This is a genomic window from Lacinutrix sp. C3R15, from assembly GCF_018860825.1.
GTDB lineage: Bacteria > Bacteroidota > Bacteroidia > Flavobacteriales > Flavobacteriaceae > Oceanihabitans.
The window spans coordinates 1-57,671 of record NZ_JAHKPZ010000012.1 but is presented as its reverse complement, the minus strand read 5'-3'; the positions used below and the strand labels follow the sequence as shown (position 1 = coordinate 57,671).

The following is a 57,671-nucleotide window of genomic DNA, read 5'->3' as shown; positions in this document are numbered from 1 at the left end:
TTAGGTCAGCATTAATATCTGTACTCGTGTTATAATTGATACCAGCATCAAAACCAAATTTGGTTTTTAGAAGTTCTATTTTTTCATCAGTACCAGCAATTCCTATCACGTGAAGCCCTAATATTTTAGCTATTTGCCCAACAACAGAACCTACTGCTCCAGCAGCACCTGAAACAACAATGGTTTCACCTGCTTTTGGTTTTCCTATTTCGTTTAATCCTAAATATGCAGTTAATCCTGTCATACCTAAAACGCCTAAATAGGTACTTAATGGCGCTTTTGAACCATCTACTTTTAATAAGCCTTCTCCGTTAGAAACTTGTTGTGTTTTCCAATCTAGCATACCAGAAACAAAATCTCCTTCTGTAAAGTTATTGTTTTTAGAAGCGATAACTTTAGCTATAACACCAGATTGAATGGGTTGGTTTAACTCAAAAGGAGGAATGTATGATTTTGCATCGCTCATACGACCTCTTAAATAAGGATCTACAGAAACATAAACTGCTTCTAAAAGTATTTCACCTTCAGAGATTGTAAGTGTTATGTCTTTAGTAACAAATTCAAAATTTGAAATTGTTGGTTTACCTTCTGGTCTATTGTTTAATAAAATGGTCTTAATCATAATTGATTTTTTTAGTCTATTACAGTTACTAAATCTTCCATAGGTTTTCTTACCTTAACAAGATTTACTAACCAATCTGCATCTTCTTTTCTATACCCTAATGGCAATAAAACCGCACTACGTAGTCCCTTTTCTGGTAAGCCTAAAATTTGGTCTACAGCAGCAGGATCAAAACCTTCAATAGGTGTTGCATCTACACCTTCAAAAGCAGCGGCAGCAATAGCTTGTGAAAAAGCTATATATGCTTGTTTTGCAGCATGGTTAAAATTTTCTTCAGCATCTTTTTGAGGATATGCACTTAATAACATTTGGCGATAATTTTCCCAACCTTCGTTTTTAAAACCACGAATATCATTGGTTAAATCAAACATATAATTAATTCTGTCTTCGGTATAGGTATCCCAAGCAGCAAAAACAAGTAAGTGAGAACAGTCTGTTATTACAGATTGGTTCCATGCTACAGGTTTAATTTGTTCTTTTATGTCTTGATTTTTAATTACAAAAATCTCAAAAGGTTGTAAACCGCTTGAAGTAGGAGCTAAGCGAGCTGCTTCAAGAATACGTTGTATTTTATCTTCTGAAACTTTTTCACCATTCATTGCTTTGGCAGCGTATCTCCAGTTAAGTTTATCTAATAATTCCATGTAATTTTAATTTTTAGTTATTTTTTGAAATTTGTTTAATATCATTAGAAGACAAAATGACTTCTGCATGACTTTCACTATTTGCTAAATGTATCATTGCTTGCGCAATAGAATTGGGTTCTATAATTTTATATTGTTTAAGTTTTCCTATAAACAGCGGTTGTATTATTTTAAAAATTGCCAATCCTATTTTTTCTAATATTCGTGTTTCTTTACGGTTACCACCAATTAGAGAAGGTCTTAAAATAAATGTGTTTTTTATATTGAATTGTAACACATCTTTCTCCATTTCACCTTTTATTTTATTGTAAAAAACAGTACTTTTTTTGTTGGCTCCCATTGCAGAAATCACTAAAAAAGTATCTATATCATTAGCTTTTGCAAGTTTTGCAGCTGTAACTGGTATACCATAATCTATTTGTTTATAGACTTTTTTATCTGGTGTTTTTTTTGCTGTTGTACCAATGCAGCAAAACACATGATCTGCTTTAAATGCAGCTTTAAAATCTTCTAGTTTTAAAAGATCACCAATAAATTGTGTGACTTTACCAGGTAAACCTTCAATTTTAGAACGAGAAAATAATAAGATACTTTGATATCTATCGTCGTCTATTAATTTTTGAAGCAATATGCTTCCGGTTAAACCCGTTGCACCTAATATTATAGCTGTTTTTTTCATATTATTCACATTGTTTTATACTGCTCCAAGCCGATTGATATGCTTCTTCCAATTGTACTTTATTTAATTGTATATCACCTCTTTTTTGAATAATCATTAAAAAGGATAACGGGTTTATAGAATAGGCATATAATAAATAATTTGACAATGGTTTTATTATACCTTCCTGTCTGCCACGTTCCCAAAGGTCGAGTAGTGGTTGTAGGTGTTTAATACCTTCTTGTCTACTATGTGCATCAATCATAGGAGTATTGTCACATTGCGCTAAAAACATGGCGTTTTCACATTCTTTAAGTTTAAAATCTGCAATGCGTTTCCATATTAATTCAAAACCAGCTTTTACAGGCATGTTTTTATCATACGTTTTAAAAGCATATTTTGTGTATTCAGCTTTTACTTCTATATAGGTTTGGTTTACTAAATCTTGCTTGTTTTCAAAGTATAAATAAATAGTGGCAGGTGATACATTAGCCATTTTTGCAATCTTACTCATAGGTGTAGCATGAAAACCGTTGTTATTTACCAACTCGATTGTTGCTTTAATTAGCGCATTACGTTTATCTATACTTTTTTGAAGTTTTGCCATACTATTAAATTATAATACAAAGATACATAAAAAATGAATGTTCATTCTTTTTTTAACACAAATTTAAATTGAGGAGATTAATACAGAGGCATAAGATTACTTGGTTATGTTATTAGAAGTAATTATTAGAGTTTTTTTCTACTGGGTTGGTTTCTGTTACAAATTTTATAAAAAGAAAAATAGAAATAATGTGACAAAAAATAATTAAAACTGTAAATGTTTTAGTGTATAGGAAGAATTCATTAATAGGAGATAAAGCTATTTGAAAAATAGAAAAAATACCAGAAGCTAATAAAATAGTTCCGTTAGCATAGTTATCGTTTATATAAATAATAGCAAACGTTAAAGAGAAAATAAACAAACAAAAAGCAGTTAAGAATATATAAAACTGTGTATTATTTGGCACATAGTTAATCACTAATTCAACAACAGCAAAAATTAAATATAATACGAATATAACAGCTATAATAACAGACCCATGAAGTAGAGATTTAAATTTGCCTTTATCTAAATATTTTCGGAGTGTTAAGCTACATAAAATCAAGTATAAGGAGGTTAAAGAAGTAATCCAGATAAAATATTCTTTAAAAGATAATAAGCTTAAAATGGTTGAAGTAAAAACAGCTAATAAAGCAATAACATACAAAGGATTTGCATTCTTCTTTTTAATACTTAAATATTTAAATAATAATATTAAAATAAGCAAAGGCATTGTGTATAATAATTGCTTTTTTTCGAAAGTAATACTTACTATAATTGAAGCTAAAAACGATAGATAAAATAAAAAATTAAGTGTTTTTGTTTTATTAGAAATATGTTGATTGTCAAAATATTTTTTTATCATTTAATAGATTTAGGTATTATCTAATTGAAATATAAAAATAACAAAATATTTCAATTAATGATTGATATTTAATTTAGATTTATTCTATAATATAGAAGCTAAGTCGTTGTAAGTCAAAATTAAATGTATGGTAACACTAATTTAAAGATGTAGTAATATGGTTTATTTTAAAAAATATAATTGTGTGTTTACCAATTAAAATTATTGAGAATAAATAAGTTAAAAGAAATTATTTTTACAATTGGTAATGGTATGCTTAAAATAGTTATATATTAAAAAGAGAGCTACTATTTGGCGATATTGTATCAGGTATTTTAATTTTAGGATTTTTGGTATGTAAATGAAAACTGTGTACTTCAAAACTATTTACATTTCTAAAAATATCATCATCATCAATATCTCTAAAACTGAAGTTATTAAAATTATCAGCATTAAAATTGCATGTAAATTTTATGTTTTTTTCGTTTCTTAGAAAGTCTAATATCTTAGATCTCACATTTTCACCAAGAAAAAGACGTATATACTTTAATTTTGTTTTAGTGTCTTCATGTAATTGTTTTACTGGTTTTTTCTTGTCATTATCAGAAAGTTTAAATCTAAAAAAAACATGTGTAATTTTCTCATTGTTCTTTTTGGTAAATACTTTTATGGTATTTGTAGTTTTTTTTTGTTCAAGACCAATTGGTAGTACTAATTCGTAATTTTTAATGTTTAAGGTAATTTTCATAATTACTGGTTTTAAATGTTTTATAAGAATTAGTTTTGTTAAGAAATAACACTAATCACATAAACTTAAAAAATAGCTTAAGCTGGTATTAATTTTTGCCATTTCTATTCTATAACTTTCATCGCTAATTAAATTAGTCATTTTTTGTTTAAATAGCGCGTTGTATCTACCTGCAATTAAAATAGCATCATTTCTTTGGTCTGGATATGTGTTTTCTGTAAAATCAAGAAAAAGGGTAATTGCCTTTTTTGTATCTCCATTAATAATATGCGATTCAATTTTTTTAATGGTTTCCTGATTATTCAAATGGTTTTCACTAGATTCAATATCTAAAGCAATAGTATTATGACTGTTTTTAAGGTTGTATTCTTCGATTAAGTTTTTAATCTTTTCTTCCATATTATCTACCAAATTAAAAGAAACAGCGGTATCTTTTTCAATAATTTCTTCTTGAATGGCAGATTTACATAAATAATAGTCAGGACTTAAAAAATCTATTCTGTTAATGATTGGTCTTTGTACATGGTTAAATTTTTGTATTCTTTTTGGTACTTGTGTTAACACATAGTAAAGAAGTTCTATTACGCGTACATATTCTTCGCCATTACTAGCTTTACCAGAAAGTGCTTCTAACACTACTTCTGTAAATAAACTGTTTTTAGACTCTGGCAGAATCACAGATTGTTCATCATCATCACAAGAGGTTACAAATACACGACCTTCGCCTGTATTTAGCATTTTTAATAGCTCTATGTTAGAATTTGTAATTTCTTGATCTTGACTAATAGATTTCATTAATGGTTTAGTGCCAAGCATACCTGCAGCATGACAACAGTCTAACATAACTAATAATTTTTTTGATTTGATTTTATCTATTAACTCTGAAAATTCATAACCAAGAATCATGGTTTCTTGCCTATTTTTAGCATCATAACCATTAGTTAGTAAATAGTAATTATCCTTAATGTTACCGTTAATTTCATCTTTAAAAATCCCTCCATGCCCAGAATAATAGATTATAATTGTTGCGTCTTCAACTTGTGAGGCTTTTTCTACTAAGGTATTAAGAGCTGCTAAAACCTTTTGTTTAGTGGCGTTTTGTTCTGTTAATAAAACAACATTATTTTCTTTATATGCTGCTTTATTAGGGTTTTTTAAAATGCTTGCAATTGCAGTGGCATCTTTAACTGTAATGGGTAGATCTGCCCCAACACCAATAATTAATGCATGTGCGTTTTCTAAATTCATAATAAAACTTGGTATTAATTATAGGGTTTTTATAAAGTTTTTAAGATTATTTGATGTATTTGGTGATTTTAATAAATGTTGTATAACATCTTGTTTTTGACTGTTAGTCCAGAATGCATCATCTTCTGTATCTAAATACTTGTGTAAATCTGGATTATTATGTAATTCTTGTAATATTTCTGTAGAAAACATTTCTCTTGTAATTTCTTCTTCTTTAGACATAGAGTCATCTTTTAGTCTAAGCATTATTCCTAAAAAATCTGCTATACCATTTAAAGTAGCTCTTGCTTTTTTTGCACGTTCAAGCGTATTAAAATCTGGAAATTCATTTAATGCTTGTGCAGCTTTTAATATGCCTTTACCATAGTATTTTTCCCATTGATTATAGGTTGTTTTATCTGCAGAAGTATAAAGAGCGTATTTTACTGCTTCTACTTTTTTCCATAAATCATCTTCAGAAGTAATTTGTGCATTAATTTCATCTCGATAATAGCTTAACCATAGTGCTGCAGCAGCAGCTACTTGCGGAGTAGAAGAGGAGGTTCCGCCACCATCAAATCGAAATAAAATATCTTGATCTGCTTCATTCATTGTTGCCCAAGGCGTATTTGGTGTGTAGGCTGCTAAGGCATTTTTCATTACTTTTTTAGGTCCATAATTACCTTGCATATTTTCACCTCCCTCTGATTTTACTCCTAATTGAGCATCAAATATATATGGATACTGATTAGAAGTAACACCTGTTGCTGCTATAACTCTTTCCCATCTAGCAGGATACAAAAGTCTTTTTGGAAGTAATTTTTTGGCTCCTTTATTCCAACTATTTCCAGCAGCAGTTACTATAGTAATTCCTTTTCTATACGCTTCATTTACAGCATTTGCCCATTCTCTTGTTGGTGCACCAGCCATTGACATGCTAACCACTTCGCAGCCTTGTTCTATGGCATAGTTAATTGCCTTCACAAAATTTTGAGAACGTATTAATGCTACTGTATCTGATATACGAATAGGGATTATTTCGGCAAAAGGAATTCCTCCAAATGAACCTTCATAGCTCACACCCAATTTGTTAAAAAACACTTTTCTTCCTGCTAGTATAGACATGGTAGCGGTACCATGACCTTCTTGTTCGCCAAAAGAATTGGTTGTAGTATCTACAGCACTTTTTCCTTCTTCGCCTTTAACAAAGCTAATTCCAGGATTTAAAAATTCTGGTAATGCTGGATGGTTGGGTTGAAATCCTGTATCTATATGTGCTATTTTTATACGTTTTTCTTCCTGTTTTTTATCTTCAATTTTGTTCCAAACTTTTTCACTTGCTTGTTTTAATTGCGAATAATCATCTAATAAATGCCAAACAAAATGATTTTTAATTGCAGGAGGTTTTGGCCAATTTTTTAAATAGTGTGGTGTTGTAGATTTTAATATTAATTTGTCTAATTTTTCTATTTCATAAATATTTTGATCTATCTCTGGCTCCACATAAAAATCCTTCAATTTTCTTGTACTTCTATAATTATGAGCTGCATCCCAGGGGTTTTCGGCTTCTGTAAGCACTTCGTTGTTAATTGTTGTTTTAGTTCCTTTAACTAGTAATTTAGGGCTGTCTATTATTAGTTTAATTTCTGCCATTTGTTTAGAGTTTAATTCGTTTGAAAATTATTATGCACATCTTCAACCCATTTTCGGGTAAAGGATTTAATAGGGTATTCTTTTAATTCACTTGGATTTGAGGTATTAATTTTTACAATTCTACCTTCAAAAAGATTGACATCTAACATGCCTTCACTTTTTAATTGATTTTCTTTTAATATGATAAATGGAAGTTTTAATTGATACGCCATAGAAGCTTCAATATGTACCCAAGGTGTTGCAAAACATTGGTCTTCTATTACAGACTCTTGTTTGCTAGCTCTTTTTGAAAGTCCGTTTTTAATATAGGTTCTTTCCATAGCCAATACAAGACAACCATAACAACTGGCCATTTTTACAGAAACAGGTCTTAATGGATCTAGCTCTGTCCAGTCATCATCATCTAAGGTTTTTAAATCTAGTTTATATTTTAAAAAATGATTTTTTAAAGTATGTATGTAGTTGGTTTGAAATTGGTTATGTGGTGTGCCTACACTTAAAAAAACAGGTATTAAATCATTAGAATCTTCTTTGGTATTTGAGCTAAAAATTTCTTTTTTAAAAGCCAAGCTTTCTTCTTTTTCTTGCAAAAAAGTTAGCACACATAATCTAAGTTTGTTTAATTCTGTATTTGCAGTACTAGCATCTATTAAACCACTCATTTGGTCTTTTTTTAATGCAGAATATCTTGCAGATTGTAATATTATTTCATGTACTTCAAAAGTATTATTAAAGTAGTTAGATAAAACTATTATTGCTTTTTCTAATTTATTATTAGCAATAAGTTCTGTTACTTCTGCTTTTAATTTATCGAATGTTTCTTTACTCATGATTCATGGTATTGTTTGAATTAAAATGGGTTTTTCATTTAAATTCATATTTGTAAATCTGATACTTTTAAAGACAATATATCTTCAAGATGTAGCACTGGTTTGTTTACTAAATCTGCATCTGCAGAAATTTCAAGAAAATGTCGTTTGGTAGGATCTTCTTTTTTAAAATATCTAATCTGTTTTACATAAACGCCTTCTTGAAGTAGTATTAATGCTAAAAATTTAATGTATTTAATATCTACAGATTTATGGGCTACAATTCTATTGGTACCCATTTTATAGTAGGAACTATTTGGGTTATACTTATTAGTAAAAGGGGTTCTGTTTAACGCATTAATAACTCTACCAGAATCTGCTTCTTTATCATAATATCTTATTTTTTTATTATAATAGCCACTATAACTAGAGTCTGAAGCAAGCATATTAGTAATTTCTATATTTGCTTTTTTTGCTTCTACAATAGTTAAAGAATCTACTTGGCCAAGGTCTTCAGGTTTCCAATAAAAAGCCTTAAACTGATTGGCTAAATTTTCAAAAATTTTTATTTTTTGAGCATGTAGTATTTGAACAGAATCATATTCTGTTTTTAAAGTCTTTAATGCCTGTTTAGAAGCGTCTACTTTTTTATTAGCTACAACGGTTGCTAATCTGGCTTTTTCGGTTTCATTAGTTGCATCATTATACATGTTATAACTAAAAATTAAAAACAGTAAAGAGATAACTATCAAAGAAATAGTAACTAAAGCAGTGGTTTGCTTTCTTTGTTTCATTTCTTTGTCTATTCGAACATTTATATTTGAAAATTCATTTTTATTAGACATAATTATTTTTTAAAACAGATTTTATTAAATATTTTAAAAGCTTCTTCATAATCTAGAGCTAGAATGTTTATTAACTGTCTTAGATTGTCCATATCTTTTTTTTCAATAACCATTAAATGAAAAGGGTAAGTAGAAATGAGTATAATAATAAACCCTCCAAAATTTAATATTTTAGACGATTCATTGTTAGGTAAAAAACCTAGAGAAGCTACAACAACACCAATAAAAATGCATAGAAAGCCGTATTTTTTAAAATCATTTCTAGATTTTTTTTTAATTTTAATTGTATTATTAATAGTGACTTCATCAAGTTTTATATGTAGGGTCTTTTTAGCAATAATATTTTCACTTTCTATTTCTGTTATTAGGTTTAAAATACCATTTGTGATTTTAGTAATTTCAATATTGTACTTTTCAAAAGGAATTAGATTTCCATTGTATTTTTTTAAAACTTCATGATATCTAGCAGAATAGGAAATTACCTGATTTTTCCAATTTGTATTTGAAAAATTTAATGCATCTAAATCTTTGATAGCAGTAATTCTGTCACCTTTTTTAATTGCTTCCTTTATGTTAGAAAAATCAGTAGACATCTTTTTTTATTTTCTTATTACTTAATCTGGTTATTTGGGTAATAATTGCTTAATAAATCTATTTAATATGTGTATTAATTAGACTATAATTGCTATAGATGCTATTTAGTGTAAGTTTCTAATTCTTACAAAGTTATGTAGGATATGTATTAAATATATTCCTTTTTTTTTGGATTACAAAATTTTGTTACTAGCTAATTCTTAAATTATTAGTAAGCATGTAAATTATTCTGTTAACAAGCGTATGCTTAAAAGTGATGTTACATATTTGTAATGGATATGCAATTCCTTAAAAAGTAAATTGATTGCAAAAAAAAAGCATCTAAAATAATGTAGATGCTTAAATGTTTTAAGGTATAGAATTTTAAGAATTTATTTTATTCTAAAGGAAGGTTTAAAGCTAATAAATAGTATGGTATATATAAATAATAGCAATAAATACCATGTGTTAGAAACTAAATCTACATAATCTATTTTACCTTCAGAAAAACTTAAAATCATCAATACTTGTGCACCATAAGGCAAAATACCTTGAACAATACAGGCAAATATATCTAAAATGGAAGCTGTATTTTTGTTATCTAAAGTATACTCGTCATTTATTGTTTTAGCAATAGGACCAGCAATAATAATAGAAACAGTATTATTAGCAATAGCCATATTAATAGTACCAACCAATGATGCAATACCCAATTGCGCTGATTTTTTATTTTTTATAAGTTCTTTAATATGGATTAAGATATAATCAATTCCTCCATTTTTAGAAACTAATGCTGCTAAGCCTCCTGTTAATAAAGAAAGTAAAAAAATCTCTGTCATACTTGTAAAGCCTGTGTATGCTATTTTGGTAGATTCTATTAACGTAAAATCACCATAAATAATTCCTAAAATTACACCAGAAATTACTCCTAAAAGTAAAGTTACAAATACATTTATACCAATTACAGACAATGCTATTACTAATATATATGGTACTATTTTTAGTATAGAATAATTATAAACAGTAGTATCTTCTATATTAGGTTCTAATTCTAATCCTTGAAAAACAAGTATAGCAATTGTAAATAAAGCAGCAGGAAGCGCTATTTTAATGTTTTGTTTAAATTTATCACTCATTTTACAACCTAAAGATTGAGTTGCTGCAATTGTAGTGTCTGATATAATTGATAAATTATCACCAAACATACTACCACCTAATAAAGCACCGCATAATATTGCTAAATCTACACTGCTTTTTTCAGTAAAACCTATTACAATAGGAGCTAAGGCTACAATGGCACCAACAGAGGTTCCTGTAGAAACAGATAAAAAAGCAGCTATTATAAATACACCAAAATAAATATACTGTATCGCTATAAAATCTAAGCCTAAATTTACTATAGCATCAACACTACCAGTAGTTTTTGTAATAGTTGCAAAGGCACCTGCTAATAAATAGATTAAGCACATGGTTAATATTTTAGCATCACCACATCCTTTTAAAAGAGTATTTATTTTAGAATTTATAGATTGTTTAAACATTAAAAATGCCACTATAATTCCAACAATAACAGCTATTGGTGCTGGTAATGCATAAAAGTCATTAAGATAAATTCCTACACCTAAAAAGGTAAACACAAATACAAACAATGGTATTAATGCAGAAAATTTTGGAGTAATTGTTTTTGAGCTTGCCATTTCTTTTTTTTCATTTTAAAAGGAAATAGCAATTATTAATAGAAGTATGAGTTAACATTTTTTCCAATTAATTGGCTTATCTATTTAGCACCTTGCTTGTTATTGCAGGTTGCTATCTCCTTTTTTGAGATTCTTGATAATTAATTTAAGTGCGCAAAAATAGTATATAAAAACAGTTCTATTTCTTAATAAGTGTTAATTTTTTTTAATACATGAAAATCAATTTAAATCACACTGTAAAGTGTTGGTAATTAACGCTTTATTCTTGATAGCAAAAAAGCAATTGATTTTATAAAATTCTCATCGATAAAATTATGGCTTTTGTATAGGTAATTCACTCAAACGTATATCGTTTTATAATAAGATAGTATATAGTTTCACCTTTGAAGTGTTAAATCAAAACACTCAAAATAATGAAATTATATCTAATGCTTGCTAGTATATTTTTCTTGCAGTTCTCTTTCGCACAAGAGGTTTCTAATAGCATGACAACAAATAAAATCTGGTCTTTAGAAGACTGCATAACCTATGCTTTAGAAAATAATATTACAGTTAAAGATGCTACTTTAAACAAAAGTATTGCTGAAGTAGATTATAACAAAGCAAAATCTTCTAGGTTGCCTAACTTATTTGGTAGTGCATCCCAAAGTTTTTCAAGCGGAAACACTATAGATCCTATTACTAGTAATTATGTAACAGACCAAATAAACAGTACCAATGTTGGTATTAATAGTTCTATGACCTTGTTTCAAGGAAATCAACTTAATAATCAAATTAAGCAAAATAAAGTGCTTTTAGAACAAAGTATTTTTCAAGAAGAAGTAGAAAAAAATAATATTGTTTTAAATATTTTAGAAGTGTATTTGCAAACACTTTATAGTAAAGAAAGCATCGTTATTGCGCAAAACAATTTAATCGCTTCAGAAAAAGAAGTAGAAAGAGCAAAAGCGCGTTTAGATGCAGGTACTATTGCTTTAAGTGATTACACCGAAGCACAAAGCCAAGCAGCAACAAACAAATACAATATAATTGCAGCTAAAAACGATTACCAACAATACATTATTGAATTAAAACAATTATTAGAATTATCACCGATGGAAGACATTCAAATTGAAACCATTGATGAAAACATGGATTTAGTAAATCTGGAACTAGATAAAACAAATGTTTATAGTAAAGCTTTAGGAATTCTTCCAGAAATACAAGCTAGCAATTTAAATATTGAAGCAAATGAGAAAGAATTAGATATTGCTAAAGGAGCATTTTTACCAACTTTATCTTTAACAGGAAGCATTGGTTCTGGGTATACTAGTATTAATGATAATACGTTTTCAGATCAATTTGATGTAAACTTCAATCAAAAATTAGGATTGTCTTTAAGTATTCCAATTTTTAACAGAAACCAAACCAAAGCAGCTGTAAAAACAGCAAAAATTAATATTCAAAAAACTGAAATTCAAAAGGAATCAACAGAAAAAGAAGTCTATAAAAAAGTAGAAACAGCATATCAAAATGCACTATCTGCTCAAGAGCAAGTAATTGCTTCTGAAGCTTCTAAAATAGCAGCAGAACAATCGTATAAACTAGCACAAAAAAAATACGAATTAGGAGCTTTAAGTACTACCGATTTAGTGATTAGCCAAAATACATACACTAATGCGCAACAAAATTATTTACAAGCCAAATACCTAAATATTTTATACCACCAATTATTACAATTTTATCAAGGAAACGACATCAAACTTTAATCAACAGTATTATGAAAAACAATAAGAAAATCATTATAAGCATCATTGTTTTAATCGCTCTAGGTATAACAGCATTCTTTTTTATACAAGGAGATGATGCTATAATTATAGAAGCTAAATCCGTTACAGCTAAAAAAGCTAATGTAACTACAATGGTTACAGCAACAGGAACTATTGAACCTATAAACCAAGTAGATGTTGGTACACAGGTTTCTGGAGTAGTAGAAAAAGTATATGTAGATTATAATAGTCAAGTAAAAGAAGGACAGCTTATTGCTGAATTAGATAAAACAAACCTAAAAGCTTCACTTACACAAGCACAAGCAGCTTATGATAATGCGGTTAGTCAAAGAAATTATACTAAAACTATTTACGAAAGACAAAAAACGCTATTTGATAATCAAGTTATTAGTAAATCTGATTTTGATGACGCTGCCTACAATTATGAAACAGCAAAAGGAACAGTCACACAACGTTATTCCGATTTACAATCTGCAAGAACCAATTTAGGCTATGCAAATATTTATTCGCCAATAGATGGTGTTGTTTTATCAAGAGATATAGAAGAAGGACAAACAGTAGCAGCTAGTTATAGTACACCAACGCTTTTTACAATTGCTCAAGATTTAAAAGAAATGCAAGTAGAAGCAGACGTAGATGAAGCTGATATAGGACAAGTTAAAGAAGGACAACGTGTAGAGTTTACAGTAGATGCTTATATAGGAGAAACATTTAATGGTGTGGTAACACAAGTTCGTTTAGATCCTACAGTAACCTCAAATGTAGTAACTTATACTGTTGTAATTAAAGCAGAAAATGAAGATTTAAAACTTAAACCAGGATTAACTGCAACTATTTCAATTTACACATTAGAATTAAAAGATGTATTAACTGCAGAAGCTAAAGCCATTAACTTTAAACCAGATCCTGAAACTTTAGCAACATATAATACACATCATAATTTATCTAATAATACAAGTGAATCTTCAAATAAAGAAACTACACTTTGGGTATTAGGTAAAGACAGAAGCATTACTTCTAAAACAGTTACACTAGGAGCAAGTGACGGAGTAAATGTGCAAGTTTTAAGCGGTATTAGTCAAGGAGATGAGTTGGTATACAGCTTAAAAGCAATTTCTAAATCTCAAGCTAATCCTCCAGGAACTAATGAAAGTCCATTTATGCCACAACGTCCAGGAGCTAAGAAAAAATAGAAAAACCATGAGTAAAGAAATCATTAAAATAGAAGATTTAAAACGAGAGTTTACTATGGGAACCGAAACGGTTCACGCATTACGAGGGATTTCATTTTCTATAAAAGAAGGAGAGTTTGTAACCATAATGGGTTCTAGTGGATCCGGAAAAAGTACCATGCTAAACATTTTAGGATGTTTAGATCAACCAACTTCTGGAACCTATGAAATTGATGGTGTGAGTGTTAAAGATTTATCTAGAAACGAATTAGCAACCATTAGAAATGAAAAGATTGGTTTTATTTTTCAATCGTATAATTTGTTAGCAAGAACATCTGCAATAGAAAACGTAGAATTACCACTTTTATACAACAGCAAAGTATCTACCGAAGAACGTAGAAAACGCGCTATAAATGCATTAGAAATGGTTGGTTTAGGAGAACGTTTACATCATACACCATCGCAACTTTCAGGAGGACAACAACAGCGTGTTGCCATTGCCAGATCGTTAGTGAATAATCCGGTAATGATTCTGGCAGATGAAGCTACAGGAAACTTAGATACAAGAACATCTTATGAAATTATGTCCTTGTTTCAAGAATTAAATAAAAAAGGAATTACCATCACTTTTGTTACACATGAACCAGATATAGCAACCTTTAGTAGCAGGACAATAGTATTAAAAGATGGTGAAATCATGCAAGATTATCAAAATCAAAATGTACAATCTGCTGCAAAAGAGTTAGCCAAATTACCTAAACAAGATGATTAATTATGAGACTATATAATTTATTTAAAATTGCAACAAAAGCAATTGTTCTTAATAAAACAAGAACCTTGCTTACCATGTTAGGAATCATCATTGGTGTAGCATCTGTAATTGCTATGTTAGCTATTGGTGAAGGATCAAAAGAAAGTATCCGTACCACAATTTCAGCCATGGGTTCAAACATGATAACCATAAGACCTGGTGCTGATGATAGAGGTCCTGCTAGAGGTAGTGGTGGTGATGTACAAACATTAACACTGGCAGATTATCAAGAAATAAAAGAACAAACAGATTTACTTAGTTATATAACACCTGTTGTAAATGGTGGAGGACAAGTAATTAATGGTTCTAACAACTGGCCAAGTACTATTTATGGTGTAAATCCTGAATATTTAAATATAAAAGTAGTTGGTTTACAAAGCGGAAGTATGTTTACAGATGCAGAAGTGAAATCGGCTTCTAAGGTTGCTTTAATAGGTCAAACCGTTGTTGATAATGTATTTCCAGATGGGCAAGAACCTGTAGGGCAAATGATTCGTTTTGATAATATTCCGTTTAAAGTCATTGGTGTTTTAGAAGAAAAAGGAGAAAACACTTTTGGTCAAGATCAAGACGATGTCGTTATTGCGCCATTTACAACAGTACAAAAACGAATTTTAGCTATAGATTATTTAAATCAAATAATGGCTTCTGCAATTAGTGAAGATGATGCGCCAGAAGCCGTAGAACAAGTCACAGCCATTTTACGTGAACAACATAAATTAATGGATAGTGAAGAGGATGATTTTACAGTTCGTTCTATGGAAGAATTAATTTCTACTTTTAGTTCAACCTCAGAAATGCTTACGGTTTTATTAGTAGCAGTTGCAAGTATTTCCTTATTAATTGGAGGAATTGGTATTATGAATATTATGTACGTTTCTGTAAAAGAACGAACTAAAGAAATTGGACTACGAATGGCTGTAGGAGGAAAAGGGTCTGATATTTTAATGCAATTTTTAATTGAAGCCATTTTAATTAGTATAACAGGTGGTGTTTTAGGTGTAATCTTAGGTCTTGGAGCAACTGTTTTTATTGAGAAATTTTTAAATTGGCCTACAAGTGTTGCCTTATATTCTATCGTAATTTCGTTTGCCGTTTGTGCTATAACAGGTATCTTTTTTGGTTGGTATCCTGCAAGAAAAGCTTCCGCTTTAGATCCAATTACCGCTTTACGTTACGAGTAACAAACGTATAGCTTTTGTTAAAACAATATACATCCTAAATACAATAATTATGAAATATCTAAGTATTACAAAAATAGGCATCCTAGTTATGGTTTTAGTCTTATTTACAGCTTGTGGTTCTAAGCAAAAAAAAGAGCAACAAGAACAAAGTCAACAAGAACAAGGTGCACATGAGCAAAGGCCTGAAGGAGGAGAACGACCATCTATAGCAGACATGCTAACAGAAATGGACAGTGATAAGGATGGAAAATTATCTGAAAGCGAGGTAAAAGGTCCTTTAAAAAATGATTTTTCAAAAATAGACGCCAATACCGATGGTTTTATTACAGAAACCGAATTAAATAATGCCCCAAAGCCAGAAGCTAATGAAAATGGCAGACCTCCAAGAAATGACAAACAATTACCTTCAATAGAAGAGGTGCTTGCAACATTGAATAGCCAGGATAATAAAGAAATAAAACTATCCGAAAAAAATTATGTATTACCAACCACAGGACAAGTAAAAACGTATGATGCCGTTGGTAAAACATTAAGTAATTTACAACCTGGTGATGCTTTTTATGGGCAAGATGGAAATTATCAGAGCGGAGAAAACATGTCGTACACAGACCATGGCAATGGTACAGTTACCGATAATGTTACTGGTTTAATGTGGGCACAAGAGCAATCTACCGAAGCTAAAGGCTGGGTGGAAGCTGCAGCATATTGTGAAAACCTGACACTTGGTGGATATACAGATTGGCGTTTGCCAAGCATTAAAGAACTTTGGTCTATAAGAAACCAATCTACAGGTTGGCCATATATAGATACGGAATATTTTCATTTAGTAAGTAGTGATGGTAAGGAGCAAAGAGAACAACATACTTGGTCTAGTAATTTCTATTTGGTAAATACAGCAGAATCTAAAAAGCGTGTCGCCTTTATCGTGAACGATTGGACAGGTCATATTAAAGCCTTAGATGGCAGACGGTATGTACGTGCCGTTCGTGGAGGAATTTATGGTGTAAATGATTTTATCGATAACGGTAATAATACCATAACAGATAAAGCCACGGGATTAATGTGGTCTAAAACAGATAGTAAAACAGGAATGCATTGGGAAGAAGCACTTGCTTATGCAGAAGATTCAGAATTTGCGGGCTATACCGATTGGCGCTTACCAAATGTAAAGGAGTTACAAAGTATTGTAGACTATTCAGGAATATTTCCTGCTATTGATACCACTTATTTTGATATTTCTAAAATTACAAATGAAGCTGGAAATAAGGATTATCCTTACTTTTGGACTAGTACATCTGCAGGAAGCGAAAAAGTAAGCGGAATGTATTTTGCAGATTATGTTGCTTTTGGATATGCAGTAGATCATGATGGTGAAGATATACATGGAGCAGGTGCAGTGCGTTTTGATACTAAAGTTAAAGATGGACCAGCGGTTCAAAATGAAGAGCGTATAAATAATTATGTTCGATTGGTTAGAAATGTAAAATAAAAGCAGCTCTTAAATTTAAATAATTACTATTATGAAAAAAGATATAAACTTCGGATTATTACTATTAAGAATAATAATAGCAGGACTAATGTTATTTCATGGCATTGCAAAGCTAAGTAGTTTAACAGGTATTGAAAATATGCTTGCAGAAGTTGGTTTACCAACTATATTGGCCTATGGTGTGTATGTTACTGAATTGGTAGCACCAATATTAATTATAATAGGGTTTAGAACAAGAATAGCATCCTTAGTGTTTTTCTTTGGTATGATTGCCGCACTTGTTTTAGCACATTATCATCATATATTTGCTATTTCAAAAACAGGAGGTTTAGAAATTGAATTACTTTTGTTATATGCATTTGGAGGTTTAGTATTCTTTTTTACTGGTTCTGGAAGCTATGCAGTATCTACTTTAAATAAGTGGGATTAACAATAAATATTTTAAAATGCATAAAAATAAAAAAATAAATATCCTTTCACACATTCTAGTTTGGCTTGTCTTATTTAGCATGCCTTATCTTTTATCCTATGGGCAAGAGCAAGAAATTAATAGAATTATTGCTCATTTCTGGATACCATTACTATTTTATGCTTGCATTTTTTACATCAATTATTTTATTTTTATAGACCGTTTTTTATTTCCCAAAAAAACAACACAATTTATTTTAATTAATGTTGTAATCATTGCTTTTTTTATCTTTTTAAAAGAACAAATAGAAGTTACCTTTTTTGAAGAGCTTAATAAAAAAAGACCAGATACAGCCGAAGGTAATGGTCCACCATTTAAAATGTTTGTTTACATACAAATGTTATCTTATATGGCGCCATTACTGTTTTCAATAGCCATAAAAACCACAAAACGTTGGGTGAAAACAGAAAACGAACGAAAGGAAGCTATTAATTTTAAGCTAAAATCAGAGCTACAACATTTACATTACCAGTTACAACCGCATTTCTTTTTTAACTCGTTAAATAATATTTATGCTATGGTTGATATTTCGCCAGATCGTGCTAAAACTTCTATTCATAGTTTAAGTAAATTGATGCGTTATATGTTGTATGAAACTAATGTAGAATCTATTCCGTTATCTAAAGAAATAGATTTTATGAAAAAATATATCGATTTAATGAAACTTAGAGTTTCAGATAAAACGATTGTTACCTATAATTTTCCAACGGAAGAAACAGGAGTATCTATTGCACCTTTGTTATTTATTTCTTTAATTGAGAATGCTTTTAAACACGGTGTATCTGCAAGTAAACCAAGTATAATAGATATTACTATGACATGCCATGAAAAAACTGTTTTATTTACCATAGAAAATGATAACTTTCCTAAAAAAACAGACGATAAAAGTGGATCAGGAATAGGAATTAGTAATATTGAAAAACGATTAGAATTACTGTATCCAAATAAAAATGATTTTAAAACTTTTGTTAAAGACGATCGTTTTGTTGCTCATTTAGAAATTCAAACCCATTAAAATATGAGAAACTTAAAAATCACCTGTGTTATTGTAGACGATGAGCCTATGGCTTTAAATTTAGTAGAAAGTTATGTGGAGAAAACACCTTTTTTAGAGCTAAAACAAAAATGTAGTAGTGCTATGGAAGCGATGGAGTTTATAAAAGAACATCCAGTAGATTTATTGTTTTTAGATATACAAATGCCAGATTTAACGGGTTTAGAATTTTCTAAAATGCTACCAAAAGAGACACGTGTAATTTTTACAACCGCATTTGATCAATATGCTTTAGATGGTTTTAAAGTAGAAGCTTTAGATTATCTTTTAAAGCCTTTTGATTATGCTGAGTTTTTAGCTGCAGCCAATAAGGCAAATACTTGGTTTGCATTAGTAAAAGGAAAACAAAAAAGTTTAGTGTCTGAAGAAAAAGAATTCCTTTTTGTAAAATCTGAATACAAACAACTACGTATCAAACTTGCAGATGTGTTGTATTTTGAAGGATTGAAAGATTATATTAAAATATGGTTAAAAGATAATCCAAAACCTGTTTTAACCTTAATGAGTTTAAAGTCTTTAGAAGAAGAATTACCAGATACACAATTTATGCGTGTACATCGTTCTTTTATAGTTTCCTTAAACAATATTGATGTTATAGAACGTAGCCAAATTATAATTAATGAACAGCGTATAACCGTTTCTGAACAATACAAACCAAAATTTTTAAATTATATAAATAATAATTCTCTTTAAAGACATTTCGTCTATAAAATCACCCTTTTTATAGATTAATAAATAACATAAGTATATTTTATAGTTTATTAAAAAAACTGAAGGTTATTTTTGTAAAAAAAATAACAAAACAAATGCAAATTATGAAAAAACTAGTACTTACAATAGCAATTACAATAGGTTTATTTAGTTGTGATAGCGTAAAAAATGTTAATACATCAACAGTATCACAAGCTGCAACACTATTAAGCTCTTTAAGCTCTAATTCTACAGTGCAGCAAATTTCTACCCTTTTTAATTTACTAGATAGCAATAATGATGAAGCTATTAGTTCTACAGAAGCAATAGGTTCTGTTGCCGAAAATTTTAACGTACTAGATACAGATAGTAATTCAAGCTTAAACTTAACAGAATTAACAGGTTTATTAGGCTTATTAAAATAACATAAAAATCCTAAAGTTTTTAAAAGCATACATTAAATGGTATGCTTTTTTTATGCCTTAATATTACATATAAAAAAAACATATCTATACAATTACATAGTTGGTAGATACAATTAGCCTAAATTTCTAGTTTCTTTTTTCTTAAGAATAAATACTGCTACTTTTAAACTATCACAATGAGACATAGTCTTAATAGTGAAAGAAAAATGTAGAACCTTTTAATTATAGAAAATTATGAAAACATTTATAAAAACATTCATTTTACCAATTGTATGTATTGTGGCTTTTTCAGCAACAACTACAGCACAAACAAGACGTACTACAAATGCAAAAACAGTTGTAACAACGACAACAAAAAAAACTACAGCAAATAGCAGAATACCTAGATCTAAAGTTACTTATAAAAAAGCTACGCGAAAGGTGGTTTCTGTAAGAAACGTTCCAAATAAAACAGTAGTTAAACACAAAGGACAAAACTATTATTACGCCAATAATAAGTTTTATACACAATCTAGAGGTCGTTATATTGTTATAGCTCCAAAGGTTGGATTTAGAGTAAAAGCATTACCTGATCATTATAAGCGAATAGCTTATAATAATGGTTTTTATTTTAACGCAAACGGTATATTTTATGTACAAATAAATAATGAATATGAAGTTGTAGACCCTGAAATAGGTACAGTTGTTTATGAATTACCAGAGGATTATGAAAAAGTAAGTATAGACAACCAAACATATTATGAATATGCCAATGTTTTATATGAAAAAGTACAAGTTGATGGCGTTAGAGCTTATGAAGTGGTAGGTATTATAGATATTGATTAGTTTAATTTAGTTTGATTAATAGCAGGAAAGGAGGATAATTGTATGGTTATCCTCTTTTCTGTTTTATAAAGTTATAACTGTATAATTAATTAGAATATAAAATTAAAAATACACCAAGCATTATTCCGGCTAAAGGAATTAATTTTTTACGTTTATTTTGCTCTTTAAATACTAATCCACCAATAACTACAGCTATAAGTATTTGGCTTCGTTTTATAGCAGATAACAACATAATTAATGCTTCAGGATCTTGTAACGCTTTAAAATAAAAATAATCTGCAGCTTGTAATAAAATACCAACAGCTATTATAGACCATCTAAAGGTAAAAGCTTTTCGTTTTTCTGCAAAAGGAAACCAAGTTATAGATAGAATAAATAATAAAATGAGTATGGTGTATAAACAGAACCAAAACTGTAAGGTTTGCGGATTTAGAGCTATGTTCTGGATTAAAAACTTATCATACAAACCACTTGAAGCTCCTAAAAAAGTAGCAGCTATAATGGCAAATATCCATTTATTTCTCTTAAAATTAATACCTTCTTTTTTTCCTATTTTAGAATAGAGTAGTACCGAAAAGATAATTAAGAAAAAACCAATCCACTGAAACAAATTAGGACTTTCTTTATAAATTAAAATAGCACCAATAAACGTAAAAAAAGGTCCAGCAGAACGTATTGGTGTAACTATGGTTATTGGTAAATGTTTTAAAGCCTGGTAAGCTAAAACCCAAGAACTAGCCATAATTACAGATTTTATAAAAATAAAACCATGCGTTTGCCAAGAAATTTCTTGAAATTCATAACCATTACTTGCTGCGTATTCTGGATAGAAAATAGACAGTATATAAAAGGTAGCTACAAATAAAAATCCACTAGAAACTGTACCTAAAAGCACAGGAAAAACCTCATTACCCTGAACGGCATGTTTTTTACATAAGTTATGTAATCCTAAAAATAATGCGGCTAAAAGCCCTAAATACATCCACATGGCGCGAATATAGTTTTTTAAGAGATTTTGATTTCATATAAACTACTAAAAATAAAAAGCACTTTGTGTTTTTAGTAGGTAAACCTCTAAATTACTTAAAGTGCTGTTTCATTTTTTTAAATTCTGTAATAGGTGTTTTATTATTCCAAATACCACCTAAAACTCCCACACCTTGATAACCTAAAGCATCAAATGCAGCTAAATTATCTGCTGTAACTCCACCCATTCCTATAATTACCTTGTCAATACTGTGCACATCAAAACCACGAGCTATTTTTTCTTTTTTAGATATAGAAGCAAAAACTGGACTTAGTAAATGATAATCAAATTCAAAATAACAATCCTCTAAATCTTTAGGTTCATGAAAAGAAGAACTAATCGTTTTCCCAAAAAGGTTTAGTCCTTTAAAATACTGACCAGGATTATTAATATGATTTATTCTTTCCTGTTCTTGAAAATGAATTCCTTTTAAATTAAAATCATTAATTAATTTATGGTGGTAGTGTACTATAATTCTATTGTGATACTGTTTATCAATACTATTTAAATAATCACAATGTGCTTGGTAGTCTTTATTTGGTTTTCTAAAATGAAAGTATTGCAAACCCGCTTTAAATAACTGTGTAAGAATTTCTATTTCATTAGGTATATCCTTTTCAGGAGCTATTACAATAATCATTGTATTTTTATTTAAAAGTATGTCTTTGCTCTTGTGTTACAGAAGCATTTAACAATTGGTTAAAGGTTTTTATAGTATTAAAATTTTTGGTAATAGCATTAGAAACTACAATACCAGAAATACCTGTTTTTAAAATATCTTTTACATCTTCTATATTTATCTTGCCAAAGCCAAGAATAGGGATTGGTGTTTTTAAAACATCTGTAATTGCAGTGTAACCGTTTAATCCTAATGCAGTATTTAAGTTTTTATTGGTTATTTGGTTGCTAAAAGGACCTAAACTAATGTAGTCAATCTCTTGATCTAATAGTTTTTCGCAATCTTCTAAAGTATTTGCTGCAGCTCCTATACTTTGCCAAGTATAGAGATATTTTCTAACTATAGTAGGAGAGGTGTCTGTTTTTTCTAAATATACACCATCTGCTTTTATTTCTTTTGCTACTTTATAATACCTATTAATTATTAATCTTGTTTGATAGTGAGAAGTAATTTTCATAACTTCTTTAGCTACTTTTAACACCTTTTTTTCTGAAGCATTTTCCATACGTAACTGCACCAATTCTATACCAGAAGTGCATGCATTTTGTATGTTTTCTAAAAGTTCTTTAGGAGAATTTCCTTGTGCTATATAATGTAATTTAGGTATCATCATGTTTTTGGTTTTACTCTTTTACTTATTAAAGGTTTTCAAGAAGGCTTTGTAATGCATAATACAAACGATTTTGTGCATTTTCTTGTGAGCCGAAAATAGAACGAAATAATTCTCCTTTATTAGAAATTAATACCCATTGTGGAGTACCTTCTGCCTGAAATTGATCAAAAACTTTATGGTGTTTATCTATGTAAATAGGAAACGGATTTTCGCCACTTGTAAAAATACTTTTTATTGTTTCTTTTGTGCCTTCTCTATTTACAAAATCGGCATGAATACCTACTACCTGAAGATTTGGATACTGTTGTTGAAACTCATAAGCTAAAGGAATAGCTCTACCTGTACAGCCTAAGCAGTCATTATTGTAAATTAAAAGCAGTAAGACCTTGTTTTTATATCTAGTCATTAAATCTACAGCATGACCATCTAAATCTAAAACAGGTATGGATTGAACAAGAGTATTCATTTATAAGTTTTGCGTTTTTTTATTAATAAGTACAAATTTAGGGATTAAATACTATGCATAGTTTATTTAAAAGTTTATTATTCTTTTAAAGTAATACGTTATGTAACTTTGCTTTTATTATTGTGCTAAAACATCACCAATTGTGCACATGTATCTTGTATTTATGACAACAAAAAAGACCACTTACTCTATATTAGACCTTGCATTAGTATCTGCAGGACATACACTTAAACAAACATTTAATAATGTGCTAGAATTAGCAGTGCATGCAGAAAGTTTTGGTTATACTCGCTATTGGTTGGCAGAGCATCATAATTCTTCAAATATAGCTAGTAGTGCAACCTCTGTTTTAATAGGCTATGTTGCGCAAGGTACAAAAAGGCTTCGTGTAGGTTCTGGAGGAGTAATGTTACCTAATCATTCGCCATTAATAATAGCAGAACAGTTTGGTACTTTAGCTTCTTTATATCCTAACCGAATTGATTTAGGTTTAGGAAGAGCTCCAGGAACAGATAGAGAAACTGCTGAAGCGATACGTAGTGATTTTATGCAAGCAGCACATGCTTTTCCGCAGGAATTAGAAAAAATAGAACAATACTTTTCTGTAGAAAATAAAAATGCTAAAGTACGTGCCACAGTAGCAGAAGGAGTAGAGGTGCCTATTTATATTTTAGGTTCTAGTACAGATAGTGCACATCTTGCAGCAAAAAAAGGTTTGCCGTATGCTTTTGCTAGTCATTTTGCAACCACGCATTTATTTCATGCTTTAGCAATTTATCGTGAAGAGTTTAAATCCTCAGCTCTATTACAAAAACCTTATATAATAGTAGGAGTAAACATCATTATTGCAGATACAGATCAAGAAGCAGAGCGTTTATCTACTTCTTTAATACAAATGATTATTGGTTTATTTACAGGTAAACGTGATAAAGTACAACCACCAAGTGATATGACGGAGGATTTGAAACAGGTGATGCAAAACCCACAAGTACATCAAATGCTAAAATATGCTTTTATAGGAAGTAAAGCTAGTGTAAAAAAGCAAGTAAAAGCATTTATAGCAGAAACCAATGCCAATGAACTTATTGCTGTGACTAATATTTATGATATTAAGGATAGAATAAAATCTTATAAGTTATTTGCTGAAATTATGGAAGAACTTAATGACAACCACTAACTAAACCTTTAATACATAACACTAATAAAAAAGATAGTAAAAATGCTTAAGAGCATTTAATAGTTTTTAAAACTCACTTAGTTTTTCTGAAAAGTTAAGTAGTCTGTTCCACCATTTCCTCCGCTAATGTCAATTAATTCAATTTTAGTTGCGGAATGCAAAAATATATCCCAATCATCATTTAAATCTTCAAAATCATTAGTTAGATTAAAATTTATATTAAAATCTAAATCATCATCACTGCTACTGCTGCTATTAGTAATACTCCAAGTACCATCATAACTAATAGTTTCGTTATCAGCATTTAAAACTCCAGAACTATAAAATGTAAAATTATAGCCTGTAAAATGGTACGTTTCATCTGTACCTGAATCAATAAAACTAGTTATTCTCCAGGTTCCTGATTGTATGTTGCTTTGTATTTGACTTTGAGTAGTTGCACTAGAAGAATCATCATCATCATCTGAAGAGCAGGATATAATAAAAAAGAAGATACCTAAAAATAAAATAAAACGAAATAAGATTTGTTTAGCTTTCATCATTATATAGTTTATTAATTAAACAAAATGTAGGTGTTATTATATAATATATTAAAAATAGTTATTATAACCTAGTAGTTGTTTAATTAGTATAAGAAACTATATTTTTAATCTGCTATAAACTAAATGCTTATAGCTTTCTCCTATTGCAATTCTTTCGTCTTTAATAATGATTCTATTTTTTTGGATAGAAGTAATTTTATTTACGTTTACAATATAAGACCTATGTACTCTAATAAAAGTGTTTTCAGGTAGTTTAGACTGAATTTCTTTAAAACTCATAAGTGTTAATATGGGTTTTGATTTTTCAGAATGAATTTTCAGATAATCTTTTAAACCTTGTATATACTTAATTTCTTTTATATCTATTTTTAAATTTTCATATTCAGATTTTACAAAAATAAAGTCATCTTCCTGTACTGTAGTTTCTCCTCCTGCAGAAGAAAAATTAACAAAGGTATTAGTCTGGTTTAACTTAATCATTTCTTTAACTCTATTTACCGCTTTTATAAATCGCGGAAACGGAATTGGTTTTACTAAGTAATCTGCGGCATTTAAATCAAAACCCTCTAATGCATATTGAGGATAAGCAGTTGTAAAAATAAAGTAAGGTACTTTGCCTTCTAGTGCTTTTATAAGTTCAATACCAGAAATATTTGGCATTTCAATATCAGAAAAAACCAAGTCTATATTATTATTGTTTATAAAATCTAGGGCTTCAATAGCGTTTGTAAATGTAGCGATTAAATCTACACCACCTATGGCTTTACAGTAGGATTCTATAATATCAATAGCTAAAGGTTCGTCATCAATTATTATGCATTTCATCTTCTTTTAAGTTTAAGATTAAAAGAACTCTATAATGGGTTTTGTCTTCAATTATAGTTAGTTCATGATTGTTTTTATAGAGATAATTAAGTTGATTCTTAATGTTTTGTAAACCTACTCCAGAATTTTTTTCATCTCGTGTATGAAGTCCTATTATATTTTCAACTTTAAAAATTAATTTATCGTTTTTTACTTCAATTTTAATATCAATTTCTGTGTTTCCTTTATAATCGGTACCATACTTAAAGGCATTTTCTATAAAGGATATTAATAGTAAAGGGTATATTTTTAATTTTTTGGTATCACCTATTAATTTCAATTTTACGGATTCTGTATTTTTAAACCGTAACTTTTGTAAGGCTATATAATTTTGAATATAATTTATTTCTTTCTCTAATAATACTTGATCATTTCCTACTTCGTATAACATATAGCGCATTAATTCTGATAATGTAATTACAGCTTCTGGCGCATCTTCAGATTTACTACGTACTAAAGAGTAAATACTATTTAAAGAATTAAATAAAAAATGTGGATTTAATTGGTTTCTTAAAAACTTTAATTTTATGTCTTTTTGTTTGCTTTCTAGTTCTTTAGATAGATGTTCTCTTTTGTAAAAGTTAACTACCAAACTAAAAATACCACCTAATAAAAAAAGAGATAAAGAAAACATTATAGGTATTGCATGTTTAAAACCAAATAGACCTCCTGGCATATTGGGATGCATTGGTCTTTTTCTAAATTCTACAGCATGTAATATGAGTTCTTCGGTAACGTAATTGTATAACAGCAAAAAAAGTATAGAAACAAAGATGTATACAAATAGTTTTCGCTTGAGTAAAAGATAAGGTACAAAAACTAAATAGTTTGCATAAAACACAATTGGTGTTAAAGCTTGCCTTAAATACATTCCTGAAGGAATTCTTCCTAAATCCATGTATGCGGTAAATAATGGAAATATACTAAGACACAGCCATACCAAGGTATGTATAATAATTTCTTTATATGCTATTTTACTTTTCAAGCTTCTATAAATTTATACATTAAATTACTGAAAACTAATGTTATTATTTGTTAATTCTGCTACAGTTACTACAGGAAGTGTTTTATTAGTAAGTTTATTAATTACAACTTGACCTACTTTTTGAGCATCTTCTTTGGTTTTAAATACCTGTTTTCCTTTTACAGCAGGAATGTATTCTTGACGAATATATAATTGCTCCTGGTTATAAACCTCGTAAATCCAAGAATTTTCTTTTTCAATAAGCTTTAAACTATAGGTTGAATTTGTTTCTTTTATATCTTCAACAGCATTATTTACAGATTGAAAATATAACAATAGAATAGTAAGAATTGCAATTGCAGAAAAAACGGCAATGTATTTATATATATTTTTCATAATATTTAAATTAAAAAAAGAGCCAGAAGTATAACAGGATTAATATAATACCCTGACTCTTAATTAGCGCATTACGCGACATCAAACTAAACCTATTTATTAATTATCATCATCATCTTGTTCTGCGTTTGGAAAAAATTCCATACAGTCATCAAGATATAAAGTACCATTTCTTCCTAATGCTACAAAAGCACGCTCACCATTACTAAATGCAATAGCATCTCTTCTTGCATAAAGTTCAAATTCTGTTTTTTCTTCCCATTCTTCATCAGATGTATCAAATTCATAAACAGTATTTATACTAGATCCATATTCACCACAAGCAATATACCCTTTACCATCTATAGTAAAAGCTACAGCACTTGATCTATATAGGTAATAATTATCATCATCATCTTCATCAATATCTTCTAACTGAGTCCAAACTTCTGTATCTAGGTTAAATTTCCAAAAATCTTCTTCATAAACACCATTACTAATTCCTGTAGCTAAATACACTTCATTATTAATGGTAAAGGTAATAGCGTCTTTTCTTTTATCTCCTCCAAACCCAATAGATTCTTCCCAAGTATCTGTTGCAGGGTTATATCTCCAGAAGTCTTTTTTGTCACTTCCATCATAACCTGTACCTACATAACCATAGGTGTCAGACCCAAAACCAACAGCACCATAACGTGCAGAACCAGCAAAATCTGAAATTTGTGTCCAACTATTTGCACTTTCATTGTATTTATAGAAATCTGATAATTCCTGGCTTGTATCACCATTATATCCTGTACCTATATATCCTTCATTATTAATAACAAAAGATACTGCAGAACTACGTGCTATACCTGGTAAGTCTGCTAATTGTTGCCAAGAGTTGGTGTCCATATTATAACTCCAAAAATCGTTGTAATAATCATCACCATCATACCCAGTTCCCATGTAACCAAGGTTTCCTAATGTAAAGGCTGTAGAGCTACTTCTAGCTTCTTCATTAAATGTTGATTTTTTTACCCAGTTACCAACACTGTCATCACTATCGTCGTCGTTACTACAACTAAATAAGAGTACAGTTATGGTACTTAAATAAAGAAATCTTAAGGTTGTTTTGCTAATCATTTTTTTCATTTCACTTTTTATTTATATTAAAACTTAATCCTACACTTACAGATAATGATTCTTCAGAATCAAAATTGTAAATTTCATTGTTACTATTATTATTTATGGTAAAGGCACTATTTGTTAAATAACCAACATTAAAAGAGGTGGTCCAGTTTTTATCAAAACGAAGCTTGTATCCTAATGCTAATTTTATGGCTTGAAATTCTAGTTTAGAATTGTATACAGCAGTAGTATCTTCTAAAAATAGAGGAGCAGCATTATTGGCATATATAGATTCTGGTTGTGCTGTAAAATCAATACTTGACTGCTTGTTTATAGTATAATAAGCTCCAGTTATAGGTATACCTAATTGGTATCTAAATTTTTCGGTTACCTGATTAGAGTAGGTAACCAGCGGATAAAAATTAGGTTCACCAAATAAAGCACCATAACCTGCACCTATTTTTAAATACGATTTATTGCCATCTTTTTTCCAATTTTTAATAAAATGTGCAGCATAGCTAAGTACAAAATCTTCACTAGTAACTTTTTTATTTAATGTAGAAGAAACATATGGCGCTATTTCTAGGCTAACATTCCAATTGTTTGCCAACGCTTTATTGTAGTTCATATACATTTGAATCGTGTGTATTTCTCTAAAAGATCTAAAATCATACTGCAAATCAGGTCCTTTAAAATCAATACTATTATTGGTGTAATTAATTCCAAAACCAAAAGCTGATTTCTTTAATAAGGAGGTAAAATCCATAGCAATAGATTTATTCTTCATTTTAAAACCACTTATATCTGGAAAATATTCATATTCTATAGCAACCAAATCTTCTACATTAGTAGTAGTGAAAATTTCTTGTCCATAAGAGAGAATAGAAACCAAACTAAAGGTGATATAAAGAAGTGTCTTTTTACGCATTACTGTATTATTTATAATATAGAATGCTAACATACTACCTCAAGGGTTTACAATACTTATAAAATATACCTATCCATTTTTTTTGTAGACCAACAGGTAATTTTAATCTATAAACTAGGTAGTGCTGTTTTATAGTATAAATCACCCACTTTGTAGATAAATACTCGTGATAAGTATATTATACTTTTTATTAGCTCTAAAGCGTAGTTGATTTGTACAAATACTTATAAGCACATGTTAAAAACACCTTTTTATTTAATAACCTTATTAACGGTTTTAATATTTGTAATCTCATGTTCTTCTGAAGAAGAAACACTTTTAGCAGGAAAAGATTTTACAGATACTAATATTAGAGTATTATCTATTGATACTTTTTTAGTACAACTATCTACTATGAAATTTGATTCTATTACTACCTCTACAGAAGAAAGGTTATTAATAGGACAATATACAGATGCAGATATGGGAGTTATAAACACAGCATCTTATTTTCAAATGAGTCCAACAACATATACATTAAATAATGATGCCGTTTTAGATAGTGTAGGAATAATACTTGGTTATGACACATATTTTTATAATGATACTACACAGGTTTCTACACTTCATATTCATAAACTAACAGACAAATTACGTACAGATGACACGTATTTTTATAACACCTCTTCTTTTGGTTATGAAGACACTCCTTTAGTAACAAAAACCTATCAACCAACACCTAATAAAGATTCGGTTTATGTTACACTGCCTTATACTTTTGGAGAAGAACTATTTAATGGTATTAGAGATAATAATATTACAGATGACGAGTCTTTATACCAACAATTAAAAGGTCTTACAGTACAGCCAGATGCAAATGACAATAGTGCTGTTATTGGTTTTTCTACTAGTAGCGAAGAAACTTATCTTCGATTTTTTTATAGTATGCCAGACGAATTAGAAAGTGAAGAGTATACTTATGATATAGCTATTAATACCTACTTTAATCATATAGATAGTGATGTTTCGGGTTTACCTCAAGAGTTTTTAACAGACCAAGAGGACAATCTTTATTCGCCAAACAGTAATAACATGAGTTATAACCAGGCAGGAACAGGTTATGTTACTAAAATTGAATTTCCTTCTATAAAAAACATTTATGATATTGGTGCAGATGGTACCATATTAGAAGCAACACTATACATAGAACTTAATGCAGATTCTTATTCAGATATACAGCCATTAAGTGAAGAATTATTACTATACACCTTAGATCAAAACAATGATTTTGCAAGTCAAGTAGCAAATAGTATTGATGTGGTAACAGCATCACTAAGTAGTGAAGAATCAGAATTTAACCATGTATTATATAACGTTCCTGTTATCGATTTTATAGATCAAAAACTAAGCGAAAGTCCAGAAACAGAAGATGCGCTTATTTTAATACCAGAAAATTATAATAATACTGTAAATAAAATAATTTTTAACGATAGTGAAAAATCTAATTATAACACCAAATTAATAATAACCTATGCTTTATATGAATAAATCTAAGTACTTAATAGTTTTAGCAATGGTGTGTAGTCTATTTGGATATGCACAAACTAACAACCTTACAAGTTCTCCTTATTCGCTATTTGGTTTAGGAGTAGAAAGCAATTCTAACACAGGTAGAAGTAGTGGTTTAGGTAAAACAGGAATTTCATTAGATGCAAGTGGAGGAGTAAACCTTTATAATCCTGCTTCGTTTGTAACCTTAAAAGAAAATGAGTTTGTTCTTGATTTTGGTGGTTCTGCAGAATTGATAAATCTTTCTGTAGATAATTTAAACGAACAAAGCACAACTACCACTTTTACTAATATTTCTTTAGGGTTTAATTACAATAATAAATATGGTATAGGTTTAACCTTAAAACCAGCTACCACTGTAGGATATTCTCTAATAGGTTTACAAAGTAATATTGAAGGTAGTGATGAAGAATTTACTACCAATATTGAAGGTTCTGGTGGTTTAAATGAATTACGATTAGACTACGGAAGAAAAATAAATAACAATTTAAATCTTGGTATTAAAACCTCTTATTTGTTTGGTAAAATTGAAGAAAGTGAAAATATTACTACATCTGAAAGTTATTTAGATATTTCTGAAAAAAACTATTATAGTGGTTTGCAAATTGGTTTAGGACTACAATACAACCTTTTAAAGAAACATAATATAGGGTTTACATTAGATTTTCCAACGGTTTTAAAAGGATCTAAAGATGTTACAATTGGTAAATATTCTAATTTTGCATACTCTGTATTAGAGCAAACTACAGGAGAAGATATTGACGATTTTTACCTTCCTTTAAAACTAGGATTTGGATATAGTACCTATTTTAAAAACATACTATTAACAGCAGATTATAATAAAAATTTCTGGTCTGCTACCAATCAATCAGATGCGTTAGGGACTTATGTAGATCAAGATATTTTTAGTTTAGGTGCTTCTTATACTATAAACCCAAATAGCCAAAAATACATCAATCGTATAAACTATAGAATGGGTTTAAATTATAATACAGGCTATTTAAAAGTTGATGATACCAAAATAGACTCCTACGCAGCTTCTATAGGTTTTGGTTTACCATTAGGTAAAAGATCACTTTTAAATATTTCGTATTCACTTGAAAAGAAAGGAACCACAGAAAGCATTCTTATTGAAGAATATATTAATACCCTTAATATTAATATTTCTTTGTCCGATTTATGGTTTCAAAAACCTAAGTATGATTAATAATTCTTTACAAATTGAATAATAGCATATACTATTGGCATAGATAACAAAAAGGCAATAGCCATATTACATTATAATGTGGTACTGATTTTGATAATAACTATTTTTGTGAGGGCATTACTTAGAAATAAGTAATGCCTTTATAGGTTATTTTATTTTGTTAAGGTATATTAAAAACCTTCTATTTCAGTAAAATTCATTTAATATAACATTCTTCACACTTACCTTGAAGTAATATTTGTGACACTTCTACTTTACGGTTTTTTATTTCAGGTATAACAACATTTATATCTAAACAATCTACTTTACCACAACTTATACATTGAAAATGCGGATGAATATCTTGATGTACAGTCGCTGAACAACCATTACATTTAGCATACCATTTATGTCCATTTTTTCCTAAGAAAGAATGTAAAACACCATCATCTTCAAGCTTATTTAAAATACGATAAACCGTAGTTTTATTCATTTTAGAACCAAGACGTTCTACCAAAGTAATAACAGAGATTGCACTTGAATCTTTAGCAAATTCATGGAGTACTATTTCTACTGATTTCGTTTTTCTTAAGACACCCATAGTACAAATGTAATGCTACTGCTTAGCATAAGCAAAAAAACAAAGTCAAAATTAATGCCACAAAGTTGCATTAATAGATATTAGTTTTATATTTGCAACTTAGTTGTATTAAGAAATGATAATAATAAAAGAAAATCCAGATAATATTGGTGCACTTGCAAGTACACTTTGCCTAATTCATTGTGTAGCTACACCATTTATTTTTATAGCACAAAGTTGTTCTGTTGCTAATTGTAGTGAGGTACCAACTTGGTGGGGAATTATAGATTACTTATTCTTAATCCTTTCTTTTTTTGCAGTATATCGTACAACTAAAACAACCTCTATAAACAGGATAAAACCTATGTTGTGGTTTAGTTTTTTCTTATTATTTGCTGTGGTAGCAAATGAAAAATATAGTTGGTTTTATTTAAATGAAAATTTTATTTATGTTCCAGCTATAGCGTTAATAGCTTTGCATATTTACAATAGAAAATATTGCCAATGTAAAACAACAACTTGCTGTACAAATGAAGCGTAAAGAACAAATAGAAATATTAGGAGACAATCACTTTTCACAGAATATTAAAACGCCATTACGAGCAGATGCTTTTGATAAAAGTGACGAAGAAAAAATTAAAAATATTCAATATCATTTTAAAATGATTATGGAAGAAATGGGGCTTGATTTAACAGATGATAGTTTATCTGGCACACCATATCGTGTTGCAAAAATGTATGTAAAAGAGTTGTTTTATGGCTTAAACCCAATACACAAACCAAAACTTTCTACGTTTGAAAATAAATATGGATATAAAAAAATGCTGGTAGAGCAAAATATTACAATAGATTCTGCCTGCGAACATCATTTTTTACCCATAATAGGATATGCAAATGTAGCTTATATCCCTAAAGACAAGGTTGTTGGTTTATCTAAAATTAATAGGTTGGTCGATTATTATGCACGTCGACCTCAAGTGCAAGAAAGATTAGTGCTTCAAATTTTAAACCATTTACAAACTGTGTTAGGCACTAAAGATGTTATTGTTTCTGTTACGGCAAAACACCTTTGTGTTTCATCAAGAGGGATAAAAGATCAAAGTAGTTTTACTACTACTTTAGAATATGGAGGTTGTTTTCTAGAAGAAAAGAATCGAAACGAATTCTTAAATATAATAGCACAAGAAAAAATATAAATAACCTCAGCAACAAAAAAACATTTTAGCAGAGATATTAGCTTAACCAATTCTTAATGAATAGTAGTCGCATAAAAAAGAATATTACCTATTTGTTACTTGTAATTTTTATATCTATGAAAATTACGGGACTTCATGCTTTGTCTCATACAGACGCTAATGAAGATGCAATAGATTGTACTATTTGCGACCATGCAATTCTTCATAATGTAACTCCTTTGCAAACACCAGATTTCAATTTTTTAGAGATTAAAAACAATGAACCTGTATTGCAAAGAGAAATAACATTAAATAACAAATGTGTTATTTATAAATATAGTACTTCAAGCAAACTATTTTCTCGGCCACCTCCATTCTTATTATAAGTTTTTTTAAACATTTTATTATTTATAACCAATTTAATAAGAGGATTAAGTTGTTATTAATTACTTAATACTGCTTCCTTTTCATTGTTGTAAACCAACGGTTAACCTAAAAGTTATTGGTAAAAAACACAGATAATAGGTAAAATAAATAATAGGATGTATCGCTCTTATCGTGGTTCTTTTTTAAGAACAATCAACATAACTTATAGTACTCCATTATGTTATATAAAACATTAAGTATATGTCTATTTTTTAGCTTATGCTCTATTACTTATGCACAAGATTCTTTTACAATTAAAGGGTCTGTTGTAAATGCAAACAACTTAAAACCTATAGAAAATGCTAATATTATTTGTAAAAATTTATTCGCTATTTCATCTAAAACAGGGGAATTCATCATAAAAAATGTGCCAAAAGGATCTTATACTTTTAACATATCTCATATTGGTTTTAATGTAAAAAAGGTAACTGTTTTTGTAAATTCTGAAACTGAAATATTACCGGTTTATTTAGAGGAATCTAATACAACTTTACAAGAAGTTGAAATTATAGCAAAATCAAAACAAAGACAAACAAAAGAAACCCCATTAGTTTCTTATAGCGTTTCTAAAACTTTTCTGGATACTAATAGAGAAAATAGTTTAATGCAAACGCTAAGTAAAATACCAGGTGTTAGCACCATTAACATTGGTTCAGGACAATCAAAACCTACGATAAGAGGTTTAGGTTTTAATAGGGTAGCTGTAGTACAAAACGGAATAAAACATGAAGCTCAACAATGGGGAAATGATCATGGATTAGAAATTGACCAACAGGGTATTGAAAATATACAAATTATTAAAGGTCCTGCTTCTTTATTATATGGTTCAGATGCTATTGCAGGTGTTGTTGATATACAACCTAACAAAACACCATTACCTAATTCTTTTGGTGGTGAAGTAAATATACTTGGTGAAAGCAATAATGATTTAATAGGTGTTTCGGCAGGTATTACCACTAGAAAAGATAAATGGTTTTATCGTGGACGATTAACTTACAGAGATTTCGGAGATTATAAAGTGCCAACAGATAAAATTAATTATGAAAATTATGTCTTTGAATTACATGAAAAAAACTTAAGAAATACAGCAGGAAATGAAGCAGATGCTAGTTTAGGTATTGGTTTTGTTTCTGAAGATATAAAATCTGAAACAGTATTTAGTAACGTAAATGCCAAAAACGGATTTTTTGCCAATGCACATGGTTTAGAAGTAAGATCCTCTAGTATAGATTACGACCATTCTAACAGAGATATAGATCTTCCTTTTCACAAGGTAAATCACTTTAAAATCACCAACAATACAGCTGTAAGCGTTGGGGAACACAACTTACAAATAGATCTTGGTTACCAGAACAATAACAGAGAAGAACATTCTGAGCCTGTTCCGCATGGGTATATGCCAACACCTCCAAATACCAAAGAGAGGTTATTTATAAAAAACACCTATTCCTTGAATTTTCGAGATGCCTTTAAACCAACTAAACAACATGATTTGGTAATAGGTTTAAATACAGAATACCAGAATAATAATATAGGTGGATGGGGTTTTTTAATTCCAGAATACAACCGCTTTACTGCTGGTATTTTTGCTTATGATCAGTTAGAGCTTAATTCTAATTTTCATGTCTTAGCAGGTTTACGATATGATGTAGGTAGCGTAGACACCAAAGCATATTATGATTGGTATCCGTCAACAATAAATAACAATGATGGTTCAACATCATACGTACATTTGCAGCGATCTAAAGACAAAACTCTTAATTTTGGTAGTCTTAGTGCTTCTTTAGGTGTTAGTTACATTCATAATAAAACCAGTTACAAAATTAATGTAGGCAGAAGTTTTAGAATGCCATTAGCTAATGAATTGGCATCAGATGGAGTAAATTATCACATGTACAGATACGAAAAAGGTAACCTAGAGTTAGATCCAGAAATATCGTATCAATTAGATGTAGATATAAACCATACTACAAAACTTTTTAGCTTAGGTATTAGTCCCTTTGTAAATATATTTCAAAATTATATTTACCTAAACCCAACCTCAAGCTATTACGAAACCATACAAATTTACGAGTATACACAAGCTAAAGTTTTTAGAATAGGTGGTGAGCTTAATGCAAGTACCAAAATTTCTAAAAACCTGCAATTAGACGCATCTATAGAGTATGTGTATTCTAGACAGAGAAGTGGAGAAAAAGAAGGGTTTACATTGCCATTTTCTCCGCCTTTATCAGGATTACTATCTGCAAAATATCAATTTAATAAAATACTATTTTTCAAGCAACCACAATTAATTGCAGATTATAGAATTACTGCAGCACAAGAAGAAATTGTACCTCCCGAAGAAAAAACGGAAGGATATCAAGTATTGAATATGTCTTTTTTAGCAGATATAGATGTGTTTAAAAACAATTTACCAATAAAAATACGTGCAAAACTAAACAACGTATTCAATACTAAATATTTTAATCATACCAGTTTTTACAGACTTATAGATGTACCAGAAGCTGGTAGAAATATCTCATTATCGTTAACAGTACCTTTTTAATAATTAATAATCAAATTTAAACTTATGAAAACAACAATTATGAAAACAAATTTAAAATTTTTAGCAATCGTCGCTTCCTTCGGACTCTTTTTTCAATCGTGTAGTAATGATGATGACCATAGTACAGAAAGTAGTGCTCCAGAAATTACAAGCTTTGAATATGGCGAAGGTAGTACTCACGAAACAGGACAAGTAGCTTATAAAGGATCTGACATTCATTTAGAAGCAGAAATTACAGCAGAATCTACCGTAAGTAGTATTACAATTTCTATTCATGCGCATGATTTAGAGCTAGCAGAGGGTGAAGAGGAATGGGAGTTTGAAGAAGTTTTTACAGATGCAAGTTACCTAGTTATTAATCCTACTTTTCATGAGCATGTAGATGTTCCTACAAATATTCCTTCAGGAGAATACCATATTGAACTTTTGGTAACGGATGAATTAGGAAATAGCACAGAAGTAGAAGGTTATATTCAAATTTTAGACGTCATCACTTTAAGTGATTTTTCTGTGGATTCTAGCGTAGCTAGAGGTGATGATTTTCATGCAGAGTTTATGATTCATGCTGTTCATGGTATACACAATATTACAGTAGATATTCATGCTCATGATTTGCCAGTAGCAGATGGTGAAGTAGCTTGGGATTATGAAGCAGAATTTTTAGAAGGCTATCACGAAGAAACAGAGGTAGAATTTCATCAACATATAGATGTTCCTGCTACAGCACCTGTAGGAGAATATCATGTAATTTTTACAGTTCAAGATGAAGATGGTAATACAAAAGAATACGAAACACACATAGATATCACCGAGTAATTAAACAAAATAATACCGCATAGTACCTAAACATGCTATGCGGTTTTAACTATTATTATATGAAATTCACATTAAAATATTTCTATTTTTTTACATTTTTAATATTAACAATGGCATGTTCCAGTGATGACCATCTTGAAATAGATGAAGAAAAACCAACTATTAGCGTAAATTATACAGAAGGTTTCCCACAAGGTTGTGCTTTACTTACTAGAGGAGAAACCTATAATTTTAGAGCTCTGGTAACAGATAATAGCCAATTAGCAGCTTATAGTATTGATATACATCACAATTTTGATCATCATACTCATGATGACCAAGTAACAGAATGTAGTTTAGAAGAAATTAAAACCGCTGTAAACCCTTTAATTTTTGTTGAAAATTATAACATTGAAGGCTCCTTAACAAATTATGAAATTAATGTTTCTATAACCATTCCTAATGATATTGATATAGGAGATTACCATTGTGCATATTCTGTAACAGATAAAACAGGCTGGCAAAGTAGAACATCTGTAGATATAAAAATAATAGAGTAAACAGCATAAAAATAGACTTTTATAAATAGTACCTACTGTTTCAGAGGTAGAAGTTGGACTATATAATAATGGACTTAGAGTTGTACTGTTATCATAAATATAGAACCAAAAAGTGATGAAATCAATTATATTATAATTTTTTCATAACTAAAAAGTGCTTTTCAATATATAGAATTGATATCGTGATAGAATAATTTACCAAGCAGTGTCTTAATTTTAATTAGTTCAGGCACTGTTTTTATAGATATACTTTTTAAACAGAATCATCTTCGCTGTCCAGAAAACTCTATAGCTTACACCAAAGGTTACAAAGCTTTCGCGTTGTCTTGTCTTGTCTTGTAGTGTAGTGTATAAGAAAAGTATCCTTTTGGTTCCATTATACAACTCCTGCTTTTGCTGATTGTTTTTCTACAACAAAAACGCCCCAATCTGCTATAGATTGGATTAACGGAATTAAGGTTTTACCAAAATCGGTTAACGAATACTCCACTTTTAAAGGCGGTTTAGAGGTATATACTTTTCTTTTAATGATGCCATCTTCCTCTAAGGTCTTCAGTTGTAAACTTAAAGTACGTTCAGTAACCGTTGGCATTTTCTTTCTTAATTCATTATAGCGAAGCGTACCATCTATTAAGTAAAATAAAATTACCGACTTCCATTTTCCTCCTATAATACCCATAGTTAAACTCGCACAACATGGATATTCTTTTCCTTTAAATGTATACATAAAACTTCCTTTAAATTAAATTATTAATGCAAAGGTATTATACTATACTAAATTATACAACTATACTTTTTATAGTAAATTTAACATTCGTCTAAATGTATTGTTATTGTTGTGTTTACGCCTTTTTTTAATAGAATAATTTATACTATCCTTTTTGACCGTTATTGTGAGTATTACAAACTACAATTACTTTTGCACTATACTTTTTATAGTATAATTAATAATCAACTTAATAAAATACATACTAATGAATTTATCTGAAAAATTAAACTGGAGATATACCACCAAAGAATTTGACGCAACAAAAAAAATATCTGAAGCAGATATGGCAGAAATCAAAAACTTATTAAGAATGAGTCCTTCAAGTGTAAACTTGCAACCTTGGCATTTTATAGTTGCTGAAACTACAGAAGGTAAAGCGCGTATGGCAAAAGGAACTCAAGGTTTCTTTCATTTTAATGAGCCTAAAGTTACCAACGCTTCAGCAGTAGTATTATTCTGTTCAAAAATTGATGCAGATGATGCCTATTACCAACACATTGCAGATACTGAAGATAAAAATGGAAGATTTCCAAATGAAGACATAAAAAACGGATTCCTAGGTGCAGTAAAAGCTTTTGCAGGTATTCATAAATACGATTTAAAAGACCAGCAACACTGGATGGAAAAACAAGTCTACTTAAACATAGGAAGCTTTTTATTAGGTGTTGCAACTTTAGGTATAGATGCTACACCAATGGAAGGTATAGATGTAAAAGCATTAGATGAAGAATTTGGTTTAAGAGAAAAAGGTTTCACAGCTTTAGTTGCTGTTTCTATAGGTTACAGAGCAGAATCAGACTTTAATTCCACAGATAAAACACCAAAATCTAGATTGCCAGAAAGTGAATTATTCACTGAAATATAATTAGTATTTCTCTTGAAAATTAATGTCATGAAAAAAAACATCTTATTCGCATTAGCACTAGTAGCAGGTATTTTTGCAAAGGCGCAAACACCAACAACAGACAATATTAAGTCTATAAATGAAGTAGTAACTACAGATACTGTAGAATGGGGTTGGTTAAATCCGTTACGAGGAGATAAAAGTCCAGCTGCAGGAAAACTTTGGGGAGACAGAACCAAAAACGAACCAGCAGGTTTTTTAGTAAAATTCAATAAAGGGTTTTCTTCGCCACCACACATTCACAACATTACGTATCGTGGTGTGGTCATTAAAGGTTTATTGCATAATGATGATGAAAATGCAGAGAAGCAATGGCTACCAGCTGGATCTTATTGGCAACAACCAGCAGGAGAAGCACATATTACTGCAGCAGATGGTGAAGAAAATATGGCTTTTTTAGATATACAGGAAGGACCATATTTAGTACAACCAACAGACGAAGCTTTTGATAATGGTGAACGACCAATTAATGTAGATAAAACCAATTTGGTATGGTTAAACGCTAAGGATATAGAATGGGTTTCAGAAAAAAGTAATGTAGAAACTGCTTTTTTATGGGGAAGCCATGAAAAAAATCAATTACGTGCTACACTTTTAAAACTACCAGCTGGTTTCAATGGGAAAATTAAAAATTTAAGTCCAAATTTTAGAGCTGTAGTTATTTCTGGAGGATTAACGCATCAGTTTTCTAAAAAAGAAACTAAAAATAAATTAGAGCCAGGATCATATTTTGGAGCTAAAGAAAACGCGACTTCCATGATTTCAGCAGAAAAAGAAACAGTTATTTACATAAGAAGTAATGGAAATTATAAAGTGACTTCAAAATAACTTATGAATTAAGAATATAGTTGAATCCCTAATTATGGATTAATAGCAAGAAGAAGTCACCATGTTGTGGCTTCTTCTATTTTAATTATTTAGTACTTTTAAAATAAACGACATAGCCTTTATCTTTATCTTCATTGTCAATTAAACCATAACTAATGGTTTAGAAGAGAGATATGAAATGTCTTGATAACCTACAGATTAGAAAAAATGTGAGATTACTGCATTTTATGTAAATATTTAAACATTACATTTGATTGCTAGTTTCCATGTGCTTTATAAAAGCATGAAATAAAATGAAAGATTTACATTATTTTTGTACTTCATATACCATGCATAACTACTGAGATTTGTTAGAGAAAAGACAGCAATTACCCAAAGAACAATTATTAGATACAGATTATTTTATTTACTGTTTAGAAGCAGTAGAAGATATAGAAATAGATGCTTTTACTGAAACACAAAAAAAACTAGAACAATTGACCACGCAATATGGAGTTGCCAGTATTTATAATACATGTGACACCATAGAAGGATTAGAAGCTAGCTTAGATGCATTGGTCTTAGATGACCATAATTTTAAAGACTACGAAATAATTTACCTAGTCATAACAGGAGAAGCAAATAGTATTTGTTTAAATGACTATTACTATAGTCTACAGGAAATTGCAGAACTTTTTGAAGGACGATTAGAAGGAAAGATTTTACACTTTTCAAATGCTAAAATTCTAGATTTAGACTCAGAAGAAGCACAATATTTTTTAGATATTACTGGTGCAAAGGGTGTTTCTGGCTATGGTAATGCAAGTAATGAAATAACTAGCTCCAATCTGGATATCGCATTTTTTAACTTATTTAAAGAAGATGATAACATGCTAGATGTTGTTGAAGAGTTACATCAAAAATATTACAAAATGTGTAAACTACTCGATTTTAGATTGTATTATTAAAGGATATAACAAGTGTAATAACTATCCATATAAGTCTGCGACGTTATATCTGTAATTATGTCAAATATCGCCCAAATGCGCTATTAAGCTAATTGTTGTAAAATGCACTATAATGTGCTGCATGGCGCCTGTCCCGTTCTTGAAACGGGATAACTTGAACTTTGCTTAAAAACAGGGCAGAGCGTTAAAAAATAGTCCAGTGGACTGTTTTAGTGAATGAGCCAGCTGGCGCTTTGATTTACTACAATTTCTTAAATAAATTTATTCTAAAAAGTTTCTTCTACAATGTTAATGAAATCGAGTTTGCGAGATTCAAGAACTCCTCTAAAGCAATAGTAACCTGTGATTAAACACTTTTTATGCGACGACGTAGGAGGGAAGCATAATGTGTGTGGAATGGATTTGAAATATTTTTCTTATCTTTATGACAATCGCTTGATATTTAGCGGTTAACTCTCCCTTTTAGAAAAAATAGCACAATTTTTATTAATTACCCAATATTGGGTATGTTTTGGTTTTGAGTAAAATCATAACATTGTTTATTGTATAACTATTATTTAAAATAATATATATAAGCCGTTACTATGAAAAAATTACTTTTTAATGCATTTTACCAGGGGAAAGATGAAGAATCCGTTGGATCTGGAAATTGTGCCTCCATTGCAATAATTAAGGCTGCAATGTATACGTTTGGTTATGATGTGATTAGTTTTGAGAAAAAGCTAAAGACTTATCATGTTACACTAAAAAATGGGGATAAGATTTCATTTGATGATAATGAACTTCAATATGCCAAACAAGAATCTTCTTTCATAATTGGAAAACATAGTAATGAAAATGAAAAAGAACAGTTTAGTAAAATTCTTGATTATGCCCACTTATGCTTTACTACAATATGCAAAATGGCTCAACAAAATGGAGACTTTAGCAGTAGATATAGTAAATTCATAATTCCAGAAAATTTTGAACTTGCAGTAGAAATAGTTAACGATGGAACATTTACTCCACACGTTTATGAATTTTTGGGACTTGAAGATAGTGCATCAGCTACATATCGAGCGAATCTTCGTGAAAAAGTTAAACAGCCTTATGGTATGGTTTTATGGACTAAGTCTCATGCTATGTATGCTAGTGAAGGTTACTTTGACCTGTATGGCAAAAAACAAAAGTTTAAGCGACGAGTAATGTCAAAATTACCAGGTGTAATAGCAACTGGAATTTTTAAATTAAAACTTTAAAATATGGAATTATTTAACTTTAAAGAACATGATGTAATAACATCTCTTTACAATGAAAAAAGTGCTAGAGACTTAATTGAGGCTATTAATAGTCCAAAATATGCAACTTTACTTACTCTGAATGATGCAGGTGCTGTATCTTATGTGAAAGATGACAGCCCAAATCCATCGATGCTAGATTTATCTAATCAGTTTATAAATTTTCAACTTTCAAATGATTTAAAAAAACCACCTATTCTAGAATCATCACAAGTCCAACCAGCTTTATCAGGAAGTAATGAAAAACCTGATATGTTAGTAAATCTTGAAATGCTATCATTCCATGTTGGAGCTAATGAGGATATTGATAAGAATTCAAGAGCTACAATAAGAATAAATATTGGTAAAGACGAAAACTCAAGAGACAAAAATTTTGACACGGCATTTTGGAGCATAGCAGCTGGTCTAAATTTATATAATCAGGCTAAAAATAAAGCGGCTGAGCCAAAAGAATTAAAATCTGATTTTAAACAAGCATTCGGTAATAGACCAATTGAGATACCAGGCGGCTTGAGTAAAATGACCTTTGAAGTTGTTAAACATAGAGAACCAAGATGGTGGCAAAAAATATTTAAATTCCTTCAATCAAATACTGGTAAATCCTTAATATCTACAGTCGGTTTTCCTGCTATTTCGTCATCTGCAATAAACATGCTTGACGAACTATTGAATAAACTTGATAAATCTGAACCTGAAATATTATTCAAAAGTTTACCACTCAGACTAGCATTATCACAGCAAGCAAAAGATGATTTTACTGCTGGAAATCCAAGAATTAAAATGGGATCTTTAAATCCAGGGTTTACAGTTTTAGCTCGAGGAAAAGATTTTGAGACAATTGTAAATTCAGATGCATTTTTTTATCCATCATATGGAAAGTTAGTTCCTTCAAATGTTACTGAAGCACAACTTTTAAGTGGAAGATATGATGATCCATTTAGAGATGTAACCTATTCTATTTTTAGAGTAGGTATGAAAGAAACAAAATTAGACCCGTCATTTAATTTTGGATAAAAATTTAAAATTAAACGTCTATGCATTATTAAAGGGAAGTCTACAGAACTACAATAAGTATTTAGGCTTTAATATAGAATTCAAATATATAAATGATAGTTTGAGTATTAAATATACATAAAATGGATTTATTGAAAAACTTTAAAATAGGAGGAATAATATTTTTAATAATGAGTCTTTATTTTTTTTATAAGCGAAATGATGTTATTCGTGAAATCTTAAGAGGTAGAGATATTAACTTAGTAGAAATAGACGCCCTAATTTTACCTTTAATTTTAATTATACTTGGCTTTATGCTAATCCTAAAGAAATCCAAAAAAGATGAAAACAAAGATTAAGATTATTCTGTTTTTTATATTTTTTTTAACTAATATCAATATTTTAAATGCTCAAGAGAGTGATTATATTACTGACATTACCGCTTTCATAAAAAAGTTAAATTCAGAATTAAAAAGTATTTTCAAAGATGAAAATAAAGATCGGATTATAAGAGAGATAAATTACCTTCAAAATGATTTAACAGCATATCTTAATGCTAGAAGAGTATTTATGAATTACATGAAACTTAAAGATTATGAGATTGTTAATGATCAAGAAGCTCGTATGCATATCCAAATTCTAGAACTAAGACTTAGGAGCCTATTATCTCGATCAAGAGAACTTAGTTTAATCTTTAATAAAGATCGAAGCGATATTTTTTTAGTAATTGAATATCAGGAACAACAAGGAGGGTTTCTTTTTGATTTGACAGGACATGTTGAAGGATATGATAATGATTCAATGACAAAAGATGAGATAAAAAATGATGCTTTAGCTATTTACGACAAGCTTCTTCAAGGTTTATCTGCTCTAGATGATTTAAAAATTAAATTAATTGATGATTAATTACTTTCACGAATTTTTGTATAAATGCACTATAATGTTCCACGTTATATAACTAACTATCGATATAAGTCTACGACGTTATATCTGCAATTATGTCAAATATCGCTAAAAAGCGCTATTACGCTAATTGTTATAAAATGTACTATAATGTTCTGCGTTATGTAACTTGAGCTTTGGATAAAAGCGAAAGTTGTTACTACAGTTTCTTTAAAAATTTATTCTCAAAAGTTTCTTCTACGATGTTAATGGAACACTTTTTTTACGAAACGACGATAGGAGAGTAGTAGAATGTGTGTGAAATGGATTTTAAACTAATTAAGGTTATTTGTTAAAAGTAAAGTTTCCTTTTTATAATTTGTGGCCAATTCATGAGCTATCCAATTAATTATTCTTTCTATATTTTCTCTCATTGGTACGTCTGAAGTGTTTTCAAGTTTTTCTTTCCAAACGTTTAATGATTCTATTAGTTTTAACACTACTGTATTCTTTGATATTTGTACATCTGTTACTTGTTTAAATGTACTAAAATGTAATCCCCAAAATATATAAATATCTTCATCATTACATGATATAGTTTCTTGAGTTAATTTTGAGAATGCATCTAATATGGTAGTATTGAATAAATTTTCATAAAATACTTCGGCTGATTTTACAGCTACGCTATTGTTAATATTCCATAGCGTTCCTATATATCCTCTTGCACCTACAGCAATAAAAGAATCTGCTATGTCAGACCAAGACCAACAAGTATTATTAAAAATCAATGGAGAACGCGATGCAGCTAAATGGTGAAACATTGCTTGATAATTAAAATCAGAGCATTTAATTGCACACGAATTTGATATGTTTTTTTTTGGTTTTCTTTCTTCCTTATCAATATTCCTCGTAGAATTGAGCATATCTGCATACACATATTGAGGAAATTCAATAGCTTTTAATTCTTTACTTCTCCAAACATAACCATCGAATTTTTTCCAAATCTTTTTCGAGGTTACGGGAATTTTTTCTTCTAATTTTGATGGAGCAAAGCTAACAACTTCATCATATTCCACAATATGTTCATCTCCATTACTATCAATAAATTTATGCTTAACACTATAACCATCAACTTCACCACCATGACTACATATATGCAATAAATTAAAAGGGTATTCTCTTACGTGGTAATTTATATTGTGAGATGTTGCATTTTCACCAACTAACTCTTTTACATAATAACTCTTTTTTGTGAGTTCATCAATTACAAAATTTGTTTCTTCATCTTTAAACTCTAATGGAGAAAAAACTATTGCTGAATATGGAGTTTGAGCAGCCTCAAAATACAAATTATTAAAAATGAAAAAATCTGGATTTAAATGAAGATGCACATGTGAGAATGGGATAACATTTTTAAGAATAAGTGAATAAGGAGCACCTTCGGTAAAAAAAGTAGCAAAATCATAATCCTTAAACTCTATAGTTTCAATGTTTGGGTAAACAAAAGAACTCAAATCGTTAAAGGAATTTTGATCTCCATTTTTCCATTCATCGATAAGAGTTGAAATTTTTCGCTTATCAATTTTTAAAGGATTCGTTAAAAAAATATTAGCGTTAATTGATATCCCATAATTTATTGCAATGACAACTCCAACCTTTTCAACATTCTCAATCACAACAATACCACCATTATTATTTAATTCATGAACAACATCATCAGCATTATCGTCAATATGCAAAATAGAATCACTTGACATTGCTTCAACAAGACCAACATAAATTTGACTTTCCTTACAGCTTAAAGTATTACTCTTTTCAACCATTGAACCCAATATAAAAGTAGCGTCACTGATGTCATTAATTTCTATAATATTATAATCTTTTGGAAACTTCAAATAACTGCGTTGGTCTTTTGTTAACCCTATTAATAAAATATTATCACAACCTCTCAATCTTCTAATAGTATTTCCTATTTTTATGCTTAATTGGCGTGCTCTATTTCTTGTTAAATGATGTTCATCAATCGCTGAAACAGATTGATTATTATCAGCTGCTGTTACAGAAGGAAACTCGAACATTGGAGTGTAAAAACCTTTCTTGTTTGCATAACTTGAAACTATTGCAGATAATATTGGTTCATCAATATTTGCTATGCAGAAGAAATCTTTATTAAATTCTGGTATTTTCAATTCTATATTAGTTTTTTTTATGAGAATATAAATGTATTTCTATTTTAATAAATAAGCGTTAATAAAATTAATAAGAAATCAATTAAAGTAGTATTTTAATTTAAATAATAACAAAAATATGTCTGGACGATTACAATTATTAGAACAAAAGCTTTTAGCTATAGATGGAGCTGGATTTCAAAATCTTTGTGATACTTACTTGGTTATGAGAGAAAATGAATACTCAAGTTTGAATCGTACAGGAAGTCAATTAGGAAAGTTGAAAACAATAATTGGTACACCAGACTCATTTATGAGAATATCTGGTAATAAATTGGCTTACATTGAATATACAACACAAGCGACAGCAATAGTCAAAAAAATAAAAGAGGATATTGACAAGTGCTTGGATGAATCTAAAACTGGTGTTGAAATAAATGAAGTTCATAAAATAATTGTATGTTTTAATAGTAGACTTAAAGTCTCTGAAGAGACTTCGTTACAAAAGTATGCATCGAAAAAAAAGATAAATCTAGAATTGATAGGTATTGATACTATTGCTTTAGATATTATGTCTAAATATTATTCATTAGCAAGAGATTTTCTTGGAATGTCTTTAGATACTGGGCAAATTCTACCTTTTGATGTTTTTATAAGTGAGTATAACAACAAAGCTAATCAATTATCTACACCTTTAGATAATTTGTTTTTTCATAGAAAATTGGAACTTGATAGTATTCAAGCCATATTAAATTCAAAAAATTTATTGATATTATCAGGAGCAGCAGGAGTTGGTAAAACAAAGATTGGAATAGAAGCCATTAATGTTTTTAAAAACGAAAACCCTTCATATATATCTTATGTAATTGCAAAAAAAGATGTTGATATTTATGAGGATTTAAAAATTCAATTGAAAGAGGATAAAAACTATATACTTTTGATTGATGACGCTAATAGACAATTACCAAACCTATCACAGATTTTTGGTTTTTTTAAATCAAAAAGAAAAGGAAATTTAAAGTTAATTATAACTGTTAGGAATTATGCTCTATCAGATATTTATAATTTAAGTCACGATTTTGATGTTGAAACTATAGATATACCAAAGTTTTCTGATGAGGAAATAATAGACATATTAAAAAGTGATTCATTTAAAATTATAAATAGTAAATATCAAAAAAAGATTGTTCAAATTGCAGACGGAAATGCACGTCTTGCAATTATGGGAGCTCGTTTAGCTTTAGAAAAAGAAATAGAATTTTTACTTGGAGATGTTGGAGACTTGTTCGAATCCTATTTTAAAAGCTATGCAATTGATTTTGATTTGTTTTCAAATAAAGACTTATTAAAGTCTTTAGCACTTGTTTCATTTTTCTTCACAATTGATAGAGAAAACAGAAGTTTTATAAATAAAATACTATTAGACTTCAATTTGGATTATTATAAATTCAATGAAGCAATTGAGTTATTACACCAAAAGGAACTTGTAGAAATTCAATATAATCATATTCGTATTTCAGAACAAGTAATGGCAACATACTTCTTCTATATAGTTTTCATAAGAGATGGATTATTATCTTTTGAAACTCTACTATTTAATTATTTTGAAACAGACAAATATCATATTAAGGATAGTATTATACCTGCAAATAATTCGTTTGGTTATGAAAAGGTTTTATCTAAAATCAATCCTGTTATAGATAAATATATTGTTATAAATAAAGATGATAATTCAAAATTATTAGAATTTTTAGATGTTTTTTGGTTTTATAAACCAGATGCAACATTATCCTTCTTCTTAAATAAAGTAAACTTAATTGAAGAGCCTAAAAATCCTATATATTCTGGATCTTATGAAACCAATGACTTCGTTCATAATAGAGAACAAACTTTAGATTATTTATCACGTTTTTATAGAAATTATAGTGATTCATTTATACCTTCCATTGAACTCGGATTTGAATACGTCAGGAAGCGACCTGAACATTTGCCAGAATTTGTAAGAAGAATTAGAGAAACTTTATTGTTTGATGAGCCAGATGAAAAATATGCATACAAGAGGCAATCTACGTTCATAAATTTAATGAAAGAAAAAATTAAAGAAGGCTTGCATCATTACTCTGTCGCTTTCTTTGAATTAGCTAAAACCTTTTTGAAACATTCATTCCATATTACACATGGTGGAAGAAAAAATTCAATTACATTTTATGATTATCCAATTACAGATAGTAAAGAAATAAGAGAAATTCGAAAGGATATCTGGGAAACTCTATTTTACTGTTTTAATGGAAGTAGAGGTGAAGTAGTGACAGTTATAAATGAGTATAAACCTGAATATAGAAATAGGAACCCTAAAATAATTGATTTTGACTTATCAATATTAATTCCATTTATTTCAAAACATTTTTCATCAAAATCTTTTAATGAAACTTATGTTGTTAATGATCTTATAAGTTCATTAAATCGTGAAAAAGAAATTACAGATTTGTCATACCAAAAATTAGAATCAAAATTCAATACACTTGAATATAGAAACTTTAGAAAAATTGACTGGAATAGATTGAGAGATAGAGATGAATATGACTATACAGATTGGAGAAAGTATGAAGAACTCAAAACGGAAAACCTAAAGAAAAATTTCACTTTTTCTAGTAGTGCGAATTTTAATTCATTTTTTGATTCGATTGAAAATGTTCTAAAAGTTAGTAAGAATAGTAATTCACAAATTGAAAACTCAATTGATATAATTATTTCTGAAAATTTCAAAAATAATAATGAAGTTGGATTCAGTTTGCTTAAGCAGTATTTAGATAAAAACTATGATATAAGAACCTTATATAAAACCTTGTTTACCATAAATAATGCAACAAAAGAATGGTCCTTATCACTTTGGGAACTACTTAATGACTGGGAAAATGAAAATAGTATCAGTTGGAAACTAGATTCTTTAGTTAGATTACCGAAAGAACATATTGATAATTACTATTATAATGAAGCTTTGAATACTATAAAAAGTATTACTAAACCAAGCTATTTATATTTAGATCAATTGTCAAAATTTCTTATCATTGATAAGCTTTTTCTAAAGAAAGTAATTGATATTATTTCTAATAAAATCGAAAAAGAATCAATTAGAATTATCTTCTCTGACTACCCATTTACAGATAATTTAGATATTTTTAAAGATGATTTTGACCTGATTAAAAAATCATATTTTCAGCAATTTGAGTTTGGAAAATCAGGATCGTCTTTTGATTACCAGAAAAAAGGGTTTAAAAGTATTTATAATAAGTATCCAAAATTTCTTTTTGACTTTTTCTCTCATTTTTACACCAAATATGATGTTCATAGAGATGTAAAAAGTCTTGATATATCATTTATTTGGGATAACCCAAAAGACACTATTAATATTGAAAATATAATAAAATTATTAATTGAAAAAGAACAATATATTGGGCTTGGTGAGCATTCTGTATCGGCTTTGTTTCATAACTTAAAAAACGATGAGCAAAAGCAAAATGCGTTTGTTTTCATTAAAAGTTATATAACCAAAAATGCATTGGATAGTGATTGTATTCAAATTATATTTGACACTGTAAAAGAGTGTTTAATAGAACAGTATGAAGAACTACTTCATCATTTTTTAAATATAAATTCTGGATTGGATTTCTTTAAGAAAATTGATTGGATTGGAAATGCGGGAGTTCAAATGGGAGAAGTGATTTGGGGAGAACTTTATGCGAAAAAATGGGGAAACCTTCTCGAAAGCGTCGATAGGTTTCATAATAAACTTGTCATTATTCCTATCAAAAGCTATATAAAGAGTAAGATACAAGAGCAATATAGAAGAGCAGAATCTGAAAGGATGAGGAAATTTATAATGCCGAATAGATTCTAAACGACCTCATAAAATTTTGGCTAAAACAATAGGTGAGTGGAGCGTGTATATTTTAGGGGTCTAGTAATACTGTATTTAAGAATTCTAATTATACAACAATTTCAAAGCAATCTTAAGAAGTTACAATGTTTCCTAAAATATAGCGTAACGAGCCGTAATTGTTTCCAAAAGTTTATGCAGTCTTGATTTTTTTGTTTCTTTTTTTATCAAGAAAAAAAGATAAGAATGAAAACTTAAGAAGTTCAAATCTTTAATTTCTATTTTACATAATATTAGAAGTTACAATTAAAAAAGATTAAACGGTAACGAGAATAGAATAAGTGCTTGGAATTTTATTTTTCTTAAAATTTAAGCTCTTATGGCAAGCTTACGAGAATCGCGTAGAAAAAAATATTACCAATAAATACCCAATTACGAGAATTATGATAACATCTAAAAGTTAGCTTTTTTTTGGCGCTGGCAAAGCGGTTGGAAATTGTGTTTAAAAATAAATGCCATATTGGGCATTTAAATTTTTAAAAAGCAATCGAGCGCTTGGTGGCGGCTATTTTACATAACGGCTAATTATAGATACAAATGTTTTTTAAACGCTGCGAAGCAAACCGCTTATTAGTCTAATGACCCAAGTTCCAATTAATCTTATGAAAACGAATGCTTCTGGGATATTTTACATAATATAGAATTATAGCTATCATTTTTTTTATAAATAGAATGTGTAGTACTAAACATCATAATTTCTCCAGCACGCCATCTGTGTTATAAATAGCTTAATCCACCGGATAAACCTATTTATAATTTGTACTATAATTAATATTATGTAAAATAGAATATTTTGTTACTACCTCCTTAACCAATCTTATAACTTATAAAGCTTTTTAATTTTTAAGGCTAAAATAAGCGTTAATAAAAAATTAATACATTCGTTTAGGTGTAAAACATAAAGTACTTTTGTAGTATAAATTAATTATATGCATACATTTAATAACCTAACAACTATAAAACATTTTTTATACGATTACCTAATACAATTAGGTATTTCTAGCAATACAGCAAAGTATCTTAATATGCTTGGTTTGTTTATCGCTTTATTTATTGTGGTTTTTATTATTGACTTTATTATTAGAAAAATAATAATTAAAGCTTTTAATCTTTTTGCTATTAAATCCAAATCTAAATTTGATAACATACTTGTTAAAAATAAAGTCCCTCGTAATATAGCGCATATTATACCACTTATTATTGCTTTAGAGTTTATACCAACTGTGTTTGATGATTTTCCATATCTAGAAAATTTTATAGAAAAAGGATTAAAAGTATTTGGTATTGTACTAGCACTTTGGGTGGTTCGTAGTTTTTTAAATACCCTAAAAGACTTTTTTAAAACACTCCCTCGTTTTAAAGACAAACCTATTGATAGTTACATTCAAGTATTTATGATTTTTGCCTGGATGTTTGGCCTCTTCTCTATTTTTGCCATTATTACAGGAATATCTTTCTGGAAATTTGCTACCACAATTGGTGCTGCTTCTGCTATTATTCTTTTAGTTTTTAAAGACACCATTCTTGGTTTTGTCGCTAGTATTCAAGTATCTATAAATGATATGGTGCGTATTGGAGACTGGATTACCTTTGAAAAATATGGTGCAGATGGTGATGTTATAGAAATTAATCTTTCTACAGTAAAAGTGCAAAATTTTGATAAAACCATTACCACTATTCCTACCTATGCACTTATTTCAGATTCTTTTAAAAACTGGCGCGGAATGAGTGATTCTGGTGGTAGAAGAATTAAAAGGTCTATTATTATAAAAGCTACTAGTGTACATTATTTAACTGATGAGGATATTAATAAACTACAAAAAATTCAACTTATTACTAGTTACTTAACAGAAAGGAAAAGTATTATTGATGCGTATAATACAGAAAATAACATAGATAAATCGGTTTTAATTAATGGTAGAAACCTTACCAATTTAGGTGTTTTTAGAAAGTATATACAGCTGTATATAGAAAATCATTCTGCAATTAACAAAGACATGACCATCATGACACGTCAATTAGCTCCAACACCACAAGGTTTACCTCTTGAAATCTATGCCTTTAGCAAAGATAAACGCTGGGAAAATTACGAATATATTATTTCAGATATCTTTGATCACAGCCTGTCTGCAATACCTTATTTTGATTTAGAGATATATGAATTATCAACAACAATAGCAGCAGAAACTAATGCTAGTAATTAAACACTTACGAGTTAAAAATTAAAGTGTAAACAAAAAAAAGCTTCTTATTTTATAAGAAGCTTTTTTTTAATATTGTATTGTGAGTAAAACTACTTCAGTATTTTTACTTTTACTGCATTCATACCACGTTGACCTTTTTCAAGTTCAAAAGAAACTCTATTACCTTCTGTTATTTGGTCTATTAAACCACTAACATGGCAAAAGTATTTTTCATTGTTTTCAGAATCTATAATAAACCCGAAACCTTTAGAGGTATCAAAAAACGAAACATTACCTGTTCTTACAGGGTCAAATGCTTCTTTATCTCCTTCTAATGTTTTAGGAATACTTACTTCAATATTGGCAGCTTTTACTTTAACTTTTAAAGCAGGATCTGGTGGAGTATCTGTTAAGTTACCATTATGATCAACGTACGCAAACTGAATTCCTTCTGTACCGTTTGCTTCTTTTTCAGCCTTTCGAGCTTCCATTTTTTTACGCTTATCTTCACGTTTTTTCAAACGTTTCTTCTCCTTTTCGCTTTTGTTAAATGTCTGTTGTGATTTTGCCATTAATTACCTTAAAATGTATTTTTTACTTGTTAATATGCCTCAAAGATATTGATTTCCTTACTGGTAAGCAAAAATTAGAGCTTACTTTTACAGAGTATTTGGTAATTATAATTAATAAGGTAGTTTTTGTAAATCTACATTTCCGCCAGAAAGGAGAATACCAACCTGCTTGTTTTCAAAGTGTTTTTTGTTTCTTAAAACAACAGCTAAAGCTACAGCACTAGAGGGTTCAACAACTATTTTAAGACGCTCATAAATAAGCTTCATGGCTTCTAAAATACTGGCTTCATCTACGCAAATAATTTTATCTACATACTTTTGCAAAATAGGAAAATTAATATCTCCTAAATTTGTTCTTAAGCCATCCGCAATGGTATTTGTGTTTGTATTAACTTCTATTTTTCCGCTTTGCAAAGATCGGTATGCATCATCAACAGCACTAGGTTCTCCTCCAATAGCTACACAATTATTACCAAAGTAATGTGTTGCCAAAGCAGTTCCTGCTAATAAACCTCCTCCTCCAACAGGAGCAATTACCATATTTAAATTTGGTTTTTCCTGTAAAAATTTTAAACCTGCTGTTGCATTTCCATATATAACATCTATGTCATTAGAAGGATGTACAAAAGTTGCTCCTGTTTCTTTTGCTATTTGTGCAGAAGTAGCTTCTCTAGCTTCAAGCGTAGCTTTGCAAATGGTAATTTTTCCATGATAGCCTAAAACAGCATCTTTTTTTACTTGTGGTGCGTTTTCAGGCATCACAATATAAGCAGTTACGCCCAAACTTTTAGCGGCTAAAGATAGTGCTTGCGCAAAGTTTCCTGAAGAATGTGTGACCACTCCTCTACTGCGTTGGTCTTTGGTTAATTGTAAGATAGCATTAGTGGCTCCACGCATTTTAAATGCTCCCATTTTCTGAAAGTTTTCACATTTAAAAAATAAATTCGTTTCGCAAATGTCATTAATTCCTAGAGAGCTAAGTACTGGCGTTTTGTGAATATAAGGAGCAATTCTTTTATAACTTGCTAATATGGCTTGTTTATGTTTCATGGCGTAAAAAAAAGGAAATATACTAATACTTTTCAAGAGTTGTTCTATAAAAAAAACCGAAAATTATGTACTTTGCGACTTCAAATAAAAACTGTCAATGAAAGTATGTATTGCCGAAAAACCAAGTGTTGCTAGAGAAATTGCTTCTGTTTTAGGAGCAAATACTAAACGCGATGGTTACTATGAAGGTAATGGATACGCGGTAACTTACACCTTTGGTCACCTTTGTACATTAAAAGAACCTAACGATTATAAACCGCATTGGAAAAGTTGGGATCTTAACAATCTGCCCATGTTACCCGAACGCTTTGAAACCAAGGTTTCTAAAGATTCTGGAATAAAAAAACAGTTTAAAATTGTAAAGAGTTTATTTGATAAAGCAGATGTGGTTATAAATTGTGGCGATGCAGGACAAGAAGGAGAACTTATACAACGTTGGGTTATAAACCAGGCAGGTTATAAAGGTAAAGTAGAAAGACTATGGATTTCTTCTTTAACAACCGAAGCAATAAAAGAAGGTTTTAGCAGCTTGAAACCTTCAGAAAATTATGATAATTTATACTACGCAGGATTTTCTCGGGCTATTGGTGATTGGCTTTTAGGTATGAATGCAACACGTTTGTACACCGTAAAACATGGTGGCTACAAACAAGTACTTTCTGTAGGAAGAGTGCAAACTCCTACCCTTGCCATGTTGGTTAATCGTTTTAAAGAAATTGAAAACTTTAAGCCACAACCTTACTGGGAATTGCAAACCATGTATCGCGAAACTTTATTTAGTTATGAAGAAGGTCGTTTTCTTAAAGTAGAAGATGGAGAAAAACTAGCATCTATTGTAAAGCAACATGATTTTGAGATTGTTTCTATTACAAAAAAGGCTGGTAATGAATATGCACCCAAACTATTTGATTTAACAGGATTACAAGTATATTGTAATACAAAATTTGGATTTAGTGCAGACGAAACATTAAAGATTGTTCAAAAACTATACGAACAAAAAGTGGTAACCTACCCAAGAGTAGATACTACCTTTTTACCAAATGATGTGTACCCAAAAGTACCAGGAATATTAAAAAACCTAACCAAATATGCAGCACTAACAGAACCACTGCATGGTAAAAAATTAAAGAAAACTAAAAAGGTTTTTGACGATAGTAAAGTTACCGATCACCACGCGATTATTCCTACTGGACAACAAATGAACCTGCAATACAACCAACAACAAGTGTATGATATTATTGTGCGTCGTTTTATTGCAGTATTTTATCCAGATTGTAAAGTGTCTAACACCACAGTCGTTGGAAAAGCAGAAAAGGTAAAATTTAAAACCACAGGAAAGGAAATTCTGGAAAAAGGTTGGCGAATTGTTTTTGAAACACCCAATAGCACAACCAAAGAAACAGGAATATTACCTGCTTTTGAGAAAGGAGAAAAAGGACCACATGAACCTTCCTTTTTAGAAAAGCAAACCAAACCACCAAAACAATATACAGAAGCTTCTCTTCTTCGAGCTATGGAAACAGCAGGGAAACAAGTAGATGATGATGAGTTGCGTGAGCTAATGAAAGAAAATGGAATTGGTCGTCCTTCTACACGTGCAAATATTATAGAAACCCTTTTTAGAAGAAAGTATATAAAACGAAATAAAAAACAAGTTATTCCAACAGTAACAGGAATTCAGCTAATTGATACCATTCAAAATGAAATGCTAAAATCTGCCGAGCTTACAGGTAAATGGGAAAAGCAATTAAAAGATATTGAAAAAGGAACTTACAGTGCTGGAAGTTTTATCAAGCAGATGAAACAAATGGTAGATCGTTTGGTGTATGAAGTTAGAAGCGAAACAAAAAAAGCTAATATATCTTCTGTTAATAATAAACCTGCTGGAGCAAGTAAGAAAACTACAAAAAAAGCAACAAATACTTCCGCAGGAATAACTTCAGAGAAATGCCCTAAATGTAAAAGTGGGTCTATTATTAAAGGAAAATCGGCTTACGGATGCGCAAACTACAGTAAGGGTTGCAAATTTGTTTTACCTTTTTCTTTTAAAGGTAAAAAGATATCCGAAAAACAATTTATTCGCTTATTACAAAAAGGATCTACTGTTAACCTAAAAGGCTTTAAAACAGATACAGGTAAAGTAGATGGATTACTTCGATTCAATGAAAACTTCGAATTGGTTTTAGAACCTAAAAAAACGGCTACTACTAAAATTCCAGATACCTTAATATGTCCTAAATGCAAAAAAGGAACGGTTATAAAAGGAAAAACCGCTTATGGTTGTTCAGCCTATAAAACGGGTTGTGATTTTGTGTTTACTTTTGATGATTTAAGAAAAAAAGCAGGAGGTGAAAAGTTAACTAAGGAACTTGTGTTTAAAATATTAAGTAATTAATTTACATTGACTGTTGTCATTCCTGCCAAAGTAGGAATCCACATATAAACAATAAACAAAATCTATACACGTTTGTCATTCCTGCAAAAGCAGGAATCCATTCACATATAAATAACAACAGTATTTAGATTCCTGCCTACGCAGGAATGACAGTAAATAGACTGTATTATATAATAAATAAAAAGTACCAATAATACCTTGAAGTAACTTCCTTCTTGATAATTAAATTGCATTGACTATTGTCATTCCTGCGAAAGCAGGAATCCATTCACATACAAGTAACAATAGTCTTTAGATTCCTGCCTGCGCAGGAATGACAGTACATAATGAATATTACAAAAACACCTGCCTACGCAGGAATGACAGTAAATAGACTGTATTATATAATAAATAAAAAGTACCAATAATA

Annotated in this window: 56 protein-coding genes and 1 riboswitch (1 of these 57 running past the window's edge); of the genes, 29 read left to right on the top strand and 27 right to left on the bottom strand. The window is 29.6% G+C overall.

Annotated elements, in window-relative coordinates; translation table 11 throughout:
* The 12 genes from KO494_RS03185 to KO494_RS03130 form a co-directional block, all read right to left on the bottom strand.
* Positions 1-622 carry the 5' portion of an NADP-dependent oxidoreductase gene (locus KO494_RS03185; protein WP_215966153.1) on the bottom strand. The gene continues 377 nt to the left of window position 1, outside the view, so 622 of the gene's 999 nt are visible here — the first part of the coding sequence; the start codon lies at positions 620-622; its stop codon lies beyond the left edge, outside the window.
* Between the two features lie 11 nt (positions 623-633).
* Entirely contained in the window at positions 634-1,266 is a 633-nt protein-coding gene (locus KO494_RS03180) for a nitroreductase family protein (protein ID WP_215966152.1), read from the bottom strand.
* Between the two features lie 13 nt (positions 1,267-1,279).
* The gene (locus KO494_RS03175) at positions 1,280-1,945 is read right to left on the bottom strand and encodes an NAD(P)H-binding protein (RefSeq protein ID WP_215966151.1); all 666 of its coding nucleotides are present in this window, start codon (positions 1,943-1,945) and stop codon (positions 1,280-1,282) included.
* Between the two features lies 1 nt (position 1,946).
* Positions 1,947-2,531 carry a TetR/AcrR family transcriptional regulator gene (locus KO494_RS03170; protein WP_215966150.1) on the bottom strand — a complete coding sequence of 195 codons (585 nt, stop codon included), beginning with the start codon at positions 2,529-2,531 and terminating at the stop codon, positions 1,947-1,949.
* Positions 2,532-2,643: 112 nt separating this feature from the next.
* Positions 2,644-3,375: a hypothetical protein gene (locus tag KO494_RS03165; protein WP_215966149.1), complete on the bottom strand. Its 732-nt coding sequence runs from the start codon at positions 3,373-3,375 to the stop codon at positions 2,644-2,646.
* Positions 3,376-3,640: 265 nt separating this feature from the next.
* Positions 3,641-4,102, bottom strand: a complete 462-nt coding sequence (locus KO494_RS03160) for a hypothetical protein (protein WP_215966148.1) — start codon at positions 4,100-4,102, stop codon at positions 3,641-3,643.
* Positions 4,103-4,153: 51 nt separating this feature from the next.
* Positions 4,154-5,350 carry a caspase family protein gene (locus tag KO494_RS03155; protein ID WP_215966147.1) on the bottom strand — a complete coding sequence of 399 codons (1,197 nt, stop codon included), beginning with the start codon at positions 5,348-5,350 and terminating at the stop codon, positions 4,154-4,156.
* A gap of 18 nt (positions 5,351-5,368) precedes the next feature.
* On the bottom strand, positions 5,369-6,982 hold the full coding sequence (locus KO494_RS03150) for a S8/S53 family peptidase (protein ID WP_215966146.1): 1,614 nt from the start codon (positions 6,980-6,982) through the stop codon (positions 5,369-5,371).
* An 11-nt stretch (positions 6,983-6,993) separates the two neighbouring features.
* Entirely contained in the window at positions 6,994-7,812 is an 819-nt protein-coding gene (locus KO494_RS03145) for a hypothetical protein (RefSeq protein WP_215966145.1), read from the bottom strand.
* A gap of 44 nt (positions 7,813-7,856) precedes the next feature.
* On the bottom strand, positions 7,857-8,585 hold the full coding sequence (locus tag KO494_RS03140) for a hypothetical protein (RefSeq protein ID WP_215966144.1): 729 nt from the start codon (positions 8,583-8,585) through the stop codon (positions 7,857-7,859).
* 53 nt (positions 8,586-8,638) lie between these two features.
* Complete coding sequence (locus KO494_RS03135; RefSeq protein ID WP_215966143.1) at positions 8,639-9,229, bottom strand: hypothetical protein; 591 nt, start codon at positions 9,227-9,229, stop codon at positions 8,639-8,641.
* 372 nt (positions 9,230-9,601) lie between these two features.
* Positions 9,602-10,906: a Na+/H+ antiporter NhaC family protein gene (locus KO494_RS03130; RefSeq protein ID WP_215966142.1), complete on the bottom strand. Its 1,305-nt coding sequence runs from the start codon at positions 10,904-10,906 to the stop codon at positions 9,602-9,604.
* A 48-nt stretch (positions 10,907-10,954) separates the two neighbouring features.
* Positions 10,955-11,051: riboswitch (SAM-I-IV-variant riboswitch) on the bottom strand.
* Positions 11,052-11,319: 268 nt separating this feature from the next.
* On the opposite strand from KO494_RS03130, the gene KO494_RS03125 reads away from it, so the two are divergent.
* From KO494_RS03125 to KO494_RS03080, 10 genes are all read left to right on the top strand, one after another.
* The gene (locus KO494_RS03125; RefSeq protein ID WP_215966141.1) at positions 11,320-12,654 is read left to right on the top strand and encodes a TolC family protein; all 1,335 of its coding nucleotides are present in this window, start codon (positions 11,320-11,322) and stop codon (positions 12,652-12,654) included.
* Between the two features lie 11 nt (positions 12,655-12,665).
* Positions 12,666-13,868: an efflux RND transporter periplasmic adaptor subunit gene (locus KO494_RS03120; RefSeq protein WP_215966140.1), complete on the top strand. Its 1,203-nt coding sequence runs from the start codon at positions 12,666-12,668 to the stop codon at positions 13,866-13,868.
* A gap of 7 nt (positions 13,869-13,875) precedes the next feature.
* The gene (locus KO494_RS03115) at positions 13,876-14,619 is read left to right on the top strand and encodes an ABC transporter ATP-binding protein (RefSeq protein ID WP_215966139.1); all 744 of its coding nucleotides are present in this window, start codon (positions 13,876-13,878) and stop codon (positions 14,617-14,619) included.
* A 2-nt stretch (positions 14,620-14,621) separates the two neighbouring features.
* A complete protein-coding gene (locus tag KO494_RS03110; RefSeq protein WP_215966138.1) occupies positions 14,622-15,842 on the top strand; it encodes an ABC transporter permease in 1,221 nt (406 codons plus the stop codon).
* 49 nt (positions 15,843-15,891) lie between these two features.
* Positions 15,892-17,331 carry a DUF1566 domain-containing protein gene (locus KO494_RS03105; RefSeq protein ID WP_215966137.1) on the top strand — a complete coding sequence of 480 codons (1,440 nt, stop codon included), beginning with the start codon at positions 15,892-15,894 and terminating at the stop codon, positions 17,329-17,331.
* 31 nt (positions 17,332-17,362) lie between these two features.
* A complete protein-coding gene (locus KO494_RS03100; protein ID WP_215966136.1) occupies positions 17,363-17,761 on the top strand; it encodes a DoxX family protein in 399 nt (132 codons plus the stop codon).
* Positions 17,762-17,777: 16 nt separating this feature from the next.
* A complete protein-coding gene (locus KO494_RS03095) occupies positions 17,778-18,815 on the top strand; it encodes a sensor histidine kinase (RefSeq protein ID WP_215966135.1) in 1,038 nt (345 codons plus the stop codon).
* Between the two features lie 3 nt (positions 18,816-18,818).
* Complete coding sequence (locus KO494_RS03090) at positions 18,819-19,547, top strand: LytTR family DNA-binding domain-containing protein (RefSeq protein WP_215966134.1); 729 nt, start codon at positions 18,819-18,821, stop codon at positions 19,545-19,547.
* 122 nt (positions 19,548-19,669) lie between these two features.
* Positions 19,670-19,969 (top strand): hypothetical protein, encoded by a 300-nt coding sequence (locus KO494_RS03085; RefSeq protein ID WP_215966133.1) that lies wholly within the window; start codon positions 19,670-19,672, stop codon positions 19,967-19,969.
* A gap of 234 nt (positions 19,970-20,203) precedes the next feature.
* Positions 20,204-20,794 carry a DUF6515 family protein gene (locus KO494_RS03080; protein ID WP_215966132.1) on the top strand — a complete coding sequence of 197 codons (591 nt, stop codon included), beginning with the start codon at positions 20,204-20,206 and terminating at the stop codon, positions 20,792-20,794.
* 85 nt (positions 20,795-20,879) lie between these two features.
* On the opposite strand, the gene KO494_RS03075 is transcribed toward KO494_RS03080, so the two are convergent.
* The 4 genes from KO494_RS03075 to KO494_RS03060 form a co-directional block, all read right to left on the bottom strand.
* On the bottom strand, positions 20,880-21,782 hold the full coding sequence (locus tag KO494_RS03075; protein WP_215966131.1) for an EamA family transporter: 903 nt from the start codon (positions 21,780-21,782) through the stop codon (positions 20,880-20,882).
* Between the two features lie 91 nt (positions 21,783-21,873).
* On the bottom strand, positions 21,874-22,461 hold the full coding sequence (locus KO494_RS03070) for a thiamine phosphate synthase (RefSeq protein ID WP_215966130.1): 588 nt from the start codon (positions 22,459-22,461) through the stop codon (positions 21,874-21,876).
* 7 nt (positions 22,462-22,468) lie between these two features.
* Complete coding sequence (locus KO494_RS03065) at positions 22,469-23,113, bottom strand: thiamine phosphate synthase (protein WP_215966129.1); 645 nt, start codon at positions 23,111-23,113, stop codon at positions 22,469-22,471.
* A 25-nt stretch (positions 23,114-23,138) separates the two neighbouring features.
* Positions 23,139-23,579, bottom strand: a complete 441-nt coding sequence (locus tag KO494_RS03060; RefSeq protein ID WP_215966128.1) for a TlpA disulfide reductase family protein — start codon at positions 23,577-23,579, stop codon at positions 23,139-23,141.
* A 163-nt stretch (positions 23,580-23,742) separates the two neighbouring features.
* Here KO494_RS03060 and KO494_RS03055 point away from each other — a divergent pair, with 163 nt between their 5' ends.
* Positions 23,743-24,756, top strand: a complete 1,014-nt coding sequence (locus KO494_RS03055; protein WP_215966127.1) for an LLM class flavin-dependent oxidoreductase — start codon at positions 23,743-23,745, stop codon at positions 24,754-24,756.
* Between the two features lie 77 nt (positions 24,757-24,833).
* Here the strand turns inward: KO494_RS03055 and KO494_RS03050 are convergent, their stop codons facing one another.
* The 6 genes from KO494_RS03050 to KO494_RS03025 all read right to left on the bottom strand — a co-directional run bounded on the left by KO494_RS03050 (position 24,834) and on the right by KO494_RS03025 (position 29,572).
* Positions 24,834-25,298: a hypothetical protein gene (locus tag KO494_RS03050; protein ID WP_252730279.1), complete on the bottom strand. Its 465-nt coding sequence runs from the start codon at positions 25,296-25,298 to the stop codon at positions 24,834-24,836.
* Between the two features lie 96 nt (positions 25,299-25,394).
* The gene (locus tag KO494_RS03045) at positions 25,395-26,123 is read right to left on the bottom strand and encodes a LytTR family DNA-binding domain-containing protein (protein ID WP_215966126.1); all 729 of its coding nucleotides are present in this window, start codon (positions 26,121-26,123) and stop codon (positions 25,395-25,397) included.
* Positions 26,104-27,147, bottom strand: coding sequence for a sensor histidine kinase (locus KO494_RS03040; protein WP_215966125.1), 1,044 nt, complete (start codon positions 27,145-27,147; stop codon positions 26,104-26,106). The genes KO494_RS03045 and KO494_RS03040 overlap by 20 nt, the downstream gene beginning before the upstream one ends.
* 24 nt (positions 27,148-27,171) lie before the next feature.
* Positions 27,172-27,522 carry a DUF4907 domain-containing protein gene (locus KO494_RS03035; RefSeq protein WP_215966124.1) on the bottom strand — a complete coding sequence of 117 codons (351 nt, stop codon included), beginning with the start codon at positions 27,520-27,522 and terminating at the stop codon, positions 27,172-27,174.
* Between the two features lie 99 nt (positions 27,523-27,621).
* Positions 27,622-28,626, bottom strand: coding sequence for a kelch repeat-containing protein (locus tag KO494_RS03030; RefSeq protein ID WP_252730277.1), 1,005 nt, complete (start codon positions 28,624-28,626; stop codon positions 27,622-27,624).
* Positions 28,627-28,636: 10 nt separating this feature from the next.
* Positions 28,637-29,572, bottom strand: coding sequence for a DUF6268 family outer membrane beta-barrel protein (locus KO494_RS03025; protein WP_215966122.1), 936 nt, complete (start codon positions 29,570-29,572; stop codon positions 28,637-28,639).
* Between the two features lie 201 nt (positions 29,573-29,773).
* Between KO494_RS03025 and KO494_RS03020 the strand changes: the two genes are divergently transcribed.
* Together KO494_RS03020 and KO494_RS03015 are read left to right on the top strand one after the other, a co-directional pair.
* Positions 29,774-31,066 (top strand): DUF4270 family protein, encoded by a 1,293-nt coding sequence (locus KO494_RS03020; protein ID WP_215966121.1) that lies wholly within the window; start codon positions 29,774-29,776, stop codon positions 31,064-31,066.
* Complete coding sequence (locus KO494_RS03015; protein ID WP_215966120.1) at positions 31,059-32,294, top strand: hypothetical protein; 1,236 nt, start codon at positions 31,059-31,061, stop codon at positions 32,292-32,294. The genes KO494_RS03020 and KO494_RS03015 overlap by 8 nt, the downstream gene beginning before the upstream one ends.
* A 196-nt stretch (positions 32,295-32,490) precedes the next feature.
* Here KO494_RS03015 and KO494_RS03010 read toward each other — a convergent pair whose 3' ends face one another.
* Positions 32,491-32,874, bottom strand: coding sequence for a Fur family transcriptional regulator (locus KO494_RS03010; RefSeq protein WP_215966119.1), 384 nt, complete (start codon positions 32,872-32,874; stop codon positions 32,491-32,493).
* 115 nt (positions 32,875-32,989) lie between these two features.
* Between KO494_RS03010 and KO494_RS03005 the strand changes: the two genes are divergently transcribed.
* The 6 genes from KO494_RS03005 (at position 32,990) to KO494_RS02980 (ending at position 38,357) form a co-directional block, all read left to right on the top strand.
* Positions 32,990-33,394 (top strand): MerC domain-containing protein, encoded by a 405-nt coding sequence (locus KO494_RS03005; protein WP_215966118.1) that lies wholly within the window; start codon positions 32,990-32,992, stop codon positions 33,392-33,394.
* Positions 33,384-34,049 carry a GTP cyclohydrolase I FolE gene (gene folE, locus KO494_RS03000; protein WP_215966117.1) on the top strand — a complete coding sequence of 222 codons (666 nt, stop codon included), beginning with the start codon at positions 33,384-33,386 and terminating at the stop codon, positions 34,047-34,049. Before KO494_RS03005 ends, folE begins: the two co-directional genes overlap by 11 nt.
* Before the next feature lie 116 nt (positions 34,050-34,165).
* A complete protein-coding gene (locus KO494_RS02995; RefSeq protein WP_215966116.1) occupies positions 34,166-34,414 on the top strand; it encodes a hypothetical protein in 249 nt (82 codons plus the stop codon).
* Between the two features lie 218 nt (positions 34,415-34,632).
* A complete protein-coding gene (locus KO494_RS02990; protein WP_215966115.1) occupies positions 34,633-37,002 on the top strand; it encodes a TonB-dependent receptor domain-containing protein in 2,370 nt (789 codons plus the stop codon).
* A 39-nt stretch (positions 37,003-37,041) separates the two neighbouring features.
* Positions 37,042-37,818 carry a DUF4625 domain-containing protein gene (locus tag KO494_RS02985; RefSeq protein ID WP_215966114.1) on the top strand — a complete coding sequence of 259 codons (777 nt, stop codon included), beginning with the start codon at positions 37,042-37,044 and terminating at the stop codon, positions 37,816-37,818.
* 110 nt (positions 37,819-37,928) lie between these two features.
* Positions 37,929-38,357 (top strand): DUF4625 domain-containing protein, encoded by a 429-nt coding sequence (locus KO494_RS02980; protein ID WP_252730273.1) that lies wholly within the window; start codon positions 37,929-37,931, stop codon positions 38,355-38,357.
* A 376-nt stretch (positions 38,358-38,733) separates the two neighbouring features.
* Here KO494_RS02980 and KO494_RS02975 read toward each other — a convergent pair whose 3' ends face one another.
* Positions 38,734-39,084 carry a helix-turn-helix domain-containing protein gene (locus KO494_RS02975; protein WP_215966112.1) on the bottom strand — a complete coding sequence of 117 codons (351 nt, stop codon included), beginning with the start codon at positions 39,082-39,084 and terminating at the stop codon, positions 38,734-38,736.
* Between the two features lie 247 nt (positions 39,085-39,331).
* Here KO494_RS02975 and nfsB point away from each other — a divergent pair, with 247 nt between their 5' ends.
* The 7 genes from nfsB (at position 39,332) to KO494_RS02940 (ending at position 44,981) form a co-directional block, all read left to right on the top strand.
* Positions 39,332-39,991: an oxygen-insensitive NAD(P)H nitroreductase gene (gene nfsB, locus KO494_RS02970; RefSeq protein ID WP_215966111.1), complete on the top strand. Its 660-nt coding sequence runs from the start codon at positions 39,332-39,334 to the stop codon at positions 39,989-39,991.
* Positions 39,992-40,018: 27 nt separating this feature from the next.
* Complete coding sequence (locus tag KO494_RS02965; protein ID WP_215966110.1) at positions 40,019-40,858, top strand: DUF4437 domain-containing protein; 840 nt, start codon at positions 40,019-40,021, stop codon at positions 40,856-40,858.
* Positions 40,859-41,205: 347 nt separating this feature from the next.
* Positions 41,206-41,805 (top strand): DUF6642 family protein, encoded by a 600-nt coding sequence (locus KO494_RS02960; protein ID WP_215966109.1) that lies wholly within the window; start codon positions 41,206-41,208, stop codon positions 41,803-41,805.
* A 584-nt stretch (positions 41,806-42,389) separates the two neighbouring features.
* Positions 42,390-43,043: a hypothetical protein gene (locus KO494_RS02955; protein WP_215966108.1), complete on the top strand. Its 654-nt coding sequence runs from the start codon at positions 42,390-42,392 to the stop codon at positions 43,041-43,043.
* 3 nt (positions 43,044-43,046) lie between these two features.
* The gene (locus KO494_RS02950; protein WP_215966107.1) at positions 43,047-44,096 is read left to right on the top strand and encodes a hypothetical protein; all 1,050 of its coding nucleotides are present in this window, start codon (positions 43,047-43,049) and stop codon (positions 44,094-44,096) included.
* A gap of 122 nt (positions 44,097-44,218) precedes the next feature.
* Entirely contained in the window at positions 44,219-44,434 is a 216-nt protein-coding gene (locus KO494_RS02945; protein WP_215966106.1) for a hypothetical protein, read from the top strand.
* Positions 44,418-44,981, top strand: a complete 564-nt coding sequence (locus KO494_RS02940; RefSeq protein ID WP_215966105.1) for a hypothetical protein — start codon at positions 44,418-44,420, stop codon at positions 44,979-44,981. Before KO494_RS02945 ends, KO494_RS02940 begins: the two co-directional genes overlap by 17 nt.
* Positions 44,982-45,292: 311 nt before the next feature.
* Here the strand turns inward: KO494_RS02940 and KO494_RS02935 are convergent, their stop codons facing one another.
* Complete coding sequence (locus tag KO494_RS02935) at positions 45,293-47,146, bottom strand: hypothetical protein (protein WP_215966104.1); 1,854 nt, start codon at positions 47,144-47,146, stop codon at positions 45,293-45,295.
* Between the two features lie 118 nt (positions 47,147-47,264).
* On the opposite strand from KO494_RS02935, the gene KO494_RS02930 reads away from it, so the two are divergent.
* Together KO494_RS02930 and KO494_RS02925 are read left to right on the top strand one after the other, a co-directional pair.
* Positions 47,265-51,023 carry a hypothetical protein gene (locus tag KO494_RS02930; RefSeq protein WP_215966103.1) on the top strand — a complete coding sequence of 1,253 codons (3,759 nt, stop codon included), beginning with the start codon at positions 47,265-47,267 and terminating at the stop codon, positions 51,021-51,023.
* A gap of 968 nt (positions 51,024-51,991) precedes the next feature.
* Positions 51,992-53,266 (top strand): mechanosensitive ion channel family protein, encoded by a 1,275-nt coding sequence (locus KO494_RS02925; RefSeq protein ID WP_215966102.1) that lies wholly within the window; start codon positions 51,992-51,994, stop codon positions 53,264-53,266.
* 89 nt (positions 53,267-53,355) lie between these two features.
* Here KO494_RS02925 and KO494_RS02920 read toward each other — a convergent pair whose 3' ends face one another.
* Both KO494_RS02920 and KO494_RS02915 read right to left on the bottom strand, forming a co-directional pair.
* Positions 53,356-53,817, bottom strand: coding sequence for a cold-shock protein (locus tag KO494_RS02920; protein WP_215966101.1), 462 nt, complete (start codon positions 53,815-53,817; stop codon positions 53,356-53,358).
* Positions 53,818-53,928: 111 nt separating this feature from the next.
* Positions 53,929-54,867: a pyridoxal-phosphate dependent enzyme gene (locus tag KO494_RS02915; RefSeq protein ID WP_215966100.1), complete on the bottom strand. Its 939-nt coding sequence runs from the start codon at positions 54,865-54,867 to the stop codon at positions 53,929-53,931.
* A 97-nt stretch (positions 54,868-54,964) separates the two neighbouring features.
* On the opposite strand from KO494_RS02915, the gene KO494_RS02910 reads away from it, so the two are divergent.
* A complete protein-coding gene (locus KO494_RS02910) occupies positions 54,965-57,262 on the top strand; it encodes a type IA DNA topoisomerase (protein ID WP_215966099.1) in 2,298 nt (765 codons plus the stop codon).
* Positions 57,263-57,671: the final 409 nt, after the last annotated feature.

Excerpts from the sequence above, each read along its gene's own strand:
- KO494_RS03045 (WP_215966126.1), bottom strand. The coding sequence starts at position 26,123 with ATGAAATGCATAATAATTGATGACGAACCTTTAGCTATTGATATTATA.
- KO494_RS03085 (WP_215966133.1), top strand. The coding sequence starts at position 19,670 with ATGAAAAAACTAGTACTTACAATAGCAATTACAATAGGTTTATTTAGT.
- KO494_RS03025 (WP_215966122.1), bottom strand. The coding sequence starts at position 29,572 with ATGTTAGCATTCTATATTATAAATAATACAGTAATGCGTAAAAAGACA.
- KO494_RS03055 (WP_215966127.1), top strand. The coding sequence starts at position 23,743 with ATGACAACAAAAAAGACCACTTACTCTATATTAGACCTTGCATTAGTA.
- KO494_RS02945 (WP_215966106.1), top strand. The coding sequence starts at position 44,219 with ATGGATTTATTGAAAAACTTTAAAATAGGAGGAATAATATTTTTAATA.
- KO494_RS03035 (WP_215966124.1), bottom strand. The coding sequence starts at position 27,522 with ATGAAAAATATATATAAATACATTGCCGTTTTTTCTGCAATTGCAATT.
- KO494_RS03090 (WP_215966134.1), top strand. The coding sequence starts at position 18,819 with ATGAGAAACTTAAAAATCACCTGTGTTATTGTAGACGATGAGCCTATG.
- KO494_RS03175 (WP_215966151.1), bottom strand. The coding sequence starts at position 1,945 with ATGAAAAAAACAGCTATAATATTAGGTGCAACGGGTTTAACCGGAAGC.
- KO494_RS03015 (WP_215966120.1), top strand. The coding sequence starts at position 31,059 with ATGAATAAATCTAAGTACTTAATAGTTTTAGCAATGGTGTGTAGTCTA.
- KO494_RS03115 (WP_215966139.1), top strand. The coding sequence starts at position 13,876 with ATGAGTAAAGAAATCATTAAAATAGAAGATTTAAAACGAGAGTTTACT.
- KO494_RS02995 (WP_215966116.1), top strand. The coding sequence starts at position 34,166 with ATGAAAATTACGGGACTTCATGCTTTGTCTCATACAGACGCTAATGAA.
- KO494_RS03050 (WP_252730279.1), bottom strand. The coding sequence starts at position 25,298 with ATGATGAAAGCTAAACAAATCTTATTTCGTTTTATTTTATTTTTAGGT.
- KO494_RS02920 (WP_215966101.1), bottom strand. The coding sequence starts at position 53,817 with ATGGCAAAATCACAACAGACATTTAACAAAAGCGAAAAGGAGAAGAAA.
- KO494_RS03100 (WP_215966136.1), top strand. The coding sequence starts at position 17,363 with ATGAAAAAAGATATAAACTTCGGATTATTACTATTAAGAATAATAATA.
- KO494_RS02955 (WP_215966108.1), top strand. The coding sequence starts at position 42,390 with ATGAAAAAATTACTTTTTAATGCATTTTACCAGGGGAAAGATGAAGAA.
- KO494_RS03105 (WP_215966137.1), top strand. The coding sequence starts at position 15,892 with ATGAAATATCTAAGTATTACAAAAATAGGCATCCTAGTTATGGTTTTA.
- KO494_RS03080 (WP_215966132.1), top strand. The coding sequence starts at position 20,204 with ATGAAAACATTTATAAAAACATTCATTTTACCAATTGTATGTATTGTG.
- KO494_RS03160 (WP_215966148.1), bottom strand. The coding sequence starts at position 4,102 with ATGAAAATTACCTTAAACATTAAAAATTACGAATTAGTACTACCAATT.
- KO494_RS02915 (WP_215966100.1), bottom strand. The coding sequence starts at position 54,867 with ATGAAACATAAACAAGCCATATTAGCAAGTTATAAAAGAATTGCTCCT.
- KO494_RS02925 (WP_215966102.1), top strand. The coding sequence starts at position 51,992 with ATGCATACATTTAATAACCTAACAACTATAAAACATTTTTTATACGAT.
- KO494_RS02990 (WP_215966115.1), top strand. The coding sequence starts at position 34,633 with ATGTTATATAAAACATTAAGTATATGTCTATTTTTTAGCTTATGCTCT.
- KO494_RS03125 (WP_215966141.1), top strand. The coding sequence starts at position 11,320 with ATGAAATTATATCTAATGCTTGCTAGTATATTTTTCTTGCAGTTCTCT.
- KO494_RS02940 (WP_215966105.1), top strand. The coding sequence starts at position 44,418 with ATGAAAACAAAGATTAAGATTATTCTGTTTTTTATATTTTTTTTAACT.
- KO494_RS03065 (WP_215966129.1), bottom strand. The coding sequence starts at position 23,113 with ATGATGATACCTAAATTACATTATATAGCACAAGGAAATTCTCCTAAA.
- KO494_RS02965 (WP_215966110.1), top strand. The coding sequence starts at position 40,019 with ATGAAAAAAAACATCTTATTCGCATTAGCACTAGTAGCAGGTATTTTT.
- KO494_RS03155 (WP_215966147.1), bottom strand. The coding sequence starts at position 5,350 with ATGAATTTAGAAAACGCACATGCATTAATTATTGGTGTTGGGGCAGAT.
- KO494_RS02910 (WP_215966099.1), top strand. The coding sequence starts at position 54,965 with ATGAAAGTATGTATTGCCGAAAAACCAAGTGTTGCTAGAGAAATTGCT.
- KO494_RS03140 (WP_215966144.1), bottom strand. The coding sequence starts at position 8,585 with ATGAAACAAAGAAAGCAAACCACTGCTTTAGTTACTATTTCTTTGATA.
- folE (WP_215966117.1), top strand. The coding sequence starts at position 33,384 with ATGAAGCGTAAAGAACAAATAGAAATATTAGGAGACAATCACTTTTCA.
- KO494_RS03070 (WP_215966130.1), bottom strand. The coding sequence starts at position 22,461 with ATGATTATTGTAATAGCTCCTGAAAAGGATATACCTAATGAAATAGAA.
- KO494_RS03165 (WP_215966149.1), bottom strand. The coding sequence starts at position 3,375 with ATGATAAAAAAATATTTTGACAATCAACATATTTCTAATAAAACAAAA.
- KO494_RS02950 (WP_215966107.1), top strand. The coding sequence starts at position 43,047 with ATGGAATTATTTAACTTTAAAGAACATGATGTAATAACATCTCTTTAC.
- KO494_RS03060 (WP_215966128.1), bottom strand. The coding sequence starts at position 23,579 with ATGAATACTCTTGTTCAATCCATACCTGTTTTAGATTTAGATGGTCAT.
- KO494_RS03135 (WP_215966143.1), bottom strand. The coding sequence starts at position 9,229 with ATGTCTACTGATTTTTCTAACATAAAGGAAGCAATTAAAAAAGGTGAC.
- KO494_RS03095 (WP_215966135.1), top strand. The coding sequence starts at position 17,778 with ATGCATAAAAATAAAAAAATAAATATCCTTTCACACATTCTAGTTTGG.
- KO494_RS02930 (WP_215966103.1), top strand. The coding sequence starts at position 47,265 with ATGTCTGGACGATTACAATTATTAGAACAAAAGCTTTTAGCTATAGAT.
- KO494_RS03180 (WP_215966152.1), bottom strand. The coding sequence starts at position 1,266 with ATGGAATTATTAGATAAACTTAACTGGAGATACGCTGCCAAAGCAATG.
- KO494_RS02980 (WP_252730273.1), top strand. The coding sequence starts at position 37,929 with ATGGCATGTTCCAGTGATGACCATCTTGAAATAGATGAAGAAAAACCA.
- KO494_RS03020 (WP_215966121.1), top strand. The coding sequence starts at position 29,774 with ATGTTAAAAACACCTTTTTATTTAATAACCTTATTAACGGTTTTAATA.
- KO494_RS03030 (WP_252730277.1), bottom strand. The coding sequence starts at position 28,626 with ATGATTAGCAAAACAACCTTAAGATTTCTTTATTTAAGTACCATAACT.
- KO494_RS03010 (WP_215966119.1), bottom strand. The coding sequence starts at position 32,874 with ATGGGTGTCTTAAGAAAAACGAAATCAGTAGAAATAGTACTCCATGAA.
- KO494_RS03005 (WP_215966118.1), top strand. The coding sequence starts at position 32,990 with ATGATAATAATAAAAGAAAATCCAGATAATATTGGTGCACTTGCAAGT.
- KO494_RS03145 (WP_215966145.1), bottom strand. The coding sequence starts at position 7,812 with ATGAGTAAAGAAACATTCGATAAATTAAAAGCAGAAGTAACAGAACTT.
- KO494_RS03075 (WP_215966131.1), bottom strand. The coding sequence starts at position 21,782 with ATGTGGATGTATTTAGGGCTTTTAGCCGCATTATTTTTAGGATTACAT.
- KO494_RS03170 (WP_215966150.1), bottom strand. The coding sequence starts at position 2,531 with ATGGCAAAACTTCAAAAAAGTATAGATAAACGTAATGCGCTAATTAAA.
- KO494_RS02985 (WP_215966114.1), top strand. The coding sequence starts at position 37,042 with ATGAAAACAAATTTAAAATTTTTAGCAATCGTCGCTTCCTTCGGACTC.
- KO494_RS03110 (WP_215966138.1), top strand. The coding sequence starts at position 14,622 with ATGAGACTATATAATTTATTTAAAATTGCAACAAAAGCAATTGTTCTT.
- KO494_RS03120 (WP_215966140.1), top strand. The coding sequence starts at position 12,666 with ATGAAAAACAATAAGAAAATCATTATAAGCATCATTGTTTTAATCGCT.
- KO494_RS02975 (WP_215966112.1), bottom strand. The coding sequence starts at position 39,084 with ATGTATACATTTAAAGGAAAAGAATATCCATGTTGTGCGAGTTTAACT.
- KO494_RS03130 (WP_215966142.1), bottom strand. The coding sequence starts at position 10,906 with ATGGCAAGCTCAAAAACAATTACTCCAAAATTTTCTGCATTAATACCA.
- nfsB (WP_215966111.1), top strand. The coding sequence starts at position 39,332 with ATGAATTTATCTGAAAAATTAAACTGGAGATATACCACCAAAGAATTT.
- KO494_RS03150 (WP_215966146.1), bottom strand. The coding sequence starts at position 6,982 with ATGGCAGAAATTAAACTAATAATAGACAGCCCTAAATTACTAGTTAAA.